62 protein-coding genes, 1 tRNA gene and 1 pseudogene (1 of these 64 cut by a window edge) are annotated in these 53,341 nt (G+C 63.1%); 30 read left to right on the forward strand and 34 right to left on the reverse strand.

Going from position 1 to position 53,341, the window contains the following annotated elements; all coding sequences use genetic code 11:
- Nucleotides 1-170 (reverse strand): helix-turn-helix domain-containing protein (locus AC1DYC_RS29910; protein WP_477411391.1); only part of this gene is annotated, 170 nt, incomplete at its 3' end.
- Nucleotides 171-547: 377 nt separating this feature from the next.
- Here AC1DYC_RS29910 and AC1DYC_RS29915 point away from each other — a divergent pair.
- Nucleotides 548-1,534, forward strand: coding sequence for a Gfo/Idh/MocA family protein (locus tag AC1DYC_RS29915; RefSeq protein WP_477411285.1), 987 nt, complete (start codon nt 548-550; stop codon nt 1,532-1,534).
- 85 nt (nt 1,535-1,619) lie between these two features.
- On the opposite strand, the gene AC1DYC_RS29920 is transcribed toward AC1DYC_RS29915, so the two are convergent.
- Nucleotides 1,620-2,474: an alpha/beta fold hydrolase gene (locus tag AC1DYC_RS29920; protein ID WP_477411286.1), complete on the reverse strand. Its 855-nt coding sequence runs from the start codon at nt 2,472-2,474 to the stop codon at nt 1,620-1,622.
- A gap of 53 nt (nt 2,475-2,527) precedes the next feature.
- Nucleotides 2,528-2,893, reverse strand: a complete 366-nt coding sequence (locus AC1DYC_RS29925; protein WP_477411287.1) for a VOC family protein — start codon at nt 2,891-2,893, stop codon at nt 2,528-2,530.
- 151 nt (nt 2,894-3,044) lie between these two features.
- On the opposite strand from AC1DYC_RS29925, the gene AC1DYC_RS29930 reads away from it, so the two are divergent.
- Both AC1DYC_RS29930 and AC1DYC_RS29935 read left to right on the forward strand, forming a co-directional pair.
- A complete protein-coding gene (locus AC1DYC_RS29930) occupies nt 3,045-3,359 on the forward strand; it encodes a hypothetical protein (protein ID WP_477411288.1) in 315 nt (104 codons plus the stop codon).
- A 59-nt stretch (nt 3,360-3,418) separates the two neighbouring features.
- The gene (locus AC1DYC_RS29935; RefSeq protein ID WP_477411289.1) at nt 3,419-4,309 is read left to right on the forward strand and encodes a sigma-70 family RNA polymerase sigma factor; all 891 of its coding nucleotides are present in this window, start codon (nt 3,419-3,421) and stop codon (nt 4,307-4,309) included.
- 30 nt (nt 4,310-4,339) lie between these two features.
- Here AC1DYC_RS29935 and AC1DYC_RS29940 read toward each other — a convergent pair whose 3' ends face one another.
- Nucleotides 4,340-5,050 (reverse strand): GntR family transcriptional regulator, encoded by a 711-nt coding sequence (locus AC1DYC_RS29940; protein WP_477411290.1) that lies wholly within the window; start codon nt 5,048-5,050, stop codon nt 4,340-4,342.
- Between the two features lie 104 nt (nt 5,051-5,154).
- Between AC1DYC_RS29940 and AC1DYC_RS29945 the strand changes: the two genes are divergently transcribed.
- Entirely contained in the window at nt 5,155-5,706 is a 552-nt protein-coding gene (locus AC1DYC_RS29945) for an autotransporter (RefSeq protein ID WP_477411291.1), read from the forward strand.
- Between the two features lie 47 nt (nt 5,707-5,753).
- On the opposite strand, the gene AC1DYC_RS29950 is transcribed toward AC1DYC_RS29945, so the two are convergent.
- Both AC1DYC_RS29950 and AC1DYC_RS29955 read right to left on the reverse strand, forming a co-directional pair.
- The gene (locus AC1DYC_RS29950; RefSeq protein ID WP_477411292.1) at nt 5,754-6,791 is read right to left on the reverse strand and encodes a YihY/virulence factor BrkB family protein; all 1,038 of its coding nucleotides are present in this window, start codon (nt 6,789-6,791) and stop codon (nt 5,754-5,756) included.
- Between the two features lie 36 nt (nt 6,792-6,827).
- The gene (locus AC1DYC_RS29955; RefSeq protein ID WP_477411293.1) at nt 6,828-7,307 is read right to left on the reverse strand and encodes a pyridoxamine 5'-phosphate oxidase family protein; all 480 of its coding nucleotides are present in this window, start codon (nt 7,305-7,307) and stop codon (nt 6,828-6,830) included.
- A 273-nt stretch (nt 7,308-7,580) separates the two neighbouring features.
- On the opposite strand from AC1DYC_RS29955, the gene AC1DYC_RS29960 reads away from it, so the two are divergent.
- A complete protein-coding gene (locus AC1DYC_RS29960) occupies nt 7,581-7,907 on the forward strand; it encodes a hypothetical protein (RefSeq protein WP_477411294.1) in 327 nt (108 codons plus the stop codon).
- A 15-nt stretch (nt 7,908-7,922) separates the two neighbouring features.
- Here the strand turns inward: AC1DYC_RS29960 and AC1DYC_RS29965 are convergent, their stop codons facing one another.
- Together AC1DYC_RS29965 and AC1DYC_RS29970 are read right to left on the reverse strand one after the other, a co-directional pair.
- Complete coding sequence (locus AC1DYC_RS29965) at nt 7,923-8,591, reverse strand: LysR substrate-binding domain-containing protein (RefSeq protein ID WP_477411295.1); 669 nt, start codon at nt 8,589-8,591, stop codon at nt 7,923-7,925.
- A 19-nt stretch (nt 8,592-8,610) separates the two neighbouring features.
- Nucleotides 8,611-8,787: pseudogene (locus tag AC1DYC_RS29970) on the reverse strand (LysR family transcriptional regulator); the annotation flags it as partial.
- Nucleotides 8,788-8,901: 114 nt separating this feature from the next.
- Between AC1DYC_RS29970 and AC1DYC_RS29975 the strand changes: the two are divergent.
- On the forward strand, nt 8,902-9,537 hold the full coding sequence (locus AC1DYC_RS29975; RefSeq protein ID WP_477411296.1) for an FMN-dependent NADH-azoreductase: 636 nt from the start codon (nt 8,902-8,904) through the stop codon (nt 9,535-9,537).
- 571 nt (nt 9,538-10,108) lie between these two features.
- On the forward strand, nt 10,109-10,549 hold the full coding sequence (locus AC1DYC_RS29980; RefSeq protein WP_477411297.1) for a hypothetical protein: 441 nt from the start codon (nt 10,109-10,111) through the stop codon (nt 10,547-10,549).
- On the opposite strand, the gene AC1DYC_RS29985 is transcribed toward AC1DYC_RS29980, so the two are convergent.
- Nucleotides 10,520-10,596, reverse strand: a tRNA-Arg gene (locus tag AC1DYC_RS29985). The genes AC1DYC_RS29980 and AC1DYC_RS29985 overlap by 30 nt on opposite strands.
- Before the next feature lie 159 nt (nt 10,597-10,755).
- Nucleotides 10,756-12,273: an ATP-binding protein gene (locus AC1DYC_RS29990; protein WP_477411298.1), complete on the reverse strand. Its 1,518-nt coding sequence runs from the start codon at nt 12,271-12,273 to the stop codon at nt 10,756-10,758.
- 321 nt (nt 12,274-12,594) lie between these two features.
- Between AC1DYC_RS29990 and rpmH the strand changes: the two genes are divergently transcribed.
- The 4 genes from rpmH (at nt 12,595) to AC1DYC_RS30010 (ending at nt 15,859) form a co-directional block, all read left to right on the forward strand.
- Entirely contained in the window at nt 12,595-12,729 is a 135-nt protein-coding gene (rpmH, locus tag AC1DYC_RS29995; RefSeq protein ID WP_008833937.1) for a 50S ribosomal protein L34, read from the forward strand.
- Between the two features lie 16 nt (nt 12,730-12,745).
- Nucleotides 12,746-13,099: a ribonuclease P protein component gene (gene rnpA, locus AC1DYC_RS30000; protein WP_112559842.1), complete on the forward strand. Its 354-nt coding sequence runs from the start codon at nt 12,746-12,748 to the stop codon at nt 13,097-13,099.
- A 14-nt stretch (nt 13,100-13,113) separates the two neighbouring features.
- The gene (yidC, locus tag AC1DYC_RS30005) at nt 13,114-14,940 is read left to right on the forward strand and encodes a membrane protein insertase YidC (protein WP_477411299.1); all 1,827 of its coding nucleotides are present in this window, start codon (nt 13,114-13,116) and stop codon (nt 14,938-14,940) included.
- Nucleotides 14,941-15,292: 352 nt separating this feature from the next.
- On the forward strand, nt 15,293-15,859 hold the full coding sequence (locus tag AC1DYC_RS30010) for a fasciclin domain-containing protein (protein ID WP_477304928.1): 567 nt from the start codon (nt 15,293-15,295) through the stop codon (nt 15,857-15,859).
- Nucleotides 15,860-15,992: 133 nt separating this feature from the next.
- Here the strand turns inward: AC1DYC_RS30010 and AC1DYC_RS30015 are convergent, their stop codons facing one another.
- Nucleotides 15,993-17,540 carry a DHA2 family efflux MFS transporter permease subunit gene (locus AC1DYC_RS30015; protein WP_477411300.1) on the reverse strand — a complete coding sequence of 516 codons (1,548 nt, stop codon included), beginning with the start codon at nt 17,538-17,540 and terminating at the stop codon, nt 15,993-15,995.
- Entirely contained in the window at nt 17,537-18,823 is a 1,287-nt protein-coding gene (locus tag AC1DYC_RS30020) for an HlyD family secretion protein (RefSeq protein ID WP_477411301.1), read from the reverse strand. Before AC1DYC_RS30020 ends, AC1DYC_RS30015 begins: the two co-directional genes overlap by 4 nt.
- Before the next feature lie 323 nt (nt 18,824-19,146).
- Here AC1DYC_RS30020 and AC1DYC_RS30025 point away from each other — a divergent pair, with 323 nt between their 5' ends.
- From AC1DYC_RS30025 to yihA, 3 genes are all read left to right on the forward strand, one after another.
- Nucleotides 19,147-19,461, forward strand: coding sequence for a hypothetical protein (locus AC1DYC_RS30025; RefSeq protein WP_477411302.1), 315 nt, complete (start codon nt 19,147-19,149; stop codon nt 19,459-19,461).
- Nucleotides 19,462-19,583: 122 nt separating this feature from the next.
- Nucleotides 19,584-20,222, forward strand: a complete 639-nt coding sequence (locus AC1DYC_RS30030; protein ID WP_477411303.1) for a CatB-related O-acetyltransferase — start codon at nt 19,584-19,586, stop codon at nt 20,220-20,222.
- Complete coding sequence (gene yihA / locus AC1DYC_RS30035) at nt 20,219-20,878, forward strand: ribosome biogenesis GTP-binding protein YihA/YsxC (protein WP_477282682.1); 660 nt, start codon at nt 20,219-20,221, stop codon at nt 20,876-20,878. Before AC1DYC_RS30030 ends, yihA begins: the two co-directional genes overlap by 4 nt.
- Nucleotides 20,879-20,887: 9 nt before the next feature.
- Here the strand turns inward: yihA and AC1DYC_RS30040 are convergent, their stop codons facing one another.
- The gene (locus AC1DYC_RS30040; RefSeq protein WP_477411304.1) at nt 20,888-21,631 is read right to left on the reverse strand and encodes a TetR/AcrR family transcriptional regulator; all 744 of its coding nucleotides are present in this window, start codon (nt 21,629-21,631) and stop codon (nt 20,888-20,890) included.
- A gap of 146 nt (nt 21,632-21,777) precedes the next feature.
- On the opposite strand from AC1DYC_RS30040, the gene AC1DYC_RS30045 reads away from it, so the two are divergent.
- Complete coding sequence (locus tag AC1DYC_RS30045) at nt 21,778-22,962, forward strand: HlyD family secretion protein (RefSeq protein WP_477411305.1); 1,185 nt, start codon at nt 21,778-21,780, stop codon at nt 22,960-22,962.
- 22 nt (nt 22,963-22,984) lie between these two features.
- Nucleotides 22,985-24,586, forward strand: a complete 1,602-nt coding sequence (locus AC1DYC_RS30050; RefSeq protein WP_477411306.1) for a DHA2 family efflux MFS transporter permease subunit — start codon at nt 22,985-22,987, stop codon at nt 24,584-24,586.
- A gap of 86 nt (nt 24,587-24,672) precedes the next feature.
- On the opposite strand, the gene AC1DYC_RS30055 is transcribed toward AC1DYC_RS30050, so the two are convergent.
- The 5 genes from AC1DYC_RS30055 to AC1DYC_RS30075 all read right to left on the reverse strand — a co-directional run bounded on the left by AC1DYC_RS30055 (nt 24,673) and on the right by AC1DYC_RS30075 (nt 29,166).
- On the reverse strand, nt 24,673-26,229 hold the full coding sequence (locus AC1DYC_RS30055; RefSeq protein ID WP_477411307.1) for an FAD-dependent monooxygenase: 1,557 nt from the start codon (nt 26,227-26,229) through the stop codon (nt 24,673-24,675).
- A 178-nt stretch (nt 26,230-26,407) separates the two neighbouring features.
- Nucleotides 26,408-26,908, reverse strand: coding sequence for a peptide-methionine (R)-S-oxide reductase MsrB (gene msrB, locus AC1DYC_RS30060; RefSeq protein ID WP_477411308.1), 501 nt, complete (start codon nt 26,906-26,908; stop codon nt 26,408-26,410).
- 216 nt (nt 26,909-27,124) lie between these two features.
- Nucleotides 27,125-27,682, reverse strand: a complete 558-nt coding sequence (locus AC1DYC_RS30065; protein ID WP_477411309.1) for a fasciclin domain-containing protein — start codon at nt 27,680-27,682, stop codon at nt 27,125-27,127.
- 222 nt (nt 27,683-27,904) lie between these two features.
- Nucleotides 27,905-28,630: an anti-sigma factor gene (locus AC1DYC_RS30070; protein ID WP_477411310.1), complete on the reverse strand. Its 726-nt coding sequence runs from the start codon at nt 28,628-28,630 to the stop codon at nt 27,905-27,907.
- Nucleotides 28,627-29,166: a sigma-70 family RNA polymerase sigma factor gene (locus tag AC1DYC_RS30075; RefSeq protein WP_477304954.1), complete on the reverse strand. Its 540-nt coding sequence runs from the start codon at nt 29,164-29,166 to the stop codon at nt 28,627-28,629. Before AC1DYC_RS30075 ends, AC1DYC_RS30070 begins: the two co-directional genes overlap by 4 nt.
- Before the next feature lie 148 nt (nt 29,167-29,314).
- Between AC1DYC_RS30075 and AC1DYC_RS30080 the strand changes: the two genes are divergently transcribed.
- On the forward strand, nt 29,315-30,811 hold the full coding sequence (locus AC1DYC_RS30080; protein ID WP_477411311.1) for an amidase: 1,497 nt from the start codon (nt 29,315-29,317) through the stop codon (nt 30,809-30,811).
- Nucleotides 30,812-30,920: 109 nt separating this feature from the next.
- Complete coding sequence (gene argB / locus AC1DYC_RS30085) at nt 30,921-31,814, forward strand: acetylglutamate kinase (protein ID WP_477411312.1); 894 nt, start codon at nt 30,921-30,923, stop codon at nt 31,812-31,814.
- Between the two features lie 41 nt (nt 31,815-31,855).
- On the opposite strand, the gene AC1DYC_RS30090 is transcribed toward argB, so the two are convergent.
- From AC1DYC_RS30090 to AC1DYC_RS30105, 4 genes are all read right to left on the reverse strand, one after another.
- Nucleotides 31,856-32,254: a RidA family protein gene (locus tag AC1DYC_RS30090; protein WP_477411313.1), complete on the reverse strand. Its 399-nt coding sequence runs from the start codon at nt 32,252-32,254 to the stop codon at nt 31,856-31,858.
- Nucleotides 32,255-32,404: 150 nt separating this feature from the next.
- The gene (gene bchE / locus AC1DYC_RS30095; protein WP_477411314.1) at nt 32,405-33,952 is read right to left on the reverse strand and encodes a magnesium-protoporphyrin IX monomethyl ester anaerobic oxidative cyclase; all 1,548 of its coding nucleotides are present in this window, start codon (nt 33,950-33,952) and stop codon (nt 32,405-32,407) included.
- A gap of 131 nt (nt 33,953-34,083) precedes the next feature.
- Entirely contained in the window at nt 34,084-34,380 is a 297-nt protein-coding gene (locus AC1DYC_RS30100) for an immunity 53 family protein (protein WP_477411315.1), read from the reverse strand.
- A 47-nt stretch (nt 34,381-34,427) separates the two neighbouring features.
- On the reverse strand, nt 34,428-34,904 hold the full coding sequence (locus AC1DYC_RS30105) for an Lrp/AsnC family transcriptional regulator (RefSeq protein WP_477232210.1): 477 nt from the start codon (nt 34,902-34,904) through the stop codon (nt 34,428-34,430).
- A 140-nt stretch (nt 34,905-35,044) separates the two neighbouring features.
- Here AC1DYC_RS30105 and phhA point away from each other — a divergent pair, with 140 nt between their 5' ends.
- Nucleotides 35,045-35,881, forward strand: a complete 837-nt coding sequence (gene phhA, locus AC1DYC_RS30110) for a phenylalanine 4-monooxygenase (RefSeq protein WP_477411316.1) — start codon at nt 35,045-35,047, stop codon at nt 35,879-35,881.
- A gap of 108 nt (nt 35,882-35,989) precedes the next feature.
- Here phhA and AC1DYC_RS30115 read toward each other — a convergent pair whose 3' ends face one another.
- Nucleotides 35,990-36,394, reverse strand: coding sequence for a VOC family protein (locus AC1DYC_RS30115; RefSeq protein WP_352582868.1), 405 nt, complete (start codon nt 36,392-36,394; stop codon nt 35,990-35,992).
- 103 nt (nt 36,395-36,497) lie between these two features.
- On the opposite strand from AC1DYC_RS30115, the gene AC1DYC_RS30120 reads away from it, so the two are divergent.
- Complete coding sequence (locus AC1DYC_RS30120; protein ID WP_477411317.1) at nt 36,498-37,130, forward strand: TetR/AcrR family transcriptional regulator; 633 nt, start codon at nt 36,498-36,500, stop codon at nt 37,128-37,130.
- Nucleotides 37,131-37,178: 48 nt separating this feature from the next.
- Here the strand turns inward: AC1DYC_RS30120 and AC1DYC_RS30125 are convergent, their stop codons facing one another.
- On the reverse strand, nt 37,179-37,676 hold the full coding sequence (locus AC1DYC_RS30125; RefSeq protein ID WP_477411318.1) for a MarR family winged helix-turn-helix transcriptional regulator: 498 nt from the start codon (nt 37,674-37,676) through the stop codon (nt 37,179-37,181).
- A 94-nt stretch (nt 37,677-37,770) separates the two neighbouring features.
- Between AC1DYC_RS30125 and AC1DYC_RS30130 the strand changes: the two genes are divergently transcribed.
- Nucleotides 37,771-37,938 carry a hypothetical protein gene (locus AC1DYC_RS30130; protein WP_477411319.1) on the forward strand — a complete coding sequence of 56 codons (168 nt, stop codon included), beginning with the start codon at nt 37,771-37,773 and terminating at the stop codon, nt 37,936-37,938.
- Between the two features lie 196 nt (nt 37,939-38,134).
- Here AC1DYC_RS30130 and AC1DYC_RS30135 read toward each other — a convergent pair whose 3' ends face one another.
- The 3 genes from AC1DYC_RS30135 to AC1DYC_RS30145 form a co-directional block, all read right to left on the reverse strand.
- Nucleotides 38,135-39,574, reverse strand: a complete 1,440-nt coding sequence (locus AC1DYC_RS30135) for a GMC oxidoreductase (protein ID WP_477411320.1) — start codon at nt 39,572-39,574, stop codon at nt 38,135-38,137.
- A complete protein-coding gene (locus AC1DYC_RS30140; RefSeq protein ID WP_477411321.1) occupies nt 39,571-39,741 on the reverse strand; it encodes a hypothetical protein in 171 nt (56 codons plus the stop codon). Before AC1DYC_RS30140 ends, AC1DYC_RS30135 begins: the two co-directional genes overlap by 4 nt.
- Before the next feature lie 177 nt (nt 39,742-39,918).
- Nucleotides 39,919-40,680, reverse strand: a complete 762-nt coding sequence (locus AC1DYC_RS30145; RefSeq protein ID WP_477411322.1) for a GGDEF domain-containing protein — start codon at nt 40,678-40,680, stop codon at nt 39,919-39,921.
- A gap of 175 nt (nt 40,681-40,855) precedes the next feature.
- Between AC1DYC_RS30145 and AC1DYC_RS30150 the strand changes: the two genes are divergently transcribed.
- Together AC1DYC_RS30150 and AC1DYC_RS30155 are read left to right on the forward strand one after the other, a co-directional pair.
- On the forward strand, nt 40,856-41,563 hold the full coding sequence (locus AC1DYC_RS30150) for a pyrimidine 5'-nucleotidase (RefSeq protein WP_477304979.1): 708 nt from the start codon (nt 40,856-40,858) through the stop codon (nt 41,561-41,563).
- Complete coding sequence (locus AC1DYC_RS30155; RefSeq protein ID WP_477411392.1) at nt 41,560-42,432, forward strand: DUF817 domain-containing protein; 873 nt, start codon at nt 41,560-41,562, stop codon at nt 42,430-42,432. Before AC1DYC_RS30150 ends, AC1DYC_RS30155 begins: the two co-directional genes overlap by 4 nt.
- Here the strand turns inward: AC1DYC_RS30155 and AC1DYC_RS30160 are convergent.
- The gene (locus AC1DYC_RS30160) at nt 42,420-43,259 is read right to left on the reverse strand and encodes an LOG family protein (protein ID WP_477411323.1); all 840 of its coding nucleotides are present in this window, start codon (nt 43,257-43,259) and stop codon (nt 42,420-42,422) included. The genes AC1DYC_RS30155 and AC1DYC_RS30160 overlap by 13 nt on opposite strands.
- A 145-nt stretch (nt 43,260-43,404) precedes the next feature.
- Here AC1DYC_RS30160 and dapD point away from each other — a divergent pair, with 145 nt between their 5' ends.
- The 4 genes from dapD to AC1DYC_RS30180 all read left to right on the forward strand — a co-directional run bounded on the left by dapD (nt 43,405) and on the right by AC1DYC_RS30180 (nt 45,841).
- Entirely contained in the window at nt 43,405-44,259 is an 855-nt protein-coding gene (gene dapD, locus AC1DYC_RS30165; protein ID WP_477411324.1) for a 2,3,4,5-tetrahydropyridine-2,6-dicarboxylate N-succinyltransferase, read from the forward strand.
- Nucleotides 44,260-44,331: 72 nt separating this feature from the next.
- On the forward strand, nt 44,332-44,685 hold the full coding sequence (locus tag AC1DYC_RS30170) for a DUF805 domain-containing protein (RefSeq protein ID WP_477411325.1): 354 nt from the start codon (nt 44,332-44,334) through the stop codon (nt 44,683-44,685).
- Complete coding sequence (locus AC1DYC_RS30175; protein ID WP_477411326.1) at nt 44,678-45,049, forward strand: DUF805 domain-containing protein; 372 nt, start codon at nt 44,678-44,680, stop codon at nt 45,047-45,049. Before AC1DYC_RS30170 ends, AC1DYC_RS30175 begins: the two co-directional genes overlap by 8 nt.
- A 21-nt stretch (nt 45,050-45,070) precedes the next feature.
- Nucleotides 45,071-45,841 carry a hypothetical protein gene (locus AC1DYC_RS30180; protein ID WP_477411327.1) on the forward strand — a complete coding sequence of 257 codons (771 nt, stop codon included), beginning with the start codon at nt 45,071-45,073 and terminating at the stop codon, nt 45,839-45,841.
- Between the two features lie 73 nt (nt 45,842-45,914).
- Here AC1DYC_RS30180 and AC1DYC_RS30185 read toward each other — a convergent pair whose 3' ends face one another.
- Nucleotides 45,915-46,928, reverse strand: coding sequence for a 2-dehydropantoate 2-reductase (locus tag AC1DYC_RS30185; RefSeq protein ID WP_477411328.1), 1,014 nt, complete (start codon nt 46,926-46,928; stop codon nt 45,915-45,917).
- Between the two features lie 115 nt (nt 46,929-47,043).
- Between AC1DYC_RS30185 and dapE the strand changes: the two genes are divergently transcribed.
- Together dapE and AC1DYC_RS30195 are read left to right on the forward strand one after the other, a co-directional pair.
- Nucleotides 47,044-48,237, forward strand: a complete 1,194-nt coding sequence (gene dapE, locus AC1DYC_RS30190) for a succinyl-diaminopimelate desuccinylase (RefSeq protein ID WP_477411329.1) — start codon at nt 47,044-47,046, stop codon at nt 48,235-48,237.
- 2 nt (nt 48,238-48,239) lie between these two features.
- Entirely contained in the window at nt 48,240-48,845 is a 606-nt protein-coding gene (locus tag AC1DYC_RS30195; protein ID WP_477304994.1) for a transporter, read from the forward strand.
- On the opposite strand, the gene truA is transcribed toward AC1DYC_RS30195, so the two are convergent.
- From truA to def, 4 genes are read right to left on the reverse strand one after another with little or no spacing between them, the layout of a single operon-like run.
- On the reverse strand, nt 48,842-49,597 hold the full coding sequence (gene truA, locus AC1DYC_RS30200) for a tRNA pseudouridine(38-40) synthase TruA (protein WP_477411330.1): 756 nt from the start codon (nt 49,595-49,597) through the stop codon (nt 48,842-48,844). The genes AC1DYC_RS30195 and truA overlap by 4 nt on opposite strands.
- Nucleotides 49,598-49,617: 20 nt before the next feature.
- Nucleotides 49,618-50,124, reverse strand: coding sequence for a GNAT family N-acetyltransferase (locus AC1DYC_RS30205; protein ID WP_192257010.1), 507 nt, complete (start codon nt 50,122-50,124; stop codon nt 49,618-49,620).
- The gene (gene fmt, locus AC1DYC_RS30210; RefSeq protein WP_477411332.1) at nt 50,121-51,071 is read right to left on the reverse strand and encodes a methionyl-tRNA formyltransferase; all 951 of its coding nucleotides are present in this window, start codon (nt 51,069-51,071) and stop codon (nt 50,121-50,123) included. Before fmt ends, AC1DYC_RS30205 begins: the two co-directional genes overlap by 4 nt.
- Nucleotides 51,072-51,075: 4 nt before the next feature.
- Nucleotides 51,076-51,606: a peptide deformylase gene (gene def / locus AC1DYC_RS30215; RefSeq protein WP_477411333.1), complete on the reverse strand. Its 531-nt coding sequence runs from the start codon at nt 51,604-51,606 to the stop codon at nt 51,076-51,078.
- 103 nt (nt 51,607-51,709) lie between these two features.
- Between def and AC1DYC_RS30220 the strand changes: the two genes are divergently transcribed.
- The gene (locus AC1DYC_RS30220) at nt 51,710-52,960 is read left to right on the forward strand and encodes a DNA recombination protein RmuC (protein WP_477411334.1); all 1,251 of its coding nucleotides are present in this window, start codon (nt 51,710-51,712) and stop codon (nt 52,958-52,960) included.
- Here the strand turns inward: AC1DYC_RS30220 and AC1DYC_RS30225 are convergent.
- Nucleotides 52,957-53,341, reverse strand: partial view of a class I SAM-dependent methyltransferase gene (locus AC1DYC_RS30225; protein ID WP_477411335.1) — the 3' end only. The gene runs 422 nt beyond the window's last position; 385 of the gene's 807 nt are visible here — the last part of the coding sequence; the start codon falls outside the window, past its right edge; its stop codon occupies nt 52,957-52,959. The two genes, AC1DYC_RS30220 and AC1DYC_RS30225, sit on opposite strands and share 4 nt — an antisense overlap.

Here is a 53,341-nt window from a genome sequence, read left to right on the forward strand (position 1 = left end):
TCATGCAGACCTGCCGGCCCAAACTTCCGGTAGCGTTCAAGCCATTTGTAGCCAGTCTTGCGAGAGATACCGAACGTCGCACACAGCTGCGTCATCGTCTCCTCGCCGGTCAGGCATCCCACCACAAACCGAAGCCGCTCATCCATGATGCCAGTCTCTCGCCAAACCATCGCCGGTCCTCCCGGCGAGGGAGAAAACTGTCACCCATCTAATCGGTCCATTCTGTTACCCATCTATCCGGTTCGGACAACTTGGGTTCCTCGCCCCCGCAAAGCGGGGGAGAGGTGGCTCGGGCGAAGCCCGAGACGGAGAGGGGCGACGGTCGCGAAGCCAGAGCCCTCTCAGGGCGAGGCTTGGGCCGTGATAGCGAAGCTAAGTGCACCTGTTAGCGAGCTCCGGCTCTCTACGAAGGCCCCCTCTCCGTCCCGGCTACGCCGGGCCACCTCTCCCCACTGCGTGGGGCGAGGAACCGAGCACCCATCGCCGATTGGCTTTTCCCCCAATTTCAGGCAAACCTCCCCACCTGCAAACCAAATGGAGAAGCCTGATGTTCCGATGGGGTGTTTTGTCGACGGCCAAGATCGGCCGCGAGCAGTTGCTGCCGGCAATCGTCGAGGCCGAGAATGGTGTTTTGTCGGCCATCGCCAGCCGCGACCTGTCGAAAGCCAAGGCCTTGGGCGACCGTTTTGGTGCCCGCCATGCTTTCGGCTCCTATGAGGAATTGCTGGCGTCGAAAGAGGTCGACGGCGTCTACATCCCGCTGCCGACCTCACAGCATGTCGAATGGACGGCCAAGGCCATCGAAGCGGGCAAGCATGTGCTGGTGGAAAAGCCGTTGGCGCTCGATGCCAAGGACATCGCCCCGCTGATCAAGCTGCGCGACCAGAAGAAGGTGCTGGTGTGCGAAGCGTTCATGGTCATCTACCATCCGCAATGGATCAAGGTGCGCGACCTCATCGCCGACGGTGCCATCGGCCGACTGCGGCATGTGCAGGGCGCCTTCTCCTATTACAATGTCGACCCCACCAACATGCGCAACCAGCTCGATCTCGGAGGCGGCGCGCTGCCCGACATCGGCGTCTACCCGACCGTGTCGACACGCTTTTGCACCGACAAGGAACCGTTACGGGTGCAGGCGACGATCGAGCGCGACAAGACATTCGGCACTGACATCTACTCCTCGATTCGCGCCGATTTCGGCGATTTCGAACTGTCCTTCTATCTGTCGACGCAGATGGCGGCGCGGCAGGTGATGGTGTTCCATGGCGAGAAGGGTTTCATCGAAGTGTTCTCGCCGTTCAATGCCGGGCTCTACGACCATCACCGCATCGAACTGCACAACCAGAACCACTCCGAGGCGCAGGTGTTCCGCTTTCCCGGCACGCAGCAATACCGGCGCGAGGTCGAGACCTTTGCCAGGGCGGCCGCGGGCGGCAAGGAGCGCGTGTTCACGCTGGAGGAATCCGTGCTCAACCAGAAGGTCATCGACGCCATCTTCCGCGCCGGCGGCAAGGACGGCTGGGAGGCTGTCTGATACAGCAATGTTAGCCGGTTACTTTCATGGCAGAAGGGCGTCCGCACTATGCATGCGGGCGCCCTTCTCTATCGAACCGACACTCTCACGCGCCGCTGAGCGCCAGGTGCAAGGTCTCGGCAAAGCGGTCGGGATAAGGGGCAAAGCCCATGTGGTCGCCCGGGAAGGCTGCGCGCTTGCTGCCGAGCCTGTCGGCCAGTGCCTTGCCCATGCCGTCGATCGGCTGGCCGATGGACTCTTCGCCGATGCCGACCACGACAGGGCGGCCGCGCAACGCCTCGACATCGGGGCGGTAGAGCGACAGCGGCATGACGCCATGCACCAGCCAGTATTCGAAATTGCCGCTGACGCGCGCAAAGGTCTCGGCCTCCTCGGGCGACGGTTCGAGCGAAGGTGGCCCGTCCTGCGGCTCGTGCAGTCCAGCTTCATGATCCGACCCTTCCGACAGGCCGTTCTCGCTGAAGAATTTCTGCATCGCCGCCTCGACGCCGTGGCTGCGATAGGTGTCGTGCAGGTCGCGCATGCCGGCCAGCGCCGGCGCCGGGTCGTCGAGCAGCGTCATGCTGGGCGGTTCGTGAGCGACTAGCGCCCGCACCCGGCCGGGATGGCGGGCGGCGAGGTTGAGGCCGATCTGGGCGCCGCCGCTGGTGCCGAACACATAGGCCGGCCCGGCGCCGAGCGCGTCGATCAGCCGGGCGGCATCGTCGCCATGGACATCGAGATCCTGTTCCTTCGGTTCGCCATCGAAGGTGCTGCGCGAATTGCCGCGCGGGTCGTAGGCGACCACCGTGTAGCGGTCGGCGAGGTGGCGCGCGACATCGGCGAAGACGCCGGCGTCCTGCGGCCCGCCGGGGATGATCAGCAGCACGGGGCCGGAGCCGCGCGTCTCGTAATAGAGGCTGGCGCCCGGCACTTTCAGCGTCGACGATTGGGGGGTCATGTCCATCTCTCCTGTTGGTCTCATGTCAAGGTTCGGCTTTGCGCTGGTCCCGGTCATTTGCTGGCGACAACCATGCGGTTGCCCTCGCTGTCACGGAACTCGGCGACGGTGCGGCCCGGCTGCCAGGGCGCCTCCTGCGGCTCGGTGATGATTTCGACGCCCCGCGCCTTCAATGCGGCGATCGTTGCCTCGACATTGTCGTCGACCAGAACCATTACGGGTTCAGCGCTCGGCGCCTCATCGGCGCGCCTGACGAAATGCAAATTGGTGACCGCAAAGGGGAAGGCCAGTTCGACCCAGCGCCAGCCACTGTCGCCCATCGGCTGGTCGGCTATGACCTGGCAGGCAAGGTGTTCGGTATAGAAGGCCTTGGCGCGGTCCTGGTCGAAAACCGGCAACTCGGCAAACTGGATGTGCATGATGGGTCTCTCCTCTTCCTCGATGGCTGCCGCGCAGCCGTCCACGGGGGAAAGACGATCCGGACGATCGAAAAGATTCGGCTGAGGCGGAGAATCTTTTCGACACCGCGAAACGTCTTCTCCGTGCAGACTTGAAAAACAGGAGACGACAATGGGCTACAATCTCATCCGCTACGGCGTGAAGGATGAAAGCATCGACGAGAACCGTATGCTGGTTGCAAAGGTGTTCGAGGCGCTCGACGAAACGAAGCCGCAATCCGTGCGCTACCTCGTGCTGGAACTGGAGAATGGCGAGTTCGTCCATCTTGTCAGCCAGGATGGCGACGGCCTGACCGGGCTCGCCGCCTTCAAGGCCTTCAGCGCCGATCATGCCGGGCGACGCGCGACGCCGCTGGCCAGATCGCCGGCTAAGATCGTCGGCAACTATCGTATGCTGGCCAGTGCCGATGCGGCCGTGCCAGCCTGATTGCAACGACTGGCACGGCGTTGGCGCCGTGCCAGAGCGTCATACCGGGAATGGACAGGATGAGCACAGCAAAACTCGACCGCGTGGCCCTGGAGGCGATGCTTGGCTCCTTGCGGCCGAAGCTGCATCGCTACTGCGCCCGCATGGCCGGCTCGGTGATCGATGGCGAGGACATCGTCCAGGAGACAATGATCAAGGCGCTGCAGGCCATTGACGGCGACGCCTCTGTCGAGCGGCCGGAGCAATGGCTGTTCCGTATCGCCCACAATGCCGCGCAGGATCATCTGCGCCGGCGCCAGCGGGAGCAGGCGCGCATGAGCGAGACCGATATGACGACGATCGAAGACCCCTCCGCAAGCGCCGATGCCAGGCTCGCCACCGCCACCAGCCTGCGCAGCTTCATGCAGTTGGCGACGGCGCAGCGCAGCGCCGTGATCCTGGTCGACGTGCTTGGCCTCAGCCTGCACGAGACCTGCGACGTCTCCGGCGCGACGCTAGCCGCGACCAAGGCGGCGCTGCATCGCGGGCGGGCGCAGCTGCGGCTGTTGGCGGCGCAAGACGAACAGGCGCCCGTTCCAAAGCTCGATGTCGACGAAGAGCGGCGCCTGCGCCGCTATGTCGACCTGTTCAATGCGCGCGATTTCGACGCCGTGCGCACGTTGATCGCCGAGGACATTCAGCTCGAGGTCGTCAACCGCACCCGCATGCGCGGCAAGGCGCAGGTTTCCAACTATTTCGGCAATTACGACCGCGTCAGCGACTGGGCGCTTTCGCTTGGCTTCGTCGACGGCAGGCCGGCCATCCTGATCCGCGATCCGCGAGCGGCAGATGACGCCGTGCGCGGCTTCATGCTGGTCGACTGGCAGGACGGAAAAGTCAGCCATATCAGAGATTTCCGCTACGTGCCTTATTGCCTTGCCGACGCCGAGATCCGCTTCATCGACGAGTGAATGCCACAGGTGAGCGCAGGGCTCGCCGCCTCAGGCGAAGCTTTGCAAATTGGCGTCCTGCAGCTTTGAGCCGGCGAGCAGAGCCTCGAGCACCTGCTTCTTGAGCAACAGGCAGTGCGAACGGGCAAGCTTTGCGATGGCCGAGATCTCGGCCACTTCGCAGGCAAGGACGAGTTCCTTTTGCTGACCGATGATCACTTGCGTGAAGTCGCGCGATTTGAAACCGAGATGGAGAACGCGTTCCGACTGGTCGAGGATCTGGTCGAGCAGGCGCGCCAGCCGCAGATTTCCCGAGAGCTCGGCCAGCGCCAGGCGAAAGGCGCGGTCGGCGGCAAGAAACGCCACATGGCTGCGCAGCGTCTCCGGCTTCAGCACCTTTTGCGCCGCCAGCCTGATATCGTCGAGGCCGCGCTCGGTGATGTTGGCGGCCGCCACCCGGAACACTTCCGGCTCGATCAGGGCGCGGACATCGAAAATCTCGTTGACGTCGCGCAGGCTGAGCGGTGCGATGACATAGCCGCGCCTGGGCTCGCTCTTGATCAGCCCTTCCTGCGTCAGGCGGGCGAGCGCCGAGCGGATCGTTGCCTTCCTGATCTGGTAGCGGTCGCCGATCTGCTTTTCGGTCAGGCTTTCGCCGGGGCGCAGCACGCAGGCGACGATATCGCTCTTTAGCTGCTCGTAAGCCTCCTCGCTGCGCAAAATGTCTGCGGTCGACGGGGACGCGGATTTCGGGGCGATCATGTCAGGTCTTCCGTTCGGGCCATCCAGTTGACGCTGGTTCCGGCGTTCGCTAGCCTGAGCATCTCAGTTACGAGTAGTAAGCTTCTTAAGAGGGATAGCTGACAATGTCTTTGGCCGCCGACTCGCCTCTCTACGCCGTAACCGCCGATATCGTCAACGCAGCCAAAGGTCCTGACCCCTTCGAACGCGTCAGGGCGGTTCTGCGCGAACACACCGACCGCTTTCATGCATCGGGCGTGCTCGCCCATGAAGAGGAAGACGATGAGGTGCTGCTGCATGCCAGCCCTGACTTGACAATCTACCACATCACGCTGTCGCCCGGCCTGCAGTATCCCGCGCACAACCATTTGATGGATGCGCTGATCGGCATCTACAAGGGCAGCGAGACCAACTTCATTTATCCCGTCGACGGCACCGAGATCGATACACCGGAACGGCAGGACATAGCGGCCCCCGCCGTGGTGCACATGACCGCTGATACGGTGCATGCGGTCGCCAACACCGGCAGCGCGAGGTCCGGCGCACTGCATGTCTATCTCGGCAATTTGACAGAGACCCACCGCCATATGTGGAGCCCGGACAGCAACCAGGCGGAGCCGTTCGACAATGAAAGGTATCTGGCGGGGGCACGGCCGATTGGGCAAACCGGCACCTGAAGCTTCGAGCGACGAGTCGGCTCTTTGCCGGATAAGCGATCCAGGACCTAATCAGCTGTTTTGCCCAGCGTGTCGGCAACCACCGCACCGCGCTCTCCCATCGGCAGAGCGGGACCCGTGGTCGAATCGATTGCCGTCTGGTGTTCCATCTCGGCATTGATTGCGGCGCCGGCGATGAGGATGATGACGGAAATCCATGTCCACATCATCAAGCCGACGACAGCGCCCAGCGATCCGTAGGTGGCGTTGTAGTTGGCAAAATGCTGCAGGTAGAAGGAGAACAGCCACGATGCGGCGATCCACACCACCGTCGCAATCAAGGCTCCCCAGTTCAGCCATCGCCACTTCGCATGTTCGCGGCTCGGCCCGAAACGGTAAAGCAGGGAAATGCCTGTGAGCATGAAGCCTGTCAGGATCGGCCAGCGAGACACCGCAACAAGGGTCTCTGTCCAAGCGTCAAGGTAGAAGAAGCGCAACAGGGCCGGGACAACGCCGACCGTCAGCAAAAGCACGATGCCGATCACCAAGGCTCCCATCGTGAACAGGATCGACATCAGATTGAGCGTGATGAAACTGCGCTTCTCGCTTTCCTCATAGGCGATGTTCATCGCATCGAAGAGCGCCTTCATGCCGCTGTTCGCGCTCCACAGCGCGATCGCAAGGCCGACGAAGAAACCTGTCCCGAGCGCTCCCGGTTTCTGGCTGGCCAAAGCCTGCAACTGTCCGCGAATGAGATCCAATCCCCCCGACGGCAGCAAGCCGCCGAGATAGGCGACATGGTCCGCGACCGTGACGGGGTCGGCGACAAAGCCGTAGATCGAGATAAAGGCCGCCAGTGCCGGAAACAGCGCCAGCAGCAGATAGAAGGTGGCGCCGGCCGCGACCAGCAAAACCCGGTCCTTGTTGAACTCTTCCCAGAGCCGCCAGACGATATCCTTCCAGCCGAGCGCCGGAATTTGTGATGGCCAGGCCGCATCGCGACCACGGTCCCCATCCTCTGCCCTTATGGCGGCCTTGCTAGCTTCCGATGTGGCCAACGCACGATTGGCCGCTTCGGTATCGATTAACGAGGACTTGGTGTCCATCGCTCAACGGCCCTCGCATTGCTAAAGTTGCGTCCCTCACAGGGACACTTTTGCGACCTTGTCCTTGTATTCCTCTTTCGGATCGAACCCGAGCAGCATTTTGATGCCTGCCGTCACGCTTGAGCTGTCGAGCCAGATCTCGGCTTCCTGCGGGTCGAACTTAAGCAGTGCCAGCCTCGGGTCGTCTCTCCCGCCTTCAAACCAGGCAGCGACAAAACGATTCCAAAGCCGATCGATGACCACTGGGTTGTTGTCCAGAAAGAGCTTCCCTTGCACAGTAGCGAACAGGTCGTGCCCCTTGGATGTGAAGGTAGCGGTGGCGCTGGCGCCATCCTTCAGGCCCTCGACAAGCTCGGTGTCTGTGGCCGTGAAGAACCAGATCGGTCCTTTCTGATCCTCAATCTGAGCAGTCATCGGACGCGGGATGACCTTCGATCCATCAAGGCCGATCATCATTGTCATGTCGGATTTCAACGACTTCCAGAACTTGGCTTCGAGTTCGGCAGGGGTAGGCATTTTGGCTTCCTTTCAGATGGGCGAAAGAAGGCAAACGGCAGCCTGCTGCATCTGTTCCAAATCACTGATTGAAAGATCTTGCCTGCGGTTCAGCCGCCCAAGGCCGATACCGCATTGTGCGACGCCCGATGGGTGCCGTTGCGCGGCGGTGCTACGAGTGACGATGGCTAGCTCCCCAGCGCCCTATGGGGAGTGATCGAACTGTAGACATGTAAATTAGATTTGGCGCGCTACGGCCGATTAAGATGGGCCCTATTGCTTCGCCTTGGCGCTATGATGCTGCGGCCGACGATACGCTCCGACCCCACAATCTGCGACCACCTGCGATCTTGCGCTACGCAGCGCTTCGAGCTTTGCCAGCTCATCGATCTTGGCGCGGACATCGTCGAGGTGCGCCGCCGCGACCGAGCGGACTCGGCGCAGGCGCGCCGAAGCGGCGAAGGGCTTTCGGCGATCAACGCCACCATTCGCGCCGACAATACGGGCGGACTGGGCTTTTGCAGGCGCATACGTTTTGTGGATGACAGCATCCGACGGGCCGTGCCGCTCAAGAACGGCGTCCCGTCGATCGGATCAACAGGTGCTATGTTCTGCGACTAGGCAAATGACGGGGGTTCAGGCGATGACCGGGCCCGGCGCCGCCTGAACCATGTCCATGAGCGCGGCCACGGCCGGCGAATTGGCCCGCCGGCCGACCTTGGCGACATATTCAACGTCGGGCAGAAGCGGGAGCTCTTCGGAGCTCGCGGCAACTATGCGCAGGTCCCCGCCCGCCAGGCTCCGCGGCAACGGTGTAGCGGCGATGCCGGCTAGCGCGGCCGCGCGAACCCCAGCCAAGCTCGAACTGGTGCAGGCGATCGTCCACCCCTGCTTGGACCCGCCCATGGCACTCAGCGCCCGGAAGGCAGCGTCGCGATAGGGACAGGGCTCCGGGAAGAGGGCCAGTTGCAGCGGCATGGGAAGCTCCCGCTCGCGGGCGAACACCCAGACCAGGGGCTCGCGCCAGAGTCGCCAGCCGTCGGCATCGTCTCCTGCGCAGCGTCCGGCCACCATCACGTCGAGTTCTCCGTCATCCAGCTTGCGCATGAGCTGGGGACCAATCCCTATCTCAAGATCGATCGTGACCCCCGGAAATCGCGAGACGTAATTCTTGAGGACGCGCGGCAGCCACGCGCCGGTTAGGTCCTCGGAGGCGCCGATGCGGATTCGTCCGGTGGGCGTCGCGCCGTCTAGCTTCTGGCGGGCGTCCTCGTTGATCCGAAGGATCGTTCGGGCATAGCCCAAAAAGGGTCTCTCCGGCGGCAGTCAGCTGAACGCTGCGAGTGCTGCGGGCGAAGATCGGCTGGCCCACCTGCTCTTCCAGTCGGCGCACCTGGGCGCTCACGGTCGATTGGGTCGAGTTCAGAATTTCGGAGGCGCGGGTGAAGCCGCCGCTGTCGGCGACGGTAACGAAGACACGCAGGAGGTCAGTGTCGAACATGGGTCCGGATTAATCCATACTCCCACTGAATGCTACAGAAATAAGTTGTTTGCGTAATTTATTCGGGCGGACCAAGGTGGGCTCGAACCCGCAACCCTGCCTCTGGAGCCGGTCATGGCCAAGCTGCTCTACCTCGAATGTTCACCCCGCAAGACCAGCTCCGCCTCGATCGAAGTGGCGACCGCCTTTCTCGAGGCCTACCGCTACGCCCACCCGGCTGATCAGGTGGAGGTAGTGGATCTGTGGGCGCTCGATCTCCCAGCGCTCGATGACGATGCGCTGAACGCCAAATACGCCGGGATTTACGGTGAGGGCCGCACTCCCGCCCAAGCGGCGGCATGGGCCAAGATGGGGGCGCTGGCCGCGCCATTCCTGGCGGCCGACAAACTCCTGCTCGCCATTCCGCTCTGGAACTTCTCCATTCCCTATCGCCTCAAGCACCTTATCGACCTCGTGTCGCAAAAGGACATCCTGTTCTCCTTCGACGACAGCGGGTTTGGCGGCCTGGTGAAAGCCGAGCGCGCGGCGGTGATCTATGCCCGCGGCCTCGATTACACCCCGACCAGCAGTTGGACCCCCGGGGATAGCTACGACTTCCAGAAGCCTTATGTGGAGGTCTGGCTGAAATTCATCGGCGTGCGCGATGTCCAGAGCATTGTCGTCGAGCGGACCCTCTTCGGTCTCGAGGCCGACGCCGAGGCCCGCGAGGTCGCCGCCGGCGAGGCGCGCACCCTGGCCCAAAGCTTCTGATCCCGCCCTCTCCTTGACCGTATGCTTCAATCCCTGCGCGCCATCCACCACTTTATCGACGGAGTGAGTGGCGCGGCGATTTCTCGCAGGGGAGAGGCGCAAATGGCGCGTGCCTGTGGCTTTCGAACCGAGAAAGCATTCAAAATCAACGTTCCGAGCGCCATCGTTCGCAGCGTGGCGTCGTGTTGCGCATGCTCGGCATGGATGCCCGCCATGACCGCATGGGAGGCCGCTGCCGGACCAACGGAACGCCGTCAAGGCTCGCGCTTCGCGCGACCGGCTCCGCCGGCTTGCGGCCTTGACTCCGCTCCGATGACCCGGCCCTTTGGCTGCCATGCGTTCATGGCTTGCTCTGCGCGATTGCGCTCACGCGGCAGACGAAGCGCGAGGACGGAGCACTGCAGCGTGATGTGGCGCGCACTTTCACCGTTCCGACGGAAAAGCTCGACAGCGTGGTGGCCGAGCACATCGAGCAACGTCTTTTGCAGCCCAAACGCTCGAGGAAGTTCTGTCGGCCGTCCTCCATCGCCGGAAGGAACGCGCCGAGCGCCGAACCACGCATATCGCCGAATTGCGCAAGCGTGCATCCGAGGCAGAAGCCAAACTCAAGCGGCTGTACGACGCCATCGAAAACGGGAGCGCCGAAGTATCAGACCCGATGCTCGAGGAGCGCGTCACCGAGCTGAAATCCATCCGCGACCAGACCAGCGCCGACGCAGAGCGGGCCGAGGGCGCGCGCAATCGGGCCGGGCCGAGCATCACACCGCGGGCGCTGACAATCTTCGCCAGCCGGGCCCGCAGGCGCATGCGGACTGAGGCGGGCGGCTATCGCCGCGATCACTTGCGCGCGCTGGCCCAGCGAGTGGAAGTGGACGCGAAAGAGGTTCGCATCATGGGGTCGAAAAGCGTGCTCCTGCGCACACTCGTCGCTGCGTCTGGCGCAAAATCGGCGGGTTGTGGAGTGCCCAGTTTTGTACCGAAGTGGCGCGCCCGAAGAGATTCGAACTCCTGACCCCCAGATTCGTAGTCTGGTGCTCTATCCAGCTGAGCTACGGGCGCGCAACAGGCCATGACTTGCATAGCCCCGCGATCCGGTCCTGGCGACCGGCCGCGACGAGACGTGTTCCCTAACGACTGAATTTCCGAAAAGCAAGTCGATCCGGCAAAAGTTTTGTCGCAGGCACTTTGCCTGCGCAGATCGAGGTGCTGAGAATCACCTCAGGCCGGGCGGCGCAGGCCGTTGCGGGCCTGGTCGAGGCGGACGGGCTGGTCGGGGATGGTGACGGCGAAGGTGGTGCGGCCGCCGATCGATTCGACCAGCTCCACCGTGCCGCCATGGGCGCGGATCAGTTCATGGGCGATGGCCAGGCCAAGGCCGGTGCCGCCGCTGCGGGCCGAACCGCGAAACGCCGCAAACAGGTTTTCGCGCGCCTTGGGCGGCAGGCCGGGGCCGGTGTCGGTGACGATGATGCGGCTGACGCTGCCCATGCGCTCGGCCGACACGGCGAGCCGGCGCACCAGCGCGCTCTCGGCGTCGGCCGCCATCGCCTGCACGGCGTTGCGGCAGAGATTGGTAAGCACGCGAAACAGCTGGTCGGAATCGGCATCGACCTCGAAAGCGAGTTCGACGGCGTTGACGAATTCGATGCCGTCCTCAATGTCGAGCAGGCCGTGGACGTCGTCGACCAGCTGGCGCAGCCGCAGGCGTCGGCGCGAGGGCGCCGGCTCCTGGGTGCGGCCATAGGCCAGCACGCCTTCGGAATAGGACACGGCGCGGTCGAGCGCGCGCAACAGTTTTGGTGCGAAGGCCTGCACGGTCGGGTCCTTGACCAGGCGCAGGCGGTCCGACATCAGCTGCGCCGAGGCCAGGATGTTGCGCATGTCATGGTTGATCTTGGAGACGGCGAGGCCGAGATCGGCAAGATGCTTCTGCTCCGACAGCATCTTTTGCAGCCGTTCCTGCATCTGCGACAGTTCGCGTTCGGCAACGCCGATCTCGTCGGCGCGGGCCGCCGGATGGATGATGCGCCCGGGATCGTCAGGCGCCTCGGAAAAGGACAGCATCGAGCGCGTCATGGTGCGGATCGGGCCGATCATGATCAGGTCGATTGCGGCGTAGACCAGCATGGCGGTGAACAGCGAGATCAGCAGCGAGACGAAGGCGACGTTGCGCGAATAGCGCAGCATGGCGTTGCGCAAGGAATAATCGGGCATGATCAGCTCGAATTCCTTGTCGCTTTCGCCGACCGGGCCGAAGACCCTGAGCATACGCTTGCCGCCGAAGAACAGCGTGTCGAGCGCCCCGGTCATGCCCTTGATCATGCCGACATTGGCGATGTCGATATGCTCGTCGACCTGCGGCGGCATTTCGGCCACCACCAGCAGGCGCGAGACGCCGCCGTCGCGCACCGCGATCGCCTTGGCGCCGATTGCCATCAGCACGTCGTTCTGGGCGGCGCGGGAAAGCGAATTGGGCTCGCCCTGCACCAGCACGATCGACACGGCGGCGGCGGTGCTCAGCCTCTCCTTCAGCCAGGCCAGGCGGTAGCTGGCGATCCAGGGCAGGAAAATGAGGACTTCGGCCAGGAGCACGAAGACGATGGTGAGCAACAGCAGCTTGGTCGACAGGCCGCGCGCCAGGGGCACCGAACGGCTTGGGGCCGGGCGAGCGGACGCCGGGCTGGCGTCGGCTTTCGCCGGGCCGGTCCCTTCATCCGCTGAGGCAAGTTCGCTCATTAAGGCCTGTCTTCACAAACGCTTGATCGGTTGAGATTAGGCGATTGCGGCTTTTTTGCCAATTTCATCCTTCGGTGGACGATGGTACCAGCAATAAGACCGCATCGAACTGCTCGTTCGCGCCGCGACGAACTGTCGTTCGCGCTAGGACGAACTGCTCGTTCGCGCCGGATTGACTCCCAAAACCCTTCTTTCTATAAGCCGCTCACGCTCGGGCCATTCGTCCCGGCGCGGTTTCGATCGCGCCAATACCGGCCCGGCAAAGCTCCTGTTACACAGTGACAGAATCAAGAAGGGCCGCACCCCGCGGTATTAAAACAAATGAAGCGTACCTACCAACCGTCCAAACTCGTCCGCAAGCGCCGGCACGGTTTCCGTGCTCGCATGGCCACCAAGGGTGGTCGCGGCGTCGTCGCAGCTCGCCGCAACCGCGGCCGCAAGCGGCTCAGCGCCTGAACGGAAGACGAGATCGTTGCCCGCAACCGGCAAGCCAGTGGGACCAAACCCCAAGCGGCTTCTGAAACGTGCGGAATTTCTGGCCGTCCGCCGCGGTGAAAAGCGGCGCGGGCGGCTTTTTCTCGTTGAAGTTCTCGACCGCAATGACGGTCTGTCGCCGCGCGTCGGCTTCACCGTCACCAAGAAAGTCGGCAATGCAGTCGTGCGCAACCGCATCAGGCGCCGGCTGAAAGAAGCCGTGCGCACCCATGCCGCAAGTGACATGGCGCCTGGCAATGACTATGTCATCGTCGGGCGTGAAGACGTGCTTACCATTCCGTTCGGCCAATTGAAGGCCGAGCTCTCCCGCCGTCTCAGCGGAACACGATAGGCCAAGGGCTTTCGATGGAAAACAACCGGAACTTCTATATCACCATCGTCTTGTCGGTGCTGATCCTCGGGCTGTGGCAATATTTCTACGTGCTGCCGCGCAGCGAGCGGCAAGCCGAGGCCACGCGCATCGAAGAGCAGCGGGCGGCGGAGCAGAAGAAGGCGGCCGAGGCCGCTAATCCCGGCGGCACCACGGCGCCCGCGGCGCCCGGCGCCATTCCGAACGCGCCCGGCGGCGTGGTAACGGCGGCCAGCCGCGAACAGGCCCTCGCGGCGACAGCCCGCGTCAAGATCGACACGCCGAGCCTGTCGGGCTCGATCAACCTGACCGGCGCGCGTCTCGATGACCTCAAGCTCAAGCATTACACCGAGACGGTCGACAAGGACTCGCCTGAGATCAGCCTGCTCAATCCGTCGGCCTTGCCCAACGGCTACTTTGCCGAAATCGGCTATAGCGCCAGTGTCGAGCAGACCGGCTCCGTGCCAGGAGCGGACACCGTTTGGACCGTGGCTGGCAATCCGACGCTGACACCGGCAACCCCGGTGACGCTGACTTATGTCAACGACAGGGGCCTGACCTTCGAGCGCACCTTCTCGGTCGACAATGACTACCTTTTCACCGTCTCCGACACCGTGAAGAACTCCGGCGCGGCGACCGTTTCCCTCTACAATTACGGCCGCGTCACTCGCTTCGACAAGCCGGCCGTTGCCAGCACCTACGTGCTGCACGAGGGCCTGATCGGCTTCACCGGCACCGAGGGCCTGCAGGAACACAAATACGCGGCGATCGAGAAGGACAGGCAGGTCAAGCCAAGCAAGTCGACCGACGGCTGGCTCGGCATCACCGACAAATACTGGGCTGTGACCCTGGTGCCGACCGAAAAGCAGCCATTCCAGCCCAACTACTCCTATTTCGAATTCCCTACCGGGCCTCACGCGCACAGCTATCAGGCCGATTTCCTGTCCGATGCGATCACGGTTGCACCCGGACAATCGACGACGGTGGAGTCGGAAATCTTCGCCGGCGCCAAGGAAGTCGGCAAGATCAACGCCTATGCCGAGGATCGCCATATCAAGCGGTTCGACCTCCTGATCGACTGGGGATGGTTCCATTTCATCACCAAGCCGATGTTCTGGCTGATCGACACGCTCTACAAATTCTTCGGCAATTTCGGCCTGGCCATCCTGGCCACCACCGTCGTGGTCAAGGCCATCTTCTTCCCGCTCGCCAACAAATCCTATTCGTCGATGGCGAACATGAAGAAGGTGCAGCCCAAGATGCTCGAGATCCGCGAGAAATACGCGGACGACAAGATGAAGCAGCAACAGGCGATGATGGAGCTATACAAGACCGAGAAGATCAATCCGCTCGCCGGCTGCTGGCCGGTGGCGCTGCAGATCCCGGTGTTCTTCTCGCTCTACAAGGTGCTCTACATCACCATCGAGATGCGGCACGCGCCGTTCTTCGGCTGGATCCAGGATCTGGCCGCGCCCGATCCGACCTCGATCTTCAACCTGTTCGGCCTGCTGCCTTTCGCGCCGCCGGCATTCCTGCCGCATATGGGCGCCTGGGCGGTGGTCATGGGCATCACCATGTTCCTGCAGATGCGCATGAACCCGACGCCGCCGGATCCGACGCAGGCGCAGATCTTCACCTGGATGCCGGTGATCTTCACCTTCATGATGGGCAGCTTCCCGGCCGGTCTCGTCATCTACTGGGCCTGGAACAACACGCTGTCGATCCTGCAGCAGGGCGTGATCATGAAGCGCCAGGGCGCCAAGATCGAATTGTGGGACAATCTGGCGGCGCTGTTTCGAAAGAAACCATCGCCGGCTGAGTAGCCGGCGCCCCTTCTAGCGAACTCGAAAGCCCCGTTCCTCCGGGGCTTTTTTGTTGGGCGACAGGTGCATCACGTTCCCGTGAAGTGCGAAACTTGAAGCACGTGAACGGCGTGTCTCAACCTGTATCCCCCAGGACGTTCAGGACGGATCACCCTTCATTCGAAAATTGCTTCGCTGGAGCCGCATCCTCGTGACTTAGGTCGCGGGGCCATCGGTGCTGGGTAGTCGAATTTTATCGTAAGTATTTGTTTATATTATATTTTTTGCGCTCGTTTTCGAAACTTTCCCTCGGCCACCGCGTAACTCTCCCCGACAATCGAATCAACAATTGTCGCAAAGGAAGGGTTCACCAATGGCACAGTCCATCCTCAAAGCTCTCTGCATCTCGGCCGTCCTCGCGGCTTCCGGTCTTACTGCCACGACCGTCTACACATTCGCCAACCCAGCCGTCGGCGGCGCCGCGATGTCGACCACGAAGAACATCGTCGAAAACGCCGTCAACTCGCCGATCCACAAGACGCTGGTGGCAGCCGTGAAGGCCGCCGGTCTTGTCGACACGCTGCAGAGCGCCGGTCCGTTCACCGTGTTCGCACCGACCGATTCCGCCTTCAAGAAGCTGCCGGCCGGGACCGTCGCCACGCTGGTGAAGCCCGAGAACAAGGACAAGCTGACCAAGATCCTGACCGCGCATGTCGTTGCCGGCAAGATCTCGGCCAAGGATATGATGACCAAGGCCAAGGCGATGGGCGGCAAGTATGAAATGAAGACCGTGTCGGGCGACACGCTGACCGCCGAGGTCAAGGGCGGCTCGCTCTACATCGTCGACGAGTCCGGCGGCGCCGCCAAGGTCACGATCGCTGACGTCAACCAGTCGAACGGCGTCATCCACGTCGTCAACAAAGTGCTGTTGCCGAAGTAACGGCTTCCGGCAAAGGGATCACGGCAAGTCGCTACGGCTTTTCCCGGCTTGCCATCCCGCCATGTGTTTGCGGAAGCCGTCTTCGACACGGCCGGGGTCCTGCTTGTCCTTCGCAGGGCCCCGGTTTGTTTTCTCACTCGACGACGGCGCTGTGGTCGACCTTGGCCGGGGTCGCCGGCTTGCGCAGCAAGAGCACCAGCGGGATGGCCGCCAGCGACAGGATCATCATCAGCTTGAAGTCGTCCATGTAGCTGATGATCGTTGCCTGCAGCGTGACGACGCCGTCGAGCGCGGCACGGCCGGCGGCGCTGTAAGGGTTCATCGCCTGGTAGATCGCGGGATCGCTGAACGCCTGGTTGTAGGGCGTCACATAGGTGGCGATGTTGGCGTGGTTGATCTGCACATTCTGCGTCAACAACGCGGTGACGACCGAGATGCCGACGCTGGAGCCGATGTTGCGCGACAGATTGTAGAGCCCAGTGCCCTCCGCGCGCCGCTCCGGCGCCAGCGTGGCGAAGGTGATGGTGGTCAGCGGCACGAACAGGAAGCCGAGGCCCGCACCCTGGATGAAGCCGGTGCTGATGATCGTCCATTGCGAGACATCGGGCGTCCAGCCGGTCATGTCGTACATTGCCCAGGCGGTGATCGCGAGACCAATGAACAACAGCCAGCGCGTGTCGACCTTGCCAACCAGCCTGCCGACCAGGAACATGCAGGCCATGGTGCCCAGGCCGCGCGGCCCCATGACAATGCCCGCCGTCACCACGGGATAGCCCATCAGCGTCTGCAGATAGGGCGTCATCAGCGCCAGCGAGGCGAGATAGGTGATGCCGATGATGAAGATGAAAACCATGCCGACGGCAAAGTTGCGGTCGAGGAACAGGCGCGGGTTCACGAAGCTGTTGCGGGCGGTGAAGGTGTGGACGAGGAAGATGTAGAAGGCCGAAGCGCAGATCAGCGCCTCGACGATGATCTCGGATGAGGAGAACCAGTTGAGCTGCTCGCCGCGGTCAAGAAACATCTGCAGTGCCGCTATGGTTATGCTGAGCATGCCGAAGCCCAGCCAGTCGAGCCGCGCCTTGAGGTCCATCTTGGTTTCCATGACGAACATCGACACGCCGGCGAAGGCCAGCGCGCCGATTGGCACGTTGATGTAGAACACCCAGCGCCAGCTGACATTTTCGGTCAGCCAGCCGCCGATGACGGGGCCCAGCACCGGTCCGACCATTACCGAGACGCCGAACAGCGCCATCGCCGAGCCGCGCTCCTCGACGCTGTAGATGTCGAGCAGGATGCTTTGCGACAGCGGCACAAGGGCAGCGCCGAACAGGCCTTGCAGCAGGCGAAAGCCGACGATCTGCGGCAGCGACTGGGCAAAGCCGCACAGCACGGAGGCGGCGACGAAACCGGTGATCGAGGTCAGCAGGATGCGCTTGCGGCCGAAGCGGTTGGCGAGATAGCCGGAAGGCGGCGTCATCACGGCGGCGGCGACGATGTAGGAGGTCAGCACCCAGTTGATCTGGTCGGCGCTGGCCGAGACACTGCCCTGGATATAGGGCAGCGCGACATTGGCGATGGTGGTGTCCAGCGCCTGCATGATGACGGCCAGGATTACGCAAGCGGTGATGGCGCCGCGATTGGCGACCACCGGCGTGGCACCTGTCGCTGCAGCGCTGGTCATGACTTCTGCTCGAACCGGTTGATGAGGTTGGTGACGAAATCGGGCAGGCCGCGCGCATGGCCGGTGTCGACGTCGACGACGACGCTCATGCCGCCGCGCAGCGGCGGCTTGCCGGCGAGATCATCAACCGTCACCCGCATCGGGATGCGCTGCACGACCTTGACCCAGTTGCCGGTGGTGTTCTGTGCCGGCAGCAGCGAGAAGCTCGACGACGAGGCCGGGCTGATCGAGGCGACGGTGCCGTGCCAGACGGCGCCCGGATAGGTGTCGACGCTGATCGTCGCCGTCTGTCCCGGCCTGACATAGGTCAATTCGGTTTCCTTCGGCTCGGCCTCGATCCAAAGATCGGTCGCCGAAACCAGGCTGAAGGCCGGCTGCGATGCCGGCAGATACTTGCCGACCTGCAGCGCATCGACATTGGTGACGATGCCGTCGAACGGCGCCTTGACGGTTGCATCGCCGAGGTTGCGCTCAGCGTCGTCGACGGCCGATTGCGCCTGCAGGTAGAAAGGGTTCTTCTCCACCGGCTGGTTGGCGTCGCCGCCGAGCTGGGCGAGCGTCGCCTGCGCCGTCGCCTTGGCGACGCTCACCTTCTGGCGAGCGGCGACGAGGTCGTGCTGGGCGCTGTCGAAACTTGCCTTGGAGGCGGTCGAGGTCTTGAGCAGATCCTGCTGGCGCTGGAAGGCGGCCTCGTAATAGGGGATGTCGGCCTCGGCCTGGTCGATCTGCGACAGCGACTGCTGGTAGCTCGCCTGCAGGGTCAGCACCTGGTTGCGCACCGTGCCGAGCTGCGCCTGGGCGGCGGCAAGTGCAGTCTCGAACGAGGCGGGCCGCAGGCGGAACAGCACGTCGCCCTTCTTCACCGCCTGGTTCTCGTGCACGTCGATCTCATCAACGGTACCGGAGACGTCGGTGGAGACGCCGAGCGACTGCGCCTGGATGTAGGCATTGTCGGTGGTCATGACCTGGCCGCCGATGACGTAGTAGTAGCCGCCGGCAATCAGCGCGATCGGCAGGAGGGCAAACAGGACCGGCCGCGTCAGGCTGCGCTTCGGCTTGACCGGCGCCGGCGGCGCGGCAATGACCGGGGCCAGCTGCGGCTGCGGCTCCCTGGTTGGCGCCTCGAGTGCTGCCGGCTCGAGCGCAACCGGCGTTTCCAGCTCGCCATCGTCGATGACGGTGCCGGCGCGACGCTGTTCGCGCTCGCTGTCCAGCCGGATGACCTCGCGCGGCCGGTCCGCGGTGTCTTCCGCGGGTTTTTTGGGTGATGTCGATTCAGCCATGGGTTTTCTCCCGGTCGATGGCTGGCATGAGCCGAGCCTCGAACAGATTGGGTTTGATGAGGGTCACAGTGGATGCGCGCAAACGCTGCTCAAACCGCCTGCGAGGCAGGCGCGCGACATCGTGCAGAACGAAGCTGATGGTGGTTGAGGAGGACATGGCAGGATATCGGAGTCGGCGAGCAACTTTTCATGAGCATGCTTATTATCATCATGCACATAATCCTGCTGGACGCCGTGTGCAAGATGGATTAGGCCGCCTGGAGCAAATGTCCCATTGGCGTGGCGCAACAGAAGGACCGGCACGCGTCGGTTTAGAAATGACGATGAATTGGCTTCGGATCGCAGCTGTGGCTGTGCTGTGGGGATGCGCATTTCCGGCCGCCGCCAAGGAGGCTGTCAGCTGCGGCGGCGCTGCCATGCTGGGTGGCGCGCAATTGAACTGCAGCCATGTCGAACCCAAGGCGCCGCCGCAATTCTGCAGCTTCAGCTGGGCCTTGCACATGGCGACCGGCGACCAGAAGGTCGTCGAAGGCAGCTTCCTGCTGCCGCCTGGGGCCGCCAACGTCCAGGTCTATCAGGGTGCCGGTTTCGACCGGTCGATGTCCGATCCGATCGTCATCTGCCGCGGCACCAAGTGACCGTCGCAGCCCCGCAGGGCTCGCTCATCGGGCGATTGGTGCTATAGGGCGGATCACGCTATTTTGAACGGCGCCTGCGCATTGCGCCGGCGCCCGGCTACCACTCTTCGACGGACCTCGCCATGGACGGACCCAACCCAGACATCAAGCACCCGATCCCGATGCACAACCGGGTCGGCTTCCTGAAGCCGCTGGTCACTGCACCCAACATCGAGATCGGCGACTTCACCTATTATGACGATCCGGACGGACCGGACAAATTCGCCGAGCGGTGCGTGCTGCATCACTACCCCTTCATCGGCGACAAGCTCATCATCGGCAAGTTCTGCGCCATCGCCGAAGGAGTGCGTTTCATCATGAACGGCGCCAACCATGCGATGTCCGGCTTCTCGACCTATCCGTTCAACATTTTCGGCCATGGCTGGGAGCACGGTTTCGATCCGAAAACGTGGTCGCAGGAAGTGCGCGGCGACACGATGGTCGGCAATGATGTATGGATCGGCATGGACGCTGTGATCATGCCCGGCGTGTCGATCGGCCATGGCGCCATCGTGGCGGCGAAATCGGTGGTGACGCATGACGTGCCGGCCTATGCGATCGTCGCCGGCAATGCGGCAAAGGTGGTGAAGATGCGCTTCGACGACAGGACAGTGCGGCGACTGCTTTCGGTGGCGTGGTGGAACTGGCCGGTGGACAAGATCGGCCGCAACCTCAACGCCATCAGGGGCGCCGATATTTCCAGGCTGGAGGCAGCGGTTTGAACGCGTTGGGCAATACGGTTATCGGCGTCGAGCTTTTCACCAAAGGGTGGATCTTCATCCGCGGCGTACCGGCGATGAAATTCCTGCCGCCGGAAGGACCGCCGGAAATCGCTTTCGCCGGCCGCTCCAATGTCGGCAAGTCGTCGCTGATCAATGCGCTGGTCGGCCACAATGGGCTGGCGCGCACCTCCAACACGCCGGGGCGCACGCAGGAGCTCAATTATTTCGTGCCGGGCGGGTTTTCCGGCGAAGGTACGGACCTGCCGCCGATGGCGCTGGTCGACATGCCGGGCTACGGCTATGCCAGCGCGCCGAAGGAAAAAGTCGACGACTGGACCAAGCTGGTCTTCGACTATCTCAAGGGCCGCGTGACGCTGAAGCGCGTGTACGTGCTGATCGATGCCCGCCACGGCATCAAGGCCAAGGACGATGAGGTGCTGTCGCTGCTCGACAAGGCGGCGGTGTCCTACCAGATCGTGCTGACCAAGACCGACAAGATCAAGGCGGCGGGCGTGCCGCGGCTGATCGAAGAGACGCTTGCGAAGATCAAGAAGCGGCCGGCGGCGTTTCCGTTCGTGCTCGCCACATCGTCGGAAAAGGGCGAGGGTCTCGACGAATTACGCGCGGCGATCGTGCTGGCCGCCAATGGCGGCTGAGCGAGCCAGCTAGACCGTTGCCTTGGCCTTCGCCTCCAGGGCGATCAGCTGGTGGCTTTCTTCCTCGGCAAGCTTTTCGGTGCCGTAATATTTCAGGAACACGTCGACGCCCGACTGCACGATGTGGTCGATTTCATCCTGGCTCGGCGCCTTGGTGCGATAGGCGAAGATGCACTGGCGGAACAAGCCGGCCAGGCACAATTCGGTGAACTGATAGGCGGCAAGATCGACATCATCGATCTTGAGCAGGCCGCGATCGACGGCGGCATTGAGGAACTGCGCCACCTTGTCGTGGCCGCGTTTGGGGCCGCGCTCATAAAACCGCGCGCCCATGTCGGGTATCCTGTCGGAGGCGCCGATGACCGTGCGCTGCGCCTGGATGACCTTGGCCGAGGTGATCTTCATCGACAGCACCTTGCCGAACTTCACCAGCGTCTGGCGCAGATCGTCGGCGCGGTCGAGCATGTCGTACATGTTCTTGAAGATGGTGCCGCGCTCTTCCTCGATCAGCGCCTCGAACAGCTCTTCCTTGTTGGCGAAGTAAACATAGATCGTGCCCTTCGAGACGCCGGCCTCGCGGGTGATGTCGTTCATCGACGCCGCTTCGAAGCCCTTGTCGATGAACACACGACGCGCGCCCTCGATGATCTGGCTGCGCTTGACCGGATCCTGGCCCGCCGCCGGGCGGCCGCGACGCGCGCTGTCCAGCACATCGCACGGACCATTTTCGGCGTCGGCTAACGTGTCGGCCATAAAAGTCACACCTCGCAAAATAATTCGAACCGATCGGTTCGATTGCCCTTGATATGGGCCCACTTTAACGCTATGTCAACGTCCGCATCGAACCGAACGGTTCAGTATAACACGATTTCCTTATATAGCGACAGTAGCGAGATATCATGTCCTCGAACACGCCAACCACGACCGCCGAAGTCCGGCCTTTTCCAAACGCCAAGGTGTCGCCGGTCATCGAAGCTCCGGAAGCGCCACCCAAGCCTGCCGCCGAAGTTCTGGCCGAGACTCCCGCGAAGAAGAAGCGGTCGGCGCGCTCGCTGATGTTGCCGATTATCGGTCTCGCACTGCTCAGCGCCGGCGCCTGGTATGGTTATAACTACTGGACCGACGGCCGGTTCCTGATCTCGACCGACGACGCCTATGTCCAGGCCGACATGTCATTCGTTTCACCGAAGATTTCCGGCTATGTCGACCAGATCAACGTGTCAGAGAACCAGCAGGTCAAGGCCGGCGACCCGCTGGTGACCATCGACGCCGGCGACTACAAGATTGCCGTCGCCCAGGCCGAGGCGCAGATCGCCACGCTGGCCAAGACGCTCGACCGCATCGATGCGCAGACGAAGGCGGCGCAAGCCTCGCTGCAACAGGCGCAGGCGCAGAAGGTCGCCGACCAGGCAGCCGCCGACAACGCGGTGCGTGCCCAACAGCGCGCCGCGCAACTGGTCAAGACGCGTGTCGGCACGCAGGCGCAGCTTGACGACGCCCAGACCGCTCTCGACCAGGCCAATGCAGCGCTTGTCGGCGCCGATGCGCAGATCGCCGCCGCTCAGGCCAATATCGGCGTGTATGAGGCGCAGCGCGCCGAATCCGCCAGCACGCTGGCCTCGCTCCAGCTGAGCCGCGACAAGGCCGCGCGCGATCTGTCCTTCACCGTGCTCAAGGCGCCTTATGACGGCGTCGTCGGCAACCGCTCGGTCGAGCAGGGCGATCTCGTCAGCCCCGGCCAGAAGCTCGCGGTCGTGGTGCCGATGGACAAGCTCTATATCGTCGCCAACTTCAAGGAGACGCAGCTGGCCAAGCTGGTTCCCGGCGAGAAGGTGCGGGTCTCGGTCGACGCCACGGACGGCCATGATTTCGAAGGCACGGTGTCGTCGCTGGCGCCGGCTTCGGGCGCGGTGTTCTCGCTGCTGCCGCCGGAAAACGCCACCGGCAACTTCACCAAGGTGGTGCAACGCGTCCCGGTTCGCATTGAAGTGCCGGCCGATGTGCTGAAGGCAGGCAGGCTGCGCGCCGGCTTGAGCGTCGTCGTCGCCGTCGACAGCCGCACGGCTCCGGTCGCGGCGAACTGAGCGGCCGCAAGGGGACAACGCCATGGCAACCGCAACCATAACAGCAGGAGCGGCGCCGGCGCCGGCCATGCCGGCGGTGCCGACCACCATCTCGACGCGCCGCCTCATCGCCTTCCTGGCGATGGTGTTCGGCATGTTCATGGCGATCCTCGACATCCAGATCGTCTCGGCCTCTCTGGCCGAGATCCAGGCCGGCCTCTCCGCCAGTTCCGATGAAATCCCGTGGGTGCAGACCGCCTATCTGATCGCCGAAGTGGTGATGATCCCGCTGTCTGGCTTCCTCAGCCGGATGCTGTCGACGCGGGTGCTGTTTGCAGGCGCCGCGGCCGGCTTCACGGCGGCCAGCGCGCTGGCCGCGACCGCCACCAACATCGACCAGATGATCGTCTACCGCGCCATCCAGGGCTTCATCGGCGGCGGCATGATCCCGAGCGTCTTCGCCGCGGCCTTCACCATCTTCCCGCCGTCGCGCCGCGCCATGGTGTCGCCGATGATCGGCCTGGTGGCGACGCTGGCGCCGACCATCGGCCCAACCGTCGGCGGCTATATCAGCCATGCCCTGTCGTGGCACTGGCTGTTCCTGATCAATGTCGTGCCGGGTATCCTGGTGACGGCGACGACCTGGTCGCTGATCGATTTCGACAAGCCCAATCTCGGCCTGTTCAGCAAGTTCGACTGGTGGGGTCTTGCCGGCATGGCGGCTTTCCTCGGCTGTATGGAGTATGTGCTCGAGGAAGGTCCGAACCATGACTGGCTGCAGGAACAGGCGGTGTTCATCTGCGCCATTATCATGGTTGTCGGCGCAGTGCTGTTCTTCTGGCGCGCCTTTACCGCCGAGGAGCCGATCGTCGATCTCACGGCCTTCACCAACATCAATTTCGCCTTCGGCTCGATGTTCTCCTTCGTCATCGGCATCGGCCTCTATGGCCTGACCTATCTCTATCCAGTGTTCCTCGGGCGCATCCGCGGCTACGACTCGCTGATGATCGGCGAGGCGCTGTTCGTCAGCGGCCTGGCGATGTTCGTCACCGCGCCGATATCCGGCATCCTGTCGAGCAAGATGGATTTGCGCGTCATGATGATGATCGGGCTGCTCGGCTTTGCCGCCGGCACCTGGTGGATGACACATCTGACGGCCGACTGGGATTTCTATGAGCTGCTCATCCCGCAGATCCTGCGCGGCTGTTCGATGATGCTGTGCATGGTGCCGATCAACAACATCGCGCTCGGCACCTTGCCGCCGGACCGGCTGAAGAACGCGTCGGGCCTGTTCAACCTGACCCGCAACCTCGGCGGCGCCGTCGGCCTTGCCGTCATCAACACCGTGCTGATCGATCGCAGCGCCTTCCACTATGCAAGGCTGGCCGAGCATGTGGAATGGGGTAGTGCCGCAGCCCAGCAGAAGCTGCAGAACATGACACTCGACTTCCAGCAGACGCCCGGGCTCGACGCCACCAAGGCGGCGATCTCCAAACTGTCTGGCATGGCCCACCAGCAGGCGTCGCTGCTGTCGTTCATGGACGTTTTCACCATGCTGACCGCCCTGTTCGCGATCATGGCTGTTTTCACCATGGTCATTTCCAAGCCGGCGCCGCCCGCGGGCGGTGGCGGCGGAGGCCATTGAGCGCGCCGGTTCCCCCGCCTGGCGCCCTCATGTGTGACCCCGGAAATCAACCCCCGATTTCCGGGGTCACGCTTAAGCATCAACCGCTACCGAGATTCACGACCGTTGTGCGGCCGCAGGCGCGGTCCGAACCATTTGGCCAGCGCATCGGTCAAGCCCGCCGATGTCGGGCCACCGACCCAGGCCACATAGCCATCGGGACGAACCAACACGGCATCGGGAGCTTCGATGGCGCCCAGCACCGGAAGCTCCCATCCACCATCATATCTGGCGTCGACCGAGCGAACCCGGTCCGCCCATGGGCCGATGTCGAAAGCGCCGGGTTTTCCAAAGTTGAGCAACAACGGTCGCGCCTGGTGCAGCAGCGCAAAGACCCGTTGCGGGCCATCGGCGGTGACGAGGTCGAGATCCGGCATGCGACGCCCCAGCAGTTCGTGCCCCTCGCCGAGCTCGTAGTGGATGTCCAGACCGGACATCATGCCGGCAAAGCACTTGCGCGGTTCCTCCATGGCAAGGAGCCCGGACACCATGTCTCGCAGCGCCTTTATGCGCTCGTCTTCACGGCGCAGCACGACCGCCGCCATGGTGTTTTTCAACACGCGCGCGGCAACCGGATGACGCTCTGCCTGGTAGGTATCGAGCAGGCTTTCCGGCGCTGTTTTCCTGATCACCTGCGCGAGCTTCCACCCCAGATTGACCGCGTCCTGCACGCCAAGCTGCATGCCCTGTCCGCCGTCCGGCGGATGCACGTGGGCGGCGTCGCCCGCCAGCAGCACCCGTCCCTTGCGGTATGACGCTGCCTGCCGGGTCATATCGGTGAAGCGGGACAGCGATGCCGGATTGTGGACGCCATAATCGGTGCCGAAGACGGAAATGAGCGCGTCGCTCAGATCGCGCAACGTCGGCGGCGCGACAGCCCCGACCTCGCGTTCGGTCACCATCACCCGCACGGTCCCGTCGTCGAGCTTGCTGAGACCATGAATGCCGGTTGCATCGCGGTGGATGCCCCAGTTCGGCTCCTCTGTTACCTCGACCTCGCCAATCAGGTTGCTGGTCGTCGGGTCCGAACCCGGGAACTCGATGCCCGATGCCTTGCGTACGAGACTTCTGCCGCCGTCGCAGCCGACGAGGTAATCGGCACGAAGCGAGCGGCCATCGCTAAGCGCGACGTCGACGCCGCTCTCATCCTGCACGAGAGCCGTCACCTCGCAGCGACTGTAGATCGTGACGCCAAGCTCCTCCACCCAGTCGGCAAGGATGCGCTCTATATGCTTCTGCCACAAAGCGAGCCCGTAATTGTGGCGGGTGGGAAAGTCGCTGATATCAAGGGAAACGCCGGCAAAGCCCGCGACCTGGGCAGTCCGTCCTTGCGCCAGAAACCGGTCGGCAATGCCGCGCTGGTCGAAGACTTCGATTGTTCGTGCGTGCAGGCCGCCGGAGCGCAGCCCGTCGAGCTCTTGTCCAACGCGCCGCTCGACGATGGCGGCATCGATGCCGGCCAAGGAAAGCTCGCCGGCCAGCATCAGTCCGGTCGGCCCGCCTCCGACGATCACCACAGGATGGGAGATTTGCGACCGGTCTGCCTCAGCACGACCGATCGATTTGCGCTCGCCTTGGCGAGTGCGTTCTTCAGTTGGTTGCATAGAGTCTTGCCCTCTCGTTAAGGGCTGCGGAATCTACGCATAAAAAGGCATCTGCCAATTCTTGATTTTAAGAGTTTTGGCCCCATTTTCATGGGTAGGAGGCGGTCGTTGCACCGCCTCCCAAATCTCCGACATCACCAGGAGACGCTGGACGGTCAGGCCGCGGCTGGCTTGAAGGTCAGGCCGCGGCTGGCTTGAAGGTCAGCGCGACGCCGTTGATGCAGTGGCGCAGGCCGGTCGGCGCCGGGCCATCATCGAAGACATGGCCGAGATGGCCGCCGCAGCGGCGGCAGTGGACCTCGGTGCGGGTCATGCCGAGCGAGCGGTCCTCGGTCTTGCCGATGCCATTGGGGATTTCCTGCCAGAAGCTCGGCCAGCCGGTGCCGGAATCGAACTTCGTCTCCGAGGGGTAGACCGGCAGGTCGCAGCCGGCGCAGGCGAAGATGCCCTTGCGATGCTCGTTGAGCAGCGGGCTGGTGCCGGGATACTCGGTGCCTTCCTTGCGCAGCACGTTGAAGGCTTCGTCAGACAGGATGGCGTGCCACTCGGCGTCTGTCTTGGTGATCTCGAAGGTTTCGGCAGCCTTGGCGGGTTGAGGCCCGCCCATGCGCAGCGTTGCCACAGCGCCGGCAACGGCCGCAAAGGCGACGCCGCTGAGAAGTAAATCGCGACGGTTCATGACAGAAATCCTCCTGCGGGTTGTTTTGCCAAATCTGGCCGCCACTGGAAAATCAAAAGCCGGTGACGGTGGCCCCGCAAACGAACACTCCACACCGGCTCCGCACTTTGGTGCGGACGGGATGGAGCGCTCGGTCGTTTGCGCGGCCCACGGGGGCGCGAGCCACGCAATCTGCAGGGAGCCTTGACCAACTGTTCGTCGGCGGCAGGCGCTTTGTTACATCTTCGGCAGCAGAACCTTGTCGATGACGTGGATGACGCCGTTGGACTGCTCGACATCGGCGATCGTCACATTGGCGACATTGCCGTTCTCGTCAGTGACGGTGACCTTGCCGCCTTCGGCCTTGAGCGACAGCTCGCAGCCGCCGACCGTCTTGACCTTGTGGGTGCCGCCGTCGGCCTTGGCCATTGCGGCGACGTCCGCGCCCATCGCCTTGGCGCCGATGACGTGGCAGGTCAGGATTTTGGTCAGCTTGTCCTTGTTCTCAGGCTTGAGCAGTGTCTCGACCGTGCCGGCCGGAAGTGCGGCGAAAGCCTCATTGGTCGGCGCAAAGACGGTGAACGGGCCGGCGCCCTGCAGCGTATCGACCAGGCCGGCAGCCTTGACGGCAGCGACCAGCGTCGTGTGGTCCTTCGAATTGACGGCGTTCTCGACGATGTTCTTGTTGGCGAACATGGCGGCGCCGCCAACCATCGGATTTTCGGCATAGGCAGCGGTGGCGAGGGCGGAGACGGCAATGGTACCGGCGAGCAAAAGGGTGGCGAGCTTACGCATAGTGTTCGGACTCCTCGGGTTATTGTTCCTCTTTCGGGAACATGAGGAGATACGGGATAGAACTGCTTGAGTTTCCGCGAAACGGGAAAAATTATTCTTTATTTTGTCGGCGAATTAAATTTTCGATGATCTAATTTTAATTTTCGCTACCGAAGCCAGGACGAAAACAGCGGAAGATATACTTCCGCTGTTTTCGTAGTCAGGTCATGGCCTTGAGATCTATCAGATGCCCTTCAGATCGCCCGCGGCGACGACCGGTCCGGTCGGCTGTCCGGTCGGCGAACCGCCCGTCGGCTCGACGCTGACCGCGAGCACGGCGCCTTGCGCCAGCTTCTGCTGCACGGCCGGGGCAACCGGGATATGCGCGGTCTGGCCGGCAGGAATGACGCCCATCGAGACCGGCGCATTCTTGCCCTCGATCATCCACAGTTCGAAGTCCTTGCCGGCGGCGCGTTCGCCCGAAACCAGCGATAGGCCGACATCGCGGCGTCCGGCATCGTAGACGACGAGGTATTTGACGTCACTGCCATCGGCAGCCAGCGAGGCGACGAGGCGCTCTTGCGGCACGACGACCGGCGTCCTGACATAAGGCACGGCGATGTAGAGCACCAGCGCCGCGAGAGCCGCTGCGGTGAGGCCGCGCCAGAAGGCGAGGCTCGCCCACAGGCTGCCGCTCGGCGCCGCGGTGGTCGACGCTGCGGTGGAGGAGAACAGCCGGCGATCGATAGCCGGCTTGATGGTGGCCGGCGGCTCGACTTCCGCATAGGCCGCGGCCATCGGCGAAAGGTGGACCTCCCAGGAATCGACGAGACGGGCAAAGCCGGTCTCCGCGTCGATACGTCCGGAGGCTATCTGGCGTTCGTCCGCTGGCAGAACGCCGAGAACGTATTCGGCTGCGAGCAGGTCGTCGCCTCCACGTTCCGGTCCATTTTCTTCTGCCAGGGTCATCTTTCCAGACATTCTCTAAGTTTCAACAGGCTGCGCCGCAGCCATGTCCGCATCGTGTTCAGCGGAACCTTGTGACGTTCCGCCAGGTCGGCGTAACTTTCGCCGTTCAAGTAAGCACCTCGGACGGCTTGCGCCCGGTCTTGTTCCAACTCTTCGAGGCACTGGTAGATGCGCTCGGATTCACCGCCCGCAACAACCATAGCCTCAGGCCCCGGACCCGGGTCAGCCACGTCAAGCGCGGCGTCGATATCGGCAGCAGGCTTGCGCCGCGATCGGATGCGATCAATCGCATGATTGCGCGCTATGGCTACTAGCCAGGAGATTGGGCTGAGATCAGAAACCGCGAAACGATCCGCCTTCGTCCACACTTTGACGAAGACCTCTTGCAGCGCTTCTTCCGCATCTCCCCGGTCCCTCAATACACGAAGGCACACGCCGAAAAGTTTCGCGCTGGTCTGCCGGTAGAGCAGATCGAACGCAGCCCGATCCTTCATCGAGGTCCGGACAATCAGGGTGGAGATGTCCTGCGGCGTCATGCCCACAAGCTAGGCGATTGCGATTTATTTGCAAAGGCAGAAATGTTGTTGTCCACGCAAACGAAGTCCCCGCCGAACCGCCAGTAATCGTCGGTCGGTTGCCAAGGAAATCACCTGTCGTTAGCCTCCTGCGGAAAGGGGAACAGCAATGTCGGTCGAACGGATGCTGTGGGACAACGATGCAACCGGCCTGGCAGAGCTGGTGCACAAGGGCGAGATCTCGCCGCAGGATCTTGTCGATGCGGCAATTGCGCGCGCCGAGGCCACCCGCCCGGATATCAACGCCATCGCCGAACCGCTCTACGATGCGGCGCGGGCGCGGGCGAAAGCGATAGATCGCAAGCTGCCTTTGGCCGGCGTGCCGTTTGCGCTGAAGGATCTCGGCATCGCCATCAAGGGCGTGCCGACGCACACCGGCAGCCGCATTCCGGCTTTCGCCGCCGACTTCAACTCGGTGATGACCGAGCGCTATCTCGCTGCCGGGCTCATCCCGATCGCCACCAGCACTTCGCCCGAACAAGGGCTGCGGCTGATGACCGAATCGGTCGCCTTCGGCATCACCCGCAATCCGTGGAACACGGGCCATACCAGCGGCGGCTCGTCGGGCGGTTCGGCAGCACTGGTGGCGGCCGGCGTGGTGCCTGCGGCGCATGCCTCGGATGGCGGCGGCTCGATCCGGGTGCCCTCGGCCTGCACCGGACTGGTCGGCCTGAAACCCTCGCGCGGCCGCGTGCCGCAGACACCGCTGATCAGCGAAGCCTGGTACGGCATGGTGGTCGACCACGCCGTCACCCGCTCGGTGCGCGACTGCGCGCTGCTGCTCGACCTGACGCATGGGCCCGACCCGCTGGCGCCCTATGCCGCGCCGGCGCCGAAAGGAACCTTTGCCGCCGCTGCGGCGCGCGATCCAGGCAAGCTCAAGCTCGCCGTGTACCGGAAATCGCCGCTCGGCCTGCCGATATCGGCCGAGACGCTCGCTGCGCTCGACATCGCGATAGCGCTGGCGCGCGAAGGCGGCCACACGGTAGAGGAGATCGACCTGCCCTATATCGATCGTGAGTTCATGGCCGATTTCGCCAAAACCGTCGCCTCGGCGGTGGCCGGCACGATGCGCGGCGAGGCGCTGCGCGTCGGCCGCCCGGTCCTGGGCGATATCGAGCGCGCCACGCGCGTCATCGCCCGCTTCGGCGAGGTCGTGTCGGCTGGCGAGATTTATGCCGACCTGCAGCGGCTCAACGCCGTTTCGCGCCGGCTGATCACCGAGACCGCGCAATATGACGCCGTGCTGATGCCGATCATTGCCCATCCGCCGCTGGCCTGCGGCGCCATGGACCCGAAGGGCGCCGACGAGCTGATCGAAAACCTGCTCGACAAACTGCACCTCACCCGGCTGCTGAAGCTCAAGCCGCTGCTTGGTCAATTGATGGACAAGAGCCTGTGGTTCACTCACTGGCCGGCGATCCAGAATGTCAGCGGCCAGCCGTCGATCGCGCTGCCTGTCCTTGTCACCGATGCCGGCCTGCCGCTTGGCATCCAGGCCGTCGGCCGCCCCGGCGACGAGGAGACGCTTTTGTCGCTCGCCGCGCAGATGGAAAAGATTTCGGGCTGGCTGACGCGGCGGGCGCCGCTGAAGGTGCCGGGCTAGATCGCGCCGTCTTTGCGATTTCGTCATTGTGACAGCAAAGCCGTTTGCGGCCTGCGCCAATTCCCGCTAAGACGCCGCCGTCCTTACCCACATCCAGGGAACCAAGCCGATGACGGAGATCACCGCCACCGCCGAAATGCAGGCCGCACTGCTTTCGCGGGCCCTGCCCTACATGCAGCGCTACGAGCACAAGACGGTCGTGGTGAAGTATGGCGGCCATGCCATGGGCGATATCGAACTCGGCAAGGCTTTTGCCCGCGACATCGCGCTGTTGAAGCAATCCGGCGTCAACCCGATCGTCGTCCATGGCGGTGGGCCGCAGATCGGCGCCATGCTGGCCAAGATGGGTATCGAATCGAAGTTCGAAGGCGGCCTGCGCGTTACCGACCAGAAAACGGTCGAGATCGTCGAAATGGTGCTGGCCGGCTCGATCAACAAGGAGATCGTGGCGCTGATCAATGCCGAGGGCGAATGGGCGATCGGCCTGTGCGGCAAGGACGGCAACATGGTGTTCGCCGAAAAGGCGCGCAAGACCATGATTGACCCGGACTCCAACATCGAGCGGGTGCTCGATCTCGGCTTCGTCGGCGAGCCGGTCGAGGTCGACCGCACGCTGCTCGATCTTCTGGCGCGCTCCGAAATGATCCCGGTGCTGGCGCCGGTGGCGCCCGGCCGCGACGGCCACACCTACAACATCAATGCCGACACGTTTGCCGGCGCCATCGCCGGCGCCTGCCAGGCGACGCGCCTCTTGTTCCTGACCGACGTGCCTGGCGTGCTCGACAAGAACAAGAAGCTGATCGACGAGCTGACGGTGGCGGAAGCCAGGGCACTGATCAAGGACGGCACGGTGTCGGGCGGCATGATCCCGAAGGTCGAGACCTGCATCGAGGCGATCGAGCGCGGCGTCGAAGGCGTCGTCATCCTCAACGGCAAGACGCCGCATTCGGTGCTGCTGGAACTGTTCACCGAACACGGCGCCGGCACGCTGATCGTGCCCTGAGCGGCTGCTGGCCGCAGCCCGCCGATCAGGCTGCCAGTCTATCAGGTGGATTGGGGCAAGCGCGCGATGACCTTTATTTCGAAGTCAAAGCCGGCTAACCAATTGACGCCGACCGCAGTCCAATTGGTGTAGGGCGGTTCACCGAGCACCTTCAGGCGAACGGCATCGATCGCTCCCCACTGCGCGGCGGGATCGGTGTGGAAGGTGGTCACGTCGACAATATCATCGAATGTGCAGCCGGCGGCCTTCAGCACCGCCGCGAGATTGTCGAAGGCAAGCTGGACCTGTTTTTCGAAGACCGGCTCAGGGGACCCGTCCTCGCGGCTACCGACCTGGCCAGAGACGAACAAGAAGTCGCCTGAGCGGATCGCTGCTGAATAGCGGTTGATCTCGTACAGAGCCTGCCGGTCGGCAGGGAAGATCGCGTCACGTTTGGTCATTTTCACTCCATCTGGACAAGGCAGGCTCCCGACGATCTCGGCCTACGCTCCGGGGCGGTTACATACGCCCCGTATGTCCGAGATGGGTACATACGCCGCGTATGTCAATACACATACGTCTCGTATATCCATGAAATGACGGCAGGCCGTTCAGGCGCCCGGCGAGATCGCGGCGACCGTTTCGGCCTGCTTGCGCGGCGGACGCACGACGACCATCGATTCTTCCTCTGCGTCCTGCGGCGCGCCCCAGAATTCGGCGAGCGTCGGGCCATCCTTCAGGCGGCAGTCCCACGCCAGGAAACCCCAGACTTCGCGGAACCAGACGCGGCGGCCCATTTTCGTGTACCAGCGCATCGAATGGCGCTGTTCGGGATCGGGATGGAAGAGAATGCGCGCCAGCGCCTTCGGCCGCGACTGCACCGCAACCTCGATCAGCTTGACCGAGAAGAACAGCATCCACGGTTTCAGCCGGGTCATCTGCAGCACCTGGTGCTTGTAGTCCCACAGCCTGGCGTCCGTCTGGATCACCTTGCGGTCCCGGGCGATGCGGAAGAACGGCGTCCAGCGATGCGGGGTGACGTAAAGCGCCTGGATCTGATCGGGGTCATAGGCAAGCAGCTGGCGGAAGCCGCGCCACAGATCGCGAAAGGTCTCGTCCTCGAAACCCGCCACCCAGGTCGCCATCGACAATATGCCGTGCTGGCGCAGCAGCCTGATTGCCTCGCGGTCGGATGATGTGCTGCCGCCCTTGCGGATCAATTGAAGTGTCTGCTCGTCGGTGTTTTCCATGCCGAGCAGCCAGCGGATGACGCCCGCTCTGCGGTAGAGATGCAGAATGTCGGCGTCGCGCACGATGTCGTCCGCGCGGGTCGAGCCGACGATCAGCACCGGCACGTTCTCGGCGATCAGCGCGTCGAGAAAAGCGCGCCAGGCTTTCTTCGACACGGTCGGGTTCTCGTCGGCGAGGTTGATCAGCTCGACGCCGTGCGCGCGGTGCAGCCAGGCAATCTCTTGCGCAAACTTTTTGGGATCGCGATGCCGCCAGCGGGTCCAGAAACCCCGCTGGCCGCAATAATTGCACAGATGCGGGCAGCCTCGCGAAAACTGCATGACCACGGCGCGCTTGCCGCCCCAATAGCTGTAGCGGCTATGGTCGATCAGCTCCCAGCCGACGCGGTAGTTATCGAGGGCAGCAATGGTGCCGGCCGGCCGCGTCGCGAAGGGACGGCCGAGATCGTCGCGATAGGCGATGCCGGCGATGTCGGCCAGCGGCCGGCGCTTGTCCAGCGCCTTTAAGAGGGCAACGATGGTCGCCTCGCCCTCGCCGCGCACGATGAAGTCGAAAACATCGGTTGCCGCCAGTATGTCGTGCCAATGATAGGTCGGGAACACGCCGCCATAGATCACCAGCGTCGCCGGCTCGCGCGCCTTGACCATGCGGGCAATGGCGAGCGCGGTGGGATGCGCTGAGGTCGAGCCGGAATGGCCGATCAGGATGCAGTCGGGCTGGCCGCTCAAGGCATCGCGCACAAGCGTGTCCAGCGGCATCGGCCCGAACTCGGCATCGACCAGCCGCACATGGTGGCCGGCGTCGAGCAGCGGCCCGCCGATTGCCAGGAGACCGAGCGGCGGCAGATGGTCGTCGGGCACGCGGCTGCCGATGGCGGTGTGCGGCGGATTGATCAGCACGATGTTCATGACGGACCTCCCGGGAGTTGGTCCGCGCATGCTGGTTGTCGATGTGGACGTCCGCTTGGCCTGCTTCAGCAGTTTGCGTGCAGCTTTTCCTCAGGTGCCGATGTGGGCGTTTCCCCCTACGGCTAGTAGCGCTAGCGAATTCGCGTAGCCCACTCTCGGAAGTTTTCAAGAAGCGAACGAAGGTGGAGTGGGCCGCCATGGCCATGAAACACGTTCCCCTCCGTCCGGCATTGCCACCAGTCGGTTTCATGTTCGTAGTTGTACGAGATCGGATCGAGGGTCCGCCCGTCGCAGTCCGTCCCTGCAAGGTCGATCTTCAATGACCAGCCCGGGTTATCGATGGTGTCGATCGAAACACCAAACGCATGCTCCCAATCCCCATTGCATTGGGCCTCATACCAGCGCGCTAGCCAATCTAGAACATCCATCCAGCCAAGCTATCGGACCGGCCACAGCATGGGAAGGTGAGGCGATGTCACCGCCTTAGATGGGCGAGCGGCACATGGCCGGGGCCCTTGATGTTCTGCAACACCAGCTGGGTGTGGACGTCGCGCACACCGGCAAGCCGCATCAGCCGGTGCATGACGAAAGCGTTGAGCTCATCGACCGACGGCACCATCACATGCAGCAGGAAATCGTGGTCGCCGGTCATCGTCCAACACGACGACACCTCGTCCATGCGCTGCACGGCGGCGATGAAGGTTTCGGGCGAACCGTCGCTGTGGCTGACCAGCCGAACCTCGATGAACACCTCGACCATCAGGCCGACGGCGCGGCGGCTGAGCACGGCGGCAAACCCCTTGATGATGCCGGCCTCCTGCAGCGCCTCGAACCGGCGCGCGCACGGCGTCGTCGACAGGCCGATCTCCTGCGCCAGCTCGGATACGGGTTTTCTCCCGTCGCGTTGCAGGATGTCGAGCATCTTGATCTCGAAATCGTCAAACTGAGGCATTTTCACTCTCCTTCAGCTTTTGTGTGGTGACTTTTACCTCAAATCCTACCTCCAAGCCATCATCAAAGCTGAATTGCCTCGCCGGCTGCCGGTAGATTTGGCGAACAGATTCGAAGTCACATGATCAGGGGAGAAGAACCATGACGACGATGAGCGTTGCCGAGTATGCCCGTGATTGCGCTGCCCAAGGCCTGCGTGGCGACTATTCGGTGTGCCGCAGCGATTTCACCGTGGCGCAGGGCTATGACTACAGCGCCGAGGAGCAGGCGGTGTGGCGCACGCTGTGCGACCGCCAGACCAAGCTGACCCAAAAACTGGCGCACCATTCCTATCTCGATGGCGTCGCCACACTTGGCCTGCTCGACAGGATCCCGGATTTCGGCGCGGTCTCAGACAAGTTGCGCAAGCTGACCGGCTGGGAAATCGTCGCCGTACCCGGCCTCATTCCGGCGGCACCCTTCTTCGACCATCTCGCCAACCGGCGCTTTCCGGTGACCAACTGGCTGCGCACGAAGGAAGAGCTCGACTACATCGTCGAGCCGGACATGTTCCACGACTTCTTCGGCCATGTGCCGATCCTGACGCAGCCGGTGTTTGCCGATTTCATGCAGATGTATGGCGAGAAGGCCGAGAGCGTGATTGCGCTGGGCGGCGACGAGATGATCACCCGCCTCTACTGGTACACCGCCGAATACGGGCTGATGCAGGAGAAGGGTCAGCCGCTAAAAGCTTTCGGCGCCGGGCTGATGTCGTCCTTCACCGAATTGCAGTTCGCCGTCGACAGCAAGGGTGCGCACCATGTGCCTTTCGACCTGGAGACTGTGATGCGCACCTGCTACGAGATCAACAAGTTCCAGCGCGCCTATTTCGTGCTGCCATCCTTCGATGTGTTGCGCGATGCGTTCCGGACCGCCGATTTCAAGGCCATCGTCGCCCGCCGCAAGGGGCAGCCGGCGCTGGATCCGGCGACGGTCTAGCAAATCCGGAACCAGTGTTTAAGGCGTTGCGCCCGGAAGCAAAGACCTGAAGCGCGTCGCATGAATCCGTTTCAACGCGACGCGCTTCGGGCGCTCGATCCCGCTGGCCTATTGCATGGCGGACGGGTTCATCCACAGGAACTCCCAGACGTTGCCGTCGGGGTCTTCGATGTGGCGGTTGAACATGAAACCGAGATCCTGCGCAGGGTTGGGATCGGCGCGGCCGCCGGCCGCCACGCCCTTCTCGACTATCGCATTGACCTCGTCCTTGCTGTCTGTGGTGAGCGCTATCAGCATCTGGCTGTCACGCTTGGCGTCGCCGATCTGCCGTGCCGTGAACTGGCTGTAATGTCCGTGCGTCAGCAGCATGACCCCAATGGAGTCTGAGAACATGATCGAGCTGGCCTGGTCGTTCGAGAACTGCGGATTGAGCGTGCCCCCGATCGCGAGATAGAACTTGGTCGCTGCCTGCAGATCGCGCACCGGTAGATTGAGGAAGATCATCTTGGTCATCGGTCTAAGCCTTGCCTTCGTTGACAGGTACTAGTCAGTCCAGTACCAATTTCATGGCTATCACGTGGGAACGGTACCGTCTAGTACCGGTCAAGGGAGTGTGATGAAAATCGACGGTGAGACGAGATCGGCACGCAAGGATCGTGAAATCATCCAGGCGGCCACGGCGGCGTTCATCGCTAAGGGTTATGACGGGACCAGCATGGAGGAAATCGCCACCAGGGCGGGAGCTTCAAAGCAGACCGTCTACAAGCATTTCACGGACAAGGAGACGCTTTTCTCCGAAGTCGTTCTGGCAACCGCTACCCAGGCCAACGATGTTATCGAGTCCGTGACGACGCTGCTTTCCGAGGCGAAATTCATGGAAGGTGGGCTGCAGCAGCTTGCCCGACGTCTGATGGCGGTTCTCATGGATGAAGAGTTGTTGAAGCTGCGGCGCTTGATTATCGCCAATGCGGATCGAATGCCGCAGCTTGGCCGCAGTTGGTACGAAAAGGGCTTCGAGCGCATGCTTGGCTCGATGGCTTCCTGCTTTCAAAAGCTCACCAGTCGCGGACTGATGCAAACCAATAATCCCCATCTGGCAGCCAGCCATTTTTTTGGAATGCTTCTATGGATCCCCATGAACGAAGCTATGTTCACGGGAAGCAACCGGCGCTCCAAGGCCGACCTTGAACGGCACGCGGATGCCTCGGTGGAGGCGTTTCTTGTCGCCTATGGAGTCCAGCCGAAATAGTCTCGTCCCTGCCGATATATGCGGTAACACCGCGAACACATCGGCATCCTATCGCCCGGGCGCGTCCGGTCCCTCGGCCTTCAGCCGGGCCAACTGGTCGCGCTGCAGGTCGAGTGCGGCGTGGACGAAGCGCGATATGGTGGCCAGTTCCGCGTCGCTGAAGGTGGCGACGACCTTTTCGCCTTCGCGCGCGATGGCGCCGTAATAGCGCGCCGACAGGTCGCGCGTCGCCTCCGTCGCCTCGATCACCACCTTGCGTCTGTCCTCGAGACTGCGCGTGCGGGTCAGGTAGCCGCGCGCCTCAAGCCGGTCGATCAGCGCGGTCACCGCAGCCGGCGTCAGCCCGGTTGCGATCGCGATGGCGCCGGCCGATTGCGGGCCGCCGTAAAGCAGGCCGATGCAATGGCGCTCGGCCATGTTCAGCCCAAGCCTTGCCCCCACCGCCTCATCATAGGCCTGAGTGGCGTCCTGCCACTGCATGATGGCCAGGCCGATGGCCGTCGTCATGTCCTCACGATTCTGGCTTGACGAATTTATTTCGATCATCTAACTATCAATCTGTCTAACATTTAGACCATTGCATCAATATGCGGCTCCAGCCCGGACATAGCAAGGGCCTGCCGCCGACAAGGAGTTAAAAATGAGCCTGATTCAACAGCGTGCGCCCCTCTCGCATGAGGAAGAGTGCAAATACGCCGAGATGGCGATGAAATGGTATGGCTGGGGCTCGCCCATCGGCCTCGGCATATTGCTGGTGGCGCTGGCGGCTGCGGCCGTGCTGGTGCGCATCGCCGTCTACGGCCTTTAGAGGCTGTTCCATCCCGATGAATCGGGATGAGGCTCCGCTGAGCGTGACCCTTCCGAAACCGGTTTCGGAATCACGCTCTGGTCCAGATCTGAATCCACCCAAAGGCGCGCCAGGGCGGCGCCGGCAGCAATCCTGCCGGCGCTGTCCGCTTTTGGCGGTCAGACGGTGATGACTGCGTCACACCTGGATGACTGCGTCACACTGTGATGACCTTGGTCAGATGGTCGCCAAGCCGGCATGCAAGTGCGGTGATCGTCGTCGTCGGGTTGCATTCGCCCGAGGTGCAGAACACCGAGGAGCCGCCGACATAGAGATTGTCCATGCTGTGAACCTTGCAGTTAGCGTCGACCACGCTTTTGGTCACGTCGGTGCCCATGCGCGTGCCGCCCATATGGTGGTGGCCGGCCAGTTCCTCATCGGTCGGGTAGTCCTGGCCGTTGGCTAGCCAGTCCATGATGCGGACGCGGCCGAGGTCCTTCTCGATCAGCGTCGTACCGAACAGTTTGAGCCCCTCCAGAATGGTCCGGCGCTCCAGCGGCGACTTCTTCCAGTGCAGCTCGATGCGCGGCACGCCGGCGTGGTCGACATCGGTCTTCGACAGTTCGATCCGGTTCGAAGCCAGCGGCGCCTGTTCCCAGGCGACGTAGAGTTGCGCGGCGCAGCGCAGATTCTGGCTGAGGTGGTAGGCCAACCATTCGGCAGCGTCGGGCGCGGTGCAGGCGAGGTCGGCAATCAGGCTCTTGATGCCGGCATAGGGCGTCTCGATCAAGCGGATGCCGAAATTCATGATCTGCAGCCGCTCCATGGCGGCCAGCGTCGGCGAGAAGAAAGCCTCGTTGACGGCGTCGACCTCGAACTCGCTGTAGTCGGCCAGGATGGCATTGCCGCCCTCGAAGGTCGGATGTTCCATCCAGTAGCGGCCAAGTGCGGTGGCGTTCGGCACCACGCCGCCATTCGAGCGCTGGTTCGACCACAGAAGCAGCCGCGAGTTCTCCAGCCCGCCGGTGCAGACGATGAAATAGTCGGCACTGAAGGCACCGGTATCCTGGCCGTTCGACCACAGCCTGGCGCCGGTCACCCGCTTGCCGTCGCCTGCAAGTTCGGTGGCATAGGTGTTGAGCACGACGGCAATATTCTTGCTCTTGTCGAGCTCGTCGGCGAATTTCTCGCCAAAGCGCACGGCGGGGCTCTTGATCAACTGCACCCAGCGTATGTCGTCCGAAATCGGCACATCGGGCCGGAAGTCGGGAAGCTCGAGTATGTCATGCACCTCGGGCAGAAAGGGCTCGATGTCGGCGCGGCTGATCGGCCAGCCGGTGTCCGGCGCCCACGCCTTGGGCTCGAAGTCTTGGCTGTCGAGCACCCGGCACCAGCCGGCCCAGTGGTTCGACGAGCCGCCCATAAAGCGCAGCCGGGTGATGTCGAGGTCGAAATAGGGATCGCCGACCGTGGTGCCGCGGTAGAAATCCTGCGACTCGTCGCTGAATTCGCGCGAGCCGGCCTCCAGCACCACGACCGGAATGCCGGCGGCGCCAAGCTTCCTGGCGATGGTGGTGCCGGCAGGCCCTGAGCCGAGGATGCAGACCCTGGGTTTGAAATCCGAGGCGCGATACGCCTCGTAACTGTCGAAGATCATGCCAGGTCGCTCCGCTTCAGGATCCAGCCATTGACCTCGACGATCTCGTCGGGAGCGGCATGGGAGCGGTCGCTGTCAGGCAGCTTGCGAAACAGCTGTAACGCCGGCATCGCAATCAGCGCCTGCACGATGGTGCGGCGCGATATTTTCTTGCTGAAGAAACTCATGACACGTCTCTCGATGGGGGCCTTCGATCCACGCATGGCGTTCCCTGAACGGCACACGTGCCGGCCAGACAAGCCATTTCCGTGCCAGTCCTAGTGGTAAACGGCTTACAACCGGGTAAACGGCGCGGTTGCGTAAAAACAATGTTAGCAAAACCTTAGCGAGCATGGTCGGGAGCCTCAGGCGGCCTCGGAAATGTCCCGGTCCAGGATCGACAGATTGCGGCCACGGTGCTTGGCCTCGTAGAGCCGCAGATCGGCAGCGCGCATCAGTTCCGAAACATTGGCGTCCTCGCCGCAAGTGATGCCGCCAATGCTGACGGTCAGCGGCACCGTGCGCTCGTCGACCGGGCGGAAGCGGATCAGCTCCACTTCGCGGCGGATGCGCTCGGCGACGCGCCTGGCCTCCGCGCCCGTGGCGCCGACCAGGAAGGCGCCGAACTCCTCGCCGCCGATGCGGCCAAGCACGTCGCCGCTGCGCACGCCACGCTCGATGGCGCTGGCGATCAACAGCAGCGCGTCATCGCCGGTCAGATGGCCAAAACTGTCGTTGATCGCCTTGAAATGGTCGGCGTCGATGATCAGCAGCGCGCCGCGATCGGATTTGCGCCGCGAGCCGTCGAGTGCGGCAAAGAAGCTCTCGCGGTTGAGCATGCCGGTCATGTCGTCGCGGCTCGCCTTCTCCGACAGACGCCGGTGCGCGGCGGCGAGCTGGGCATGCGCGCGGGCGAGGTCGCGATGCGCGCCTTTCAGCCTGTCGCTCTGCCAGAAGGTGCTGGCGCAAGCGATCCAGGCGAGCGCCAGCGGGCACACCGTTGACGTCAGCCAGATGGTGCGGCTGACCGGAAAACCCATGGCGGGAACGACAATAAGCGTCAGCAAAAGCGAGACGGCTACCGAGCCGAACGCGACGGCGGCGGACTTTAAAACTATGCGACTCATCGCTGGCTCCCACTGAACCGTCTCTGTGCCAGCAAGCCCTGAAGGCCACCTTTCGGCGATGGCTAAAATTTGAATGGTGAGCCCATTTTTACAACTCTAGATGCGTATAGGTTGTGGATAAGCCTGCCATCAGAAAGGGGTTCGAACGGCAGATATTTCGTGCCATAAGGACGCCATGACCACGTCGCCCGATCCCGCCCGCTTCGCCCATGTCACCGACTGGGTGTTCGACCTCGACAACACGCTCTATCCGCACCATTCGAATCTGTTTTCGCAGATCGACGTCAAGATGACGGCCTATGTCGGAGAATTGCTGACGCTGCCGCGTGACGAGGCCCGCAAGCTGCAGAAGGAACTCTATCTCGAATATGGCACGACGCTGAACGGGCTGATGACGCGCCACGGCATCGACCCCGACGACTTCCTCGAAAAGGTGCACGATATCGACTATTCGTGGCTGGTGCCCGATCCGGTGCTCGGCACCGCCATCCGCCAGCTTCCAGGCCGCAAATTCATCTTCACCAATGGCGACCGCAGGCATGCCGAGCGGACCGCGCGCCAGCTCGGCATCCTTGACCATTTCGACGACATATTCGACATCGTCGCCGCCGGGCTGACGCCGAAGCCGTCGCGCCAGACCTATGAGAAGTTTGCCGAACTGCATGCCGTCACCGGCCACAATGCAGTGATGTTCGAAGATCTCGCCCGCAATCTGGCGGTGCCGAAATCGCTGGGCATGACCACGGTGCTGGTGGTGCCGCGCAATTTCGAACCGACCTTTGCCGAGATCTGGGAACGCGACCCGGCCAATGAGGACGACGTCGATTTCGTCACCGACGACCTTGCCGGTTTTCTCACCGCAATCGTCGAGGTCGACGCCTGAAGCGTCTCACGTCCTTCGAGGAGCGGATCGATACCGCCGCTCATGGCGTGCTCGACCGGTTGCCGGCGCACGGGCTCTCCGGCGCGCTGGTCGAATTCCTGGTGTTCGGCCTGAAGCAGGCTTGGGCCTGTCTGTTCGGCGGCGCCATGCTGGCCTTGATCATCGCCACGAAATTCTCGTGGCCCGAGCATGCCATGTTGGCGCGCTACGACTTTTTGTTCCTCGCCGCTTTGTCTGTTCAAATCGCTATGCTGGTCTTGCGGCTGGAGACGCTGGAGGAGGCCAAGGTCATTCTTGTCTTCCACATTGTCGGCACCGCCATGGAGATCTTCAAAACCTCGGCCGGCTCGTGGATTTATCCCGAGAACAATTTGATCCGTATCGTCGGCGTGCCGCTGTTTTCGGGATTCATGTACGCGGCGGTCGGCTCATATCTCGCCCGCATCGCCCGTATTTTCGACTTTCGCTTCACATTCTACCCGCCGATCTGGGCGACCATACTTCTGTCGGTGGCCATCTACGCCAACTTCTTCACGCATCATTTCATCGTCGATTTGCGCTACGGACTGTTCGCGGCAACGGCGGCGATCTACCTTAGAACCGTCGTTCACTACCGGGTCTTCCGCTTTCGCCACAAAATGCCTTTGCTCGTCGGTTTTCTCCTGGTCTCGTTATTCATCTGGTTCGCCGAAAATATCGGCACATGGTCACGTGCCTGGATTTATCCCAATCAGAACGCCGGCTGGACCCCGGTTTCGATCGACAAGCTCGGGGCCTGGTACTTGCTGATGATCATTTCCTTCGTGCTGGTCACGCTCATCCATCGGCCGCAACCACTGGCCGGCGAGGGTGGTTCTCAGAGCTTATAGAACCGGCTGATAATCCCCCACGCCTCATCGGCGGTGTCGACGAAGTCGATAATGTCCTGGTCGCCGGGCGTGATGGTGCCCTGTTCGGCCAGGAAATCGAGATTGATCGCCCTTTTCCAGAACGCCTTGCCGAACAGGATCACCGGCACGCGCTCCATTCGGCCCGTCTGGATCAGCGTCAGCGTCTCGAAGAACTCGTCCATGGTGCCGAAGCCGCCCGGAAACACCGCGACGGCCTTGGCGCGCATGACGAAATGCATCTTGCGGATGGCGAAATAGTGGAAGTTGAAGCACAGCTCCGGCGTCACATAGGCATTCGGCGCCTGCTCGTGCGGCAGCACGATGTTGAGGCCGATCGACGGCGCGCCGACATCGTCTGCGCCGCGATTGCCCGCTTCCATGACACCCGGCCCGCCACCGGTGACGACGACGAATTCGCGATAATAGGAGGTGGCCGACTGCTGCGAGCAGAGGCGGGCAAATTTGCGCGCCTCCTCGTAATATTTGCTGTTTTCCTCGAGGTTCTTCTTCTGCGTCTCGTTCTTGGCCGCCCAGGCGTCGCCGCCGGGCTCGGGAATGCGCGCGCCGCCGAACAGGATCACCGTCGAGCGGATGCCGCGTTCGGCCAGAATCATTTCGGGCTTCAACAGTTCGAGCTGCAGCCGCACCGCGCGCAATTCGCGACGCGTCATGAAGTCGGGATCGTTCCAGGCGAGACGATAGGTGTCGGCACGCGTCTGCGGCGTATCGGGCACGCTTTTCGAGCGCTCCAGATCCTCGTCCGAATGCGGCAGCGGCGTCCATCCTGCCTTTTCCATAGGAGTCATATGCTTTACCCGTCCCAACAGTTCACTTGCGCCGTCCCATGGCGCACGCGCGATTGACCCCCAATACGCCTTAACATAGGGTCCGCGCGATTTTCAAAACAAGGTTAAGGCGATGGCCTTAACAGCGCGGTAACGGAGCGAAATCATGTCGAAGCCTGATCTGGCGAGCCTCGAAAAGACCATCGAGAAGGCCTTCGAGGAGCGCGACACGATTTCGACCGCGACCCGCGGCGAAACGCGCGACGCCATCCAGTCCGCGCTCGACCTGCTCGACCGCGGCACGGTGCGCGTCGCCGAGCGCCAGGCCGACGGCAAGTGGCATGTCAATCAGTGGCTGAAGAAGGCGGTGCTGCTGTCGTTCCGGCTCTTTCCGATGGAGATCATCAAGGGTGGCCCCGGCCAGGCGGTGTGGTGGGACAAGGTGGCCTCGAAGTTCGACGGCTGGAGCGCGGTCGATTTCGAAAAGGCCGGCTTCCGCGCCGTGCCGTCGTCGATCGTGCGCCGTTCGGCCTATGTCGCGCCGGGCGCGGTGCTGATGCCGTCCTTCGTCAATGTCGGCGCCTATGTCGACAGCGGCACCATGGTCGACACCTGGGCCTCGGTCGGCTCCTGCGCCCAGATTGGCAAGAACGTGCATCTGTCGGGCGGCGTCGGCATTGGCGGCGTGCTGGAGCCGATGCAGGCCGGCCCGACCATCATCGAGGACAATTGCTTCATCGGCGCGCGCTCGGAAGTGGTCGAGGGCTGCATCGTGCGCGAGGGCTCGGTGCTCGGCATGGGCGTGTTCATCGGCCAGTCGACCAAGATCGTCGACCGCGCCACCGGCGAGGTCTTTTATGGCGAAGTGCCGCCGAATTCCGTCGTCGTCGCCGGCTCGATGCCGGGCAAGGCCTTTCCGAACAACGAGCCGGGCCCTGGCCTCTACTGCGCCGTCATCGTCAAGCGGGTCGACGCCAAGACCCGTTCCAAGACCTCGATCAACGAATTGCTGCGCGATTGATCTTTTGTGCAAACGGACGCACCTTCCGCCGGCGCGACATTCCGTCGCGCTGATTCCGCATGGAGGGGTGACATGGACTGGAAATACCTTCTGACCAGCTTTGACGGCCGCATCAATCGCGCCAAGTTCTGGGCTTGCGTTGGTGTGATATTCGTCGGCGCCATCATCGCCATCATCATCGACAACATCATCGGCACCACGTTCAACAACATGCCCTACGGTTTCGTCTACCTGATCTATGTGATCGCCACGCTCTATCTGGTCTTCGCCGTCTACGCCAAGCGCTGGCATGACCGCAACAAGTCGGGCTGGTGGACACTTATCGCGCTGGTGCCGTTCATCGGAGCGATCTGGCTTATCGTCGAGCTGGGCATCCTCGAAGGCAACAGGGGCGCCAATCAATACGGACCGGATCCGCTTGGCTAATAAAACAGACCTCATTTGGCTTTTCTTCAAAACCTCAGGCCGCGTCAGCCCAAGTGCGTATGCGCTGGCCGGCCTGCTTTTGCTGCTCGCCCAGTTTTTCCCGCTCTACCAGTTTGCCAGACTGGAGCCCGGCACCGCAAATAGCCAGGTGTGGGCCACTGTGTTCTGGACCGTGGTGCTGATTTCGACCTGGTCGAGCTTCGCGGTCACCGCAAAGCGTTTCCATGATTTCGGCAAGCCGACTTACTACGCGTTGATCTCTCTTATCATCGGCCCGATTCTTCTTCTCATTCTAGCCTGCTTCAGAAGTGATCCCGGACCCAACCGCTACGGCCGGCACACCAATTCGCCCGCACAACCCTGAGGGCCGACCGGATATCTCGCCATGCGCTACCGCACGCTTGATCCGAAACTGATCATCGACACCGCCGAGCGGCTGGAGGGGCGCGTCGCCGAGCGTTTTCCCGAGGCAGGCCTGCGCGGTGTCGCCGCCGAACTGGTGTCGCTGTCGCGCGACCTGGCCAAGGCGGCGCAGGCGCTCGAGGCGCCGATCTGGTGGCTGCGCGGCGCCATCGTCGCTGCCGTTGTCGCCGGCGCGCTGATCTTCCTGTTCGTCGGCACCATCCTGCCGCTCATCCACATCTCGCAGGCCGACGACGCGGTGCAGTCGGTGCAAGGCATCGAAGCCACCATCAACATGATCATCCTTGCCGTGCTCGGCTTGCTGGCTCTGATCCGCACCGAGGAGCGCATCAAGCGCAAGCGGGTGTTTCGCCAGCTGCACGGGCTGAGGTCGCTGATCCATGTCATCGACATGCACCAGCTGACCAAGGATCCGGCCGCATTGTCTGCCAATTTCAGGCCGACCGCGCATTCGCCGGCGCGCATCACCAATGCCGCGGACTTGGCGCGCTACCTCGACTATTGCTCGGAAATGCTGTCGATCACCGGCAAGATCGCTGCGCTGTTCGCGCAGTCGGTCAACGACGATGTGGTCATCGACGGCGTCAACGACATCGAGAACCTGGCGTCCAACCTGTCGCGCAAGATCTGGCAGAAGATCACGCTGATCGAGAACCATCCGGCGGTGCAGCCGCTGCCGGCGCCACGTCCGGCGAGCAAGGCGCCGGCTCCGAGGCGCGCGCCAAAGCTGTGACGCAGCGGTGGCGGCGTGCCTGCTTTTTCCGGGCTCATGTGCAGGCCAAAGTCTGACCCTTGGGGCGAGCGGCCTATCCGGCGACGGCGTCCGGCGTCAGTCCGGGTGACCCGCGCTTTTCCCGTTCGGCCTGCCGCACCAGCGCGGTGACCCGCTTCAGCAAAGGCGCCTGCGTGCCGGCCTTTTCGGCAAGGCTCAGGACCGCTCCCTGCAGGTCGCCGATTTCGGTTGGCCGGCCACGCTGGAGGTCGTCCCACATTGACGAGCGCGCCTGTGGGTCGATGGCCAGCATGCGGCGTGCCACCAGCCGGAACAGCCAGTCCGGCAGCCGGAGTAGTTTCGGCAGCAGGCCGGGGCGCAGGCCGCCGATCCGCGCCGGGGCGATGTGTGACGCCTTCATCGCCGCCAGCGCCTCGTCGATCTGACCGGCAAGGATCAGCCGCCAGCGGCGGTCGGCAAGCTCACTCGCCAGCGGCAGGCCGGACAGCGCGACGAGCGCATTGTTGAGGTTGATCAGCAGCTTGCCCCACTGCACCGCCTTGATGTCGACATGGGTTTCGACGGCAAGGCCTTCGACATCGAGAAGGCCGGCAAGGCCGGCCGTGCCGTCTTCGATCATCACCTTGCCCTCGCTGGCGCGATGCACCTGAAGCGGCGACTCGCCTTCGGCCGACTGGACGACATTGAAAGGCACCATGCCGGCCAGCACCGGTCGAGAGCCGAGCCCGGCGCGCAACCGGTCGGCATTGCCGACACCGTTCTGCAGGCTGACCACCACGACATCGCCGCGAGTGTGTGTCGCAATGAGCGCCGCCATCTCCTCGGTGGCGCCGTTCTTGACCGTCACCAGCACCAAATCGGCAATGGCCAGGGCGGCGGCCGGGTCGGCGGTGACGGACACCGGCTTGATGGATCGGTCGCGGCCATCGAGGTCGGTGACGCGCAGCCCACCGCCCTGCAAGGCCTCCGCGATGCGCGGCCGCGCCAAAAACACCACCTTGCGTCCGGCCAGCGCCAGGCAGCCGCCGACATAGCAGCCGATACTGCCGGCGCCGGCAATGACGATGGTCTTTTCGGCGTTGGCCATGCGATAATCCGGTGTTGGCCTGCACTATACGACATGAAAACCATAATGTCGGCGACAGGACCGGTCATCATCTCTGACCGTGACAGGCCTTTCGCTTTCGATTATCGCTTTGCCCATGACATTGCCGACCGATCCCGCCGCCAACCTCGCGACCCTCATACGCTGCGCCTCCGTAACACCCGCCGAGGGCGGTGCGCTGGCCGCGCTGGAAGGCATGCTGAAGCCGCTCGGCTTTTCCGTCGAACGCCCGGTGTTTTCCGAAGACGGCACGCCGGACATCGAGAACCTTTATGCGCGCCGCTCCGGCAATGGGCCGCATCTGATGTTTGCCGGCCATACCGACGTGGTGCCGGTCGGCGACGAGGCGTCGTGGACGCATCCGCCCTTTGGCGCCGAAATCGCCAAGGGCGAGATGTTCGGCCGCGGCGCCGTCGACATGAAGGGCGGCATCGCCTGTTTCATCGCCGCGGTGGCGCGCCACGTCGAAACAAAGGGCGGGCCGAAAGGCTCGGTCTCGCTGCTGATTACCGGTGACGAAGAGGGCCCGGCCATCAACGGCACGACAAAACTGCTCGACTGGGCGGCGGCCAAAGGCGAGAAATGGGACGCCTCGATCGTCGGCGAGCCGACCAATCCGGACGCGCTCGGCGACATGATCAAGATCGGACGGCGTGGCTCGATGTCGGGCAGCGTCACCGTCAACGGCCGCCAGGGCCATGTCGCCTATCCCTTGCTTGCCGACAATCCGGTGCGCGGTCTGATGAGCCTGGTCGAGGCCCTGCTCCACCCTGTCTTCGACAAGGGAACCAAGGATTTCCAGCCGACCAATCTGGAAGTGACCTCGATCGATGTCGGCAATCCGGCGACGAATGTCATTCCGGCCAAGGCGACGGCGACCTTCAACATCCGCTTCAACGACACCTGGACGGCCGAGACGGTGCAGGCCGAGATCCACAACCGGCTCGACCAGGCGGCCAAGCGCAAGAAATACCGGACCGGCAAGAAAACCCCTGTCGACTATGAGCTCGTGTGGCGCGACCGGCCGAGCCACGTCTTCCTGACACGCGACGACAAGCTGATCGATACGCTGCGCGGCTCGATCAAGGCGGCGGTCGGCAAGGAGCCGGCGCTTTCCACCTCGGGCGGCACCTCGGACGCCCGTTTCATCAAGGACTATTGCCCGGTGGTCGAGTTCGGACTGGTCGGCAAGACCATGCATATGGTCGATGAACGCGTCGCATTGACCGACCTCGAAACGCTGACCCAGATCTACCAGCGCTTCATCGAAGACTGGTTCGAGCAAGGCTGATCATGCTTTCGGTTGACGAGACCTCTTCATCGCTTACCGGCGCCTGGCGGCTGATGCTCGGCAAGGCCGACGGATTGCGGCTGCTCGACCTGTCGGCGGACGGTTTCTGGAATTCCTTCTTTGCCATCGTCGTCGCTGCGCCGGCGATGATCGTCGGCTGGGTCGGCACGGCCAACGAGATCGGCGACCCCAATGCGTTTGCCGGGCGGCTGGGCATGTTGGTCCGCCTGGCAACCGTCGACCTCGGCTCGTGGCTGCTGCCGCTGGTCGCGCTTGCCCTGGTCGCGTCGCGCGCCGGCATTGGCGACCGCTTCGTCCACTACGTCGTCGCCAGCAACTGGGCGTCGGCAATCACCGCCTGGATGCTGCTGCCATCGGCGTTGATCCGGCTGTTCCTGCCGCCCGGCAACCCAGTCGCCGAATTGGTGTGGCTGGTTCTGGTGGTGCTGTCGCTGGTGCTCACCTGGCGGATGACCAATGCCGCGATCGGCAAGGGCGCGGCTGTGGGCAGCGCCGTGTTCGCAGGCATGTTGGTGGTGTCCCTGGCCGTCTTGTTCGGCCTGGTGGCGCTGCTCGGCATCACCGTACCGACCGCCGCCCCGGCCTAGAATTTTTCTGGATAGTCGACGCCGATGAGGAAAAGCCCATCGGGCGGCGCCACCTGACCGCAGGCGGCGCGGTCTTGCGCATCGAGCGCGGCCTTGAGATCGGCAGCCGTCCAGCCGCCGTCGCCGACGCGTTTCAGCGAGCCGACCATGGAGCGCACCTGGTTGTGCAGGAACGAGCGCGCCGAGGCCCTGACTTCGATCAGGTCGCCCTGGCGGCTCACATCGAGCCGCTCCAGCGTCCGCACCGGACTGTTGGCCTGGCACTGCGTCGAGCGGAAGGTGGTAAAGTCATGCCGGCCGAGCAGGACTTTCGCCGCTTCGTGCATGGCGCCCGCATCGAGCCGCTTCGGCACCCACCAGACCTTGCCTTTTTCCATCGCTGCCGGCGCGCGCCGGTTGAGGATGCGGTAGAGATAGTGCCGTCCGGTGGCCGAGAAACGGGCATCGAAATCGTCGGGGACAACCGCCGCCTGCAGGATGGCGACGTGCGCGCCTGCCGCCTGCAGATGCGCGTTGATGGCGTCGCGTACCTTATCGTTGGGCCACGCCTTGGCGAGGTCGACATGCGCCACCTGTGCGGTCGCATGCACGCCGGCATCGGTGCGGCCGGCGGCGCGCAACCGCACCGCCTCGCCGCTGAATTTCTCGATCGCCTGCTCTATCGCCTGCTGCACCGAAGGCTGATCCGCCTGGTGCTGCCAGCCGGCGAAGAGGCTGCCGTCATATTCGATATCGAGACGAAAACGCGGCATCGGCGATCGACACTCGCCGTTTAGGCGGCGAGTGCGGTAAAGGCCTGGGCGTAGACCAGTTTGCCTTTTTCAGGGGCGTCACCCCAGGCCAGCGCCTGCAGCGCCTCGCCCTGGTATTCGCTCTCGAAGTTTTCGGCGCGCGCATGGTTGTAACCGAAGCGGCCGTAATAGGCCGGATCGCCCAAGACAACGGCGAGCACTTCGCCGGCGTCCTTGAGGCGGATATGCGCCTCGCGGATCAGCGCACCGCCAATGCCCGAACCATGGAAAGACGGCTCGACCGCCAAGGGCGCCAGCGCCACTGCCGGGAAGCTCTTGCCGCCATTCTGCACATACAGCCTGGAGAACAGAATGTGGCCGACCACCTGGCCGTCTTCTTCCGCCACCAGCTCGACAACGGCGTCGCCGCCGGTGACCAGCGCGTCGACCAGACCGGCCTCCGCCTGCTGGCCGAATGCGTGTTCCTCGACGAGGCGAATAGCCTCGCGGTCCCGCGGCGTTGCCGCTCGTATCGACATCATGCTCATGAGAATTTCATTCCTTTTTCGATCTTGGCCCCGCGCAGAAACTCCTGCGCGGCGGCGGGCCTTCCGCCCGCCCGTTGAACTTCGACCAGCCTGACTGCGCCTGTTCCGCAGGCGACCGTCAGCCGGTCATCGAGAATTCCTCCCGACTCGCCCATGCCTTCAGAAAGCGTGCCTTCAGAAAGCGTCGAGCGAAGCAGTTTCAGCCGTTCTGTGCGGCCGCCAATGTCGGCCTCGCACCAGGCGCCAGGGAATGGCGACAGGCCGCGAATGTGATTGTGGACCTCGCCAGCCGGCCGCGTCCAGTCCACACGCGTCTCCGATTTATCGATTTTGCTGGCGTAGGTCACCCCGTCCGTCGCCTGCAAGGCCGATGCCAGCGTATTTGTCTCCAATCGGGACAGCGCTTCCACCATCAGGGTAGCGCCAATCTTCATCAAGCGGTCGTGCAGATCGCCGGCCGTCATATCGGGTCCGATGGCGCATTTTTCAACCAGTGCCACCGGGCCGGTGTCCAGCCCCTCTTCCATATGCATCACCATCATGCCGGTCTCAGTATCGCCGGCCATGATGGCGCGCTGGATGGGAGCAGCACCACGCCATCGCGGCAAAAGCGAGGCATGGCCGTTGATACAGCCGAGCCGCGGAGCCTCCAGAATAGCCTTCGGCAGCAGCAGGCCATAAGCGACAACGACGGCGACATCGGCCTGCAAGGCGCGGAAAGCGGCCTGTTCGGCCTCGCTCTTCAGCGACGTCGGCGAGCTTACCGCGACATCAAGCCGCTCGGCCTCGCGCTGCACCGGCGACGGCGTCAGTTCCAGCCCACGGCGGCCTGCGGCGCGTGGCGGCTGGGTGTAGACGGCTGCTATTTCGTGTCCGGCCTCGGCGATCGCGCGCAGCACCGGCACCGAAAATTCCGGCGTGCCCATGAAGATGACGCGAAGCGGCATCTTCCTATCCCACCAGCTTGCCCGGCGCCTTGTCCTTGGCGAGCTTCTTGAACTTCTTGACCACCATGTCGCGTTTAAGCTTCGAGATGTGGTCGATGAACAACACGCCATTGAGGTGGTCGATCTCGTGCTGCAGGCAGGTCGCCATCAGGCCTTCGGCCTCGATCTCCTGCAGCTTGCCGTCACGGTCGAGATATTTCACCCGCACCGAAGCCGGGCGCTCGACCTCGGCGTAATAGTCGGGGATCGACAGGCAGCCTTCCTCGTAAACCGACCGCGCGTCCGCGCTTTCGAGCACTTCGGGATTGATGAAGACTTGCGGCGCCGGCGTCTCGTCTTCCTTGGCGAGGTCGATGACCAGCATGCGCACAGGCTCGCCGATCTGGATCGCGGCGAGCCCAATGCCCGGCGCGTCATACATGGTCGCCAGCATACTGTCGGCCAGTTTGCGCACGGACGCGTCGACGCGTTCGAGCGGTTTGGAAACCTGGCGCAGGATGGGATCGGGAAGGATGATGAGCGGCTTGATCGACATGGCGTCTCACCTAAGACGTCATGCGAAAAGCGTCAACCGGGGCGGTTTGCGCCCGTTCACGTTTTGATCTGTGCCAGGCCGGCGAATCGGCTATGCTGGCGGGATGAACGACCTGAATTCCATCCTTTCCGAGCCAGTCGCCCGGCTCGGCGCCACCACGATCACGCTCGGCCATGCGCTGGCCTTCGGCGCGATCGTGTTTCTCGGGCTGTTGCTGGTGCTGGTGGTCGCCCTGTGGCGGTCGGCCAGGGCGCGCACCATCGCGGCGGCAGAAGCCGCCGAGCACGCCCGCGACGCCGAGGCGCGGATGGCCGGCATTTTGCAAAGCCAGGCGGAGATGCAGGGCCGCATGGGGGCCATTGCCGATGTGTTCGGTGCAAGGCAGGCCGAACTCAACCAGTCGATCGGCCAGCGGCTCGACGCCATGACCGGTCGCCTCGGCCAGACCATGACCGAGCAGACCAAATCGACGCATGAAAGCCTGGCCAAATTGCAGGAGCGGCTGGCGGTCATCGACACCGCGCAAGGCAACATCCAGTCGCTTGCCGGCCAGGTTGTGCAATTGCAGGCGATCCTGTCCAACAAGCAGACGCGCGGCGCCTTCGGTCAGTCGCGCATGGAGGCGATCGTCGCCGACGGCCTGCCGATGGGCGCCTATGAGTTCCAGGCGACGCTGTCGAATGGCAGCCGCCCGGACTGCCTGATCAGGATGCCGAACGGCGCGCCGCAGCTTGCCATCGACGCCAAGTTTCCGCTGGAAGCCTGGAACGCCATCCGCGCCGCCGACGGCGCCGACCTGCAGAAGGTCGCGGCCCAGGCCTTCCGCCGCGACATCGAAATCCATGTCCGCGATATCTCGGAGAAATATTTGATCCAGGGCGAGACGCAGGACACCGCCTTCATGTTCGTGCCGTCGGAATCGGTGTTTGCCGAAATCCACGAAAATTTCGACGCTCTCATCCAGAAGGCGCACAGGGCTCGCGTCATCATCGTCTCGCCGTCGCTGCTGATGCTGTCGATCCAGGTCATCCAGGCCATCCTCAAGGACGCCCGCATGCGCGAACAGGCGCATCTTATCCAGGGCGAGGTCATCCGGCTGATGGAGGATGTCGCGCGCGTCGACGAACGCGTGCGCCGGCTGCAGACGCACTTCGGCCAGTCGGCCAAGGACATCGACGAGATACTGGTGTCGACATCGAAAGTGACCCGGCGCGGCCAGAAGATCGAGGCGCTGGAGTTCGGCGAAAGCGAAGCCGAAGCGCGCGGCGGACCCGCCAAGGCCGAACCCGGCGTGCGGATGGCAGATTCCAAGACGGGGCAGCTCAGGCTGCGTGTCGTCGAAGGCGACGATTAGACCGTAGCCACGATTACGTGTGCCTGAATCTTAGCGGCAACCTCGCCGCTGCCGTGTCTCGCCGTCATCGCGGCTGCGACATGATCGGTAGCGGTTTCCAGTTTTCCTCTGGCCTCGATTTCGTTGCGAAGCGGAGTTCCCTGGCAATAGGCAACGGCCGGAAGGCGCGGCGAGGAGGCACGGCTTTGTTCGGCTCTCGTCTCGATCGCCACACGGGAGAAACCTGCATCTTCCAGTTCGCGGCGGATGATGGCCGTGTCATGGTAGCCGTGCGGCGTGCGGGCTAGAAAGCGCGGCGGATCGTCCGGAAAAATCTCCGCAAGAGCGTTCGTCACATCGTTGGCGAATACATTCTCTTCGATGCGATCCCATACGTTGAAC

This window comes from Mesorhizobium sp. P2_E7 (assembly GCF_056403855.1).

Bases quoted from the DNA above. Each gene is read 5' to 3' on its own strand.
- AC1DYC_RS30010 (WP_477304928.1), top strand. From the start codon at position 15,293: ATGGCACAGTCCATCCTCAAAGCTCTCTGCATCTCGGCCGTCCTCGCG.
- AC1DYC_RS30025 (WP_477411302.1), top strand. From the start codon at position 19,147: ATGAATTGGCTTCGGATCGCAGCTGTGGCTGTGCTGTGGGGATGCGCA.
- AC1DYC_RS29990 (WP_477411298.1), bottom strand. From the start codon at position 12,273: ATGAGCGAACTTGCCTCAGCGGATGAAGGGACCGGCCCGGCGAAAGCC.
- AC1DYC_RS29960 (WP_477411294.1), top strand. From the start codon at position 7,581: ATGATGCTGCGGCCGACGATACGCTCCGACCCCACAATCTGCGACCAC.
- AC1DYC_RS30020 (WP_477411301.1), bottom strand. From the start codon at position 18,823: ATGGCTGAATCGACATCACCCAAAAAACCCGCGGAAGACACCGCGGAC.
- AC1DYC_RS30180 (WP_477411327.1), top strand. From the start codon at position 45,071: ATGCGCTACCGCACGCTTGATCCGAAACTGATCATCGACACCGCCGAG.
- AC1DYC_RS30050 (WP_477411306.1), top strand. From the start codon at position 22,985: ATGGCAACCGCAACCATAACAGCAGGAGCGGCGCCGGCGCCGGCCATG.
- argB (WP_477411312.1), top strand. From the start codon at position 30,921: ATGACGGAGATCACCGCCACCGCCGAAATGCAGGCCGCACTGCTTTCG.
- AC1DYC_RS30170 (WP_477411325.1), top strand. From the start codon at position 44,332: ATGGACTGGAAATACCTTCTGACCAGCTTTGACGGCCGCATCAATCGC.
- AC1DYC_RS29925 (WP_477411287.1), bottom strand. From the start codon at position 2,893: ATGCACATCCAGTTTGCCGAGTTGCCGGTTTTCGACCAGGACCGCGCC.
- AC1DYC_RS30205 (WP_192257010.1), bottom strand. From the start codon at position 50,124: ATGAGCATGATGTCGATACGAGCGGCAACGCCGCGGGACCGCGAGGCT.
- phhA (WP_477411316.1), top strand. From the start codon at position 35,045: ATGACGACGATGAGCGTTGCCGAGTATGCCCGTGATTGCGCTGCCCAA.
- AC1DYC_RS30135 (WP_477411320.1), bottom strand. From the start codon at position 39,574: ATGATCTTCGACAGTTACGAGGCGTATCGCGCCTCGGATTTCAAACCC.
- msrB (WP_477411308.1), bottom strand. From the start codon at position 26,908: ATGAACCGTCGCGATTTACTTCTCAGCGGCGTCGCCTTTGCGGCCGTT.
- AC1DYC_RS30145 (WP_477411322.1), bottom strand. From the start codon at position 40,680: ATGAGTCGCATAGTTTTAAAGTCCGCCGCCGTCGCGTTCGGCTCGGTA.
- rpmH (WP_008833937.1), top strand. From the start codon at position 12,595: ATGAAGCGTACCTACCAACCGTCCAAACTCGTCCGCAAGCGCCGGCAC.
- AC1DYC_RS30195 (WP_477304994.1), top strand. From the start codon at position 48,240: ATGCTTTCGGTTGACGAGACCTCTTCATCGCTTACCGGCGCCTGGCGG.
- AC1DYC_RS30150 (WP_477304979.1), top strand. From the start codon at position 40,856: ATGACCACGTCGCCCGATCCCGCCCGCTTCGCCCATGTCACCGACTGG.
- AC1DYC_RS30185 (WP_477411328.1), bottom strand. From the start codon at position 46,928: ATGGCCAACGCCGAAAAGACCATCGTCATTGCCGGCGCCGGCAGTATC.
- AC1DYC_RS30115 (WP_352582868.1), bottom strand. From the start codon at position 36,394: ATGACCAAGATGATCTTCCTCAATCTACCGGTGCGCGATCTGCAGGCA.
- AC1DYC_RS30030 (WP_477411303.1), top strand. From the start codon at position 19,584: ATGGACGGACCCAACCCAGACATCAAGCACCCGATCCCGATGCACAAC.
- AC1DYC_RS29930 (WP_477411288.1), top strand. From the start codon at position 3,045: ATGGGCTACAATCTCATCCGCTACGGCGTGAAGGATGAAAGCATCGAC.
- AC1DYC_RS30040 (WP_477411304.1), bottom strand. From the start codon at position 21,631: ATGGCCGACACGTTAGCCGACGCCGAAAATGGTCCGTGCGATGTGCTG.
- AC1DYC_RS30100 (WP_477411315.1), bottom strand. From the start codon at position 34,380: ATGGATGTTCTAGATTGGCTAGCGCGCTGGTATGAGGCCCAATGCAAT.
- AC1DYC_RS30075 (WP_477304954.1), bottom strand. From the start codon at position 29,166: ATGACGCCGCAGGACATCTCCACCCTGATTGTCCGGACCTCGATGAAG.
- AC1DYC_RS29975 (WP_477411296.1), top strand. From the start codon at position 8,902: ATGGCCAAGCTGCTCTACCTCGAATGTTCACCCCGCAAGACCAGCTCC.
- fmt (WP_477411332.1), bottom strand. From the start codon at position 51,071: ATGCCGCTTCGCGTCATCTTCATGGGCACGCCGGAATTTTCGGTGCCG.
- AC1DYC_RS30125 (WP_477411318.1), bottom strand. From the start codon at position 37,676: ATGATCGAAATAAATTCGTCAAGCCAGAATCGTGAGGACATGACGACG.
- AC1DYC_RS30080 (WP_477411311.1), top strand. From the start codon at position 29,315: ATGTCGGTCGAACGGATGCTGTGGGACAACGATGCAACCGGCCTGGCA.
- AC1DYC_RS29950 (WP_477411292.1), bottom strand. From the start codon at position 6,791: ATGGACACCAAGTCCTCGTTAATCGATACCGAAGCGGCCAATCGTGCG.
- AC1DYC_RS30220 (WP_477411334.1), top strand. From the start codon at position 51,710: ATGAACGACCTGAATTCCATCCTTTCCGAGCCAGTCGCCCGGCTCGGC.
- truA (WP_477411330.1), bottom strand. From the start codon at position 49,597: ATGCCGCGTTTTCGTCTCGATATCGAATATGACGGCAGCCTCTTCGCC.
- AC1DYC_RS29915 (WP_477411285.1), top strand. From the start codon at position 548: ATGTTCCGATGGGGTGTTTTGTCGACGGCCAAGATCGGCCGCGAGCAG.
- AC1DYC_RS29945 (WP_477411291.1), top strand. From the start codon at position 5,155: ATGTCTTTGGCCGCCGACTCGCCTCTCTACGCCGTAACCGCCGATATC.
- def (WP_477411333.1), bottom strand. From the start codon at position 51,606: ATGTCGATCAAGCCGCTCATCATCCTTCCCGATCCCATCCTGCGCCAG.
- dapD (WP_477411324.1), top strand. From the start codon at position 43,405: ATGTCGAAGCCTGATCTGGCGAGCCTCGAAAAGACCATCGAGAAGGCC.
- AC1DYC_RS29955 (WP_477411293.1), bottom strand. From the start codon at position 7,307: ATGCCTACCCCTGCCGAACTCGAAGCCAAGTTCTGGAAGTCGTTGAAA.
- dapE (WP_477411329.1), top strand. From the start codon at position 47,044: ATGACATTGCCGACCGATCCCGCCGCCAACCTCGCGACCCTCATACGC.
- AC1DYC_RS30130 (WP_477411319.1), top strand. From the start codon at position 37,771: ATGAGCCTGATTCAACAGCGTGCGCCCCTCTCGCATGAGGAAGAGTGC.
- AC1DYC_RS30120 (WP_477411317.1), top strand. From the start codon at position 36,498: ATGAAAATCGACGGTGAGACGAGATCGGCACGCAAGGATCGTGAAATC.
- AC1DYC_RS30065 (WP_477411309.1), bottom strand. From the start codon at position 27,682: ATGCGTAAGCTCGCCACCCTTTTGCTCGCCGGTACCATTGCCGTCTCC.
- AC1DYC_RS29920 (WP_477411286.1), bottom strand. From the start codon at position 2,474: ATGACCCCCCAATCGTCGACGCTGAAAGTGCCGGGCGCCAGCCTCTAT.
- AC1DYC_RS29935 (WP_477411289.1), top strand. From the start codon at position 3,419: ATGAGCACAGCAAAACTCGACCGCGTGGCCCTGGAGGCGATGCTTGGC.
- AC1DYC_RS30105 (WP_477232210.1), bottom strand. From the start codon at position 34,904: ATGCCTCAGTTTGACGATTTCGAGATCAAGATGCTCGACATCCTGCAA.
- yidC (WP_477411299.1), top strand. From the start codon at position 13,114: ATGGAAAACAACCGGAACTTCTATATCACCATCGTCTTGTCGGTGCTG.
- AC1DYC_RS30160 (WP_477411323.1), bottom strand. From the start codon at position 43,259: ATGACTCCTATGGAAAAGGCAGGATGGACGCCGCTGCCGCATTCGGAC.
- AC1DYC_RS30045 (WP_477411305.1), top strand. From the start codon at position 21,778: ATGTCCTCGAACACGCCAACCACGACCGCCGAAGTCCGGCCTTTTCCA.
- AC1DYC_RS30140 (WP_477411321.1), bottom strand. From the start codon at position 39,741: ATGAGTTTCTTCAGCAAGAAAATATCGCGCCGCACCATCGTGCAGGCG.
- AC1DYC_RS30090 (WP_477411313.1), bottom strand. From the start codon at position 32,254: ATGACCAAACGTGACGCGATCTTCCCTGCCGACCGGCAGGCTCTGTAC.
- AC1DYC_RS30070 (WP_477411310.1), bottom strand. From the start codon at position 28,630: ATGACCCTGGCAGAAGAAAATGGACCGGAACGTGGAGGCGACGACCTG.
- bchE (WP_477411314.1), bottom strand. From the start codon at position 33,952: ATGAACATCGTGCTGATCAATCCGCCGCACACCGCCATCGGCAGCCGC.
- AC1DYC_RS30055 (WP_477411307.1), bottom strand. From the start codon at position 26,229: ATGCAACCAACTGAAGAACGCACTCGCCAAGGCGAGCGCAAATCGATC.
- AC1DYC_RS29940 (WP_477411290.1), bottom strand. From the start codon at position 5,050: ATGATCGCCCCGAAATCCGCGTCCCCGTCGACCGCAGACATTTTGCGC.
- AC1DYC_RS30015 (WP_477411300.1), bottom strand. From the start codon at position 17,540: ATGACCAGCGCTGCAGCGACAGGTGCCACGCCGGTGGTCGCCAATCGC.